The 46,638-nt window shown below is 43.2% G+C and carries 50 protein-coding genes, 1 pseudogene and 1 riboswitch; of the genes and pseudogenes, 10 read left to right on the forward strand and 41 right to left on the reverse strand.

The window, feature by feature from the left end; translation table 11 throughout:
• Positions 1-187: alpha-amylase family glycosyl hydrolase (locus RWS24_RS06770; protein ID WP_314366267.1), on the reverse strand; the 187-nt coding region annotated here is incomplete at its 3' end.
• A gap of 72 nt (positions 188-259) precedes the next feature.
• A complete protein-coding gene (gene treP / locus RWS24_RS06775; RefSeq protein ID WP_314366268.1) occupies positions 260-2,305 on the reverse strand; it encodes a PTS system trehalose-specific EIIBC component in 2,046 nt (681 codons plus the stop codon).
• A gap of 187 nt (positions 2,306-2,492) precedes the next feature.
• On the opposite strand from treP, the gene treR reads away from it, so the two are divergent.
• A complete protein-coding gene (gene treR, locus RWS24_RS06780) occupies positions 2,493-3,206 on the forward strand; it encodes a trehalose operon repressor (protein WP_314366270.1) in 714 nt (237 codons plus the stop codon).
• Between the two features lie 366 nt (positions 3,207-3,572).
• On the opposite strand, the gene RWS24_RS06785 is transcribed toward treR, so the two are convergent.
• Both RWS24_RS06785 and RWS24_RS06790 read right to left on the reverse strand, forming a co-directional pair.
• Complete coding sequence (locus RWS24_RS06785) at positions 3,573-4,913, reverse strand: hemolysin family protein (RefSeq protein ID WP_314366272.1); 1,341 nt, start codon at positions 4,911-4,913, stop codon at positions 3,573-3,575.
• 150 nt (positions 4,914-5,063) lie between these two features.
• Positions 5,064-6,188, reverse strand: coding sequence for an AI-2E family transporter (locus RWS24_RS06790; protein ID WP_002894636.1), 1,125 nt, complete (start codon positions 6,186-6,188; stop codon positions 5,064-5,066).
• A gap of 74 nt (positions 6,189-6,262) precedes the next feature.
• Between RWS24_RS06790 and RWS24_RS06795 the strand changes: the two genes are divergently transcribed.
• The 5 genes from RWS24_RS06795 to RWS24_RS06815 all read left to right on the forward strand — a co-directional run bounded on the left by RWS24_RS06795 (position 6,263) and on the right by RWS24_RS06815 (position 11,566).
• The gene (locus tag RWS24_RS06795) at positions 6,263-7,057 is read left to right on the forward strand and encodes an ABC transporter ATP-binding protein (protein ID WP_011837342.1); all 795 of its coding nucleotides are present in this window, start codon (positions 6,263-6,265) and stop codon (positions 7,055-7,057) included.
• Positions 7,054-8,616: a beta-carotene 15,15'-monooxygenase gene (locus RWS24_RS06800; protein ID WP_314366277.1), complete on the forward strand. Its 1,563-nt coding sequence runs from the start codon at positions 7,054-7,056 to the stop codon at positions 8,614-8,616. Before RWS24_RS06795 ends, RWS24_RS06800 begins: the two co-directional genes overlap by 4 nt.
• Positions 8,617-8,727: 111 nt before the next feature.
• Entirely contained in the window at positions 8,728-9,102 is a 375-nt protein-coding gene (locus tag RWS24_RS06805; RefSeq protein ID WP_314366279.1) for a hypothetical protein, read from the forward strand.
• Between the two features lie 191 nt (positions 9,103-9,293).
• Positions 9,294-10,058, forward strand: a complete 765-nt coding sequence (locus RWS24_RS06810) for a class I SAM-dependent methyltransferase (RefSeq protein WP_314366281.1) — start codon at positions 9,294-9,296, stop codon at positions 10,056-10,058.
• A 449-nt stretch (positions 10,059-10,507) separates the two neighbouring features.
• Positions 10,508-11,566, forward strand: coding sequence for a DMT family transporter (locus tag RWS24_RS06815; protein WP_314366282.1), 1,059 nt, complete (start codon positions 10,508-10,510; stop codon positions 11,564-11,566).
• Between the two features lie 220 nt (positions 11,567-11,786).
• On the opposite strand, the pseudogene RWS24_RS06820 reads toward RWS24_RS06815, so the two are convergent.
• The 10 genes and pseudogenes from RWS24_RS06820 to RWS24_RS06865 all read right to left on the reverse strand — a co-directional run.
• Positions 11,787-11,944 (reverse strand): annotated as a pseudogene (locus RWS24_RS06820) (IS200/IS605 family transposase); the annotation flags it as partial.
• Between the two features lie 103 nt (positions 11,945-12,047).
• Complete coding sequence (locus RWS24_RS06825) at positions 12,048-12,824, reverse strand: ABC transporter permease (RefSeq protein WP_314366284.1); 777 nt, start codon at positions 12,822-12,824, stop codon at positions 12,048-12,050.
• Positions 12,811-13,764 carry an ABC transporter ATP-binding protein gene (locus tag RWS24_RS06830; protein ID WP_314366286.1) on the reverse strand — a complete coding sequence of 318 codons (954 nt, stop codon included), beginning with the start codon at positions 13,762-13,764 and terminating at the stop codon, positions 12,811-12,813. The genes RWS24_RS06825 and RWS24_RS06830 overlap by 14 nt, the downstream gene beginning before the upstream one ends.
• Positions 13,764-14,360 (reverse strand): TetR/AcrR family transcriptional regulator, encoded by a 597-nt coding sequence (locus RWS24_RS06835; protein ID WP_399553769.1) that lies wholly within the window; start codon positions 14,358-14,360, stop codon positions 13,764-13,766. The genes RWS24_RS06830 and RWS24_RS06835 overlap by 1 nt, the downstream gene beginning before the upstream one ends.
• Before the next feature lie 238 nt (positions 14,361-14,598).
• The gene (locus RWS24_RS06840; protein ID WP_314366288.1) at positions 14,599-15,150 is read right to left on the reverse strand and encodes a class I SAM-dependent methyltransferase; all 552 of its coding nucleotides are present in this window, start codon (positions 15,148-15,150) and stop codon (positions 14,599-14,601) included.
• Entirely contained in the window at positions 15,144-16,091 is a 948-nt protein-coding gene (locus tag RWS24_RS06845; protein WP_314366290.1) for a TIGR01212 family radical SAM protein, read from the reverse strand. The genes RWS24_RS06840 and RWS24_RS06845 overlap by 7 nt, the downstream gene beginning before the upstream one ends.
• 60 nt (positions 16,092-16,151) lie before the next feature.
• A complete protein-coding gene (locus RWS24_RS06850) occupies positions 16,152-16,460 on the reverse strand; it encodes an MGMT family protein (protein WP_314366292.1) in 309 nt (102 codons plus the stop codon).
• 95 nt (positions 16,461-16,555) lie between these two features.
• Positions 16,556-17,206 (reverse strand): phosphatase PAP2 family protein, encoded by a 651-nt coding sequence (locus RWS24_RS06855; protein WP_314366293.1) that lies wholly within the window; start codon positions 17,204-17,206, stop codon positions 16,556-16,558.
• Positions 17,196-17,753, reverse strand: a complete 558-nt coding sequence (locus RWS24_RS06860) for an ECF transporter S component (protein ID WP_314366337.1) — start codon at positions 17,751-17,753, stop codon at positions 17,196-17,198. The genes RWS24_RS06855 and RWS24_RS06860 overlap by 11 nt, the downstream gene beginning before the upstream one ends.
• A gap of 132 nt (positions 17,754-17,885) precedes the next feature.
• Positions 17,886-18,033, reverse strand: a riboswitch (FMN riboswitch).
• A gap of 116 nt (positions 18,034-18,149) precedes the next feature.
• The gene (locus RWS24_RS06865) at positions 18,150-18,653 is read right to left on the reverse strand and encodes a tRNA (cytidine(34)-2'-O)-methyltransferase (RefSeq protein ID WP_314366295.1); all 504 of its coding nucleotides are present in this window, start codon (positions 18,651-18,653) and stop codon (positions 18,150-18,152) included.
• Between the two features lie 353 nt (positions 18,654-19,006).
• Between RWS24_RS06865 and trkA the strand changes: the two genes are divergently transcribed.
• Together trkA and RWS24_RS06875 are read left to right on the forward strand one after the other, a co-directional pair.
• Positions 19,007-20,356, forward strand: a complete 1,350-nt coding sequence (trkA, locus tag RWS24_RS06870) for a Trk system potassium transporter TrkA (protein ID WP_176798518.1) — start codon at positions 19,007-19,009, stop codon at positions 20,354-20,356.
• A 4-nt stretch (positions 20,357-20,360) separates the two neighbouring features.
• Positions 20,361-21,800, forward strand: coding sequence for a TrkH family potassium uptake protein (locus tag RWS24_RS06875; RefSeq protein WP_314366299.1), 1,440 nt, complete (start codon positions 20,361-20,363; stop codon positions 21,798-21,800).
• 50 nt (positions 21,801-21,850) lie between these two features.
• On the opposite strand, the gene yidD is transcribed toward RWS24_RS06875, so the two are convergent.
• The 14 genes from yidD to RWS24_RS06945 all read right to left on the reverse strand — a co-directional run bounded on the left by yidD (position 21,851) and on the right by RWS24_RS06945 (position 31,318).
• Positions 21,851-22,105 carry a membrane protein insertion efficiency factor YidD gene (gene yidD / locus RWS24_RS06880; RefSeq protein ID WP_125341035.1) on the reverse strand — a complete coding sequence of 85 codons (255 nt, stop codon included), beginning with the start codon at positions 22,103-22,105 and terminating at the stop codon, positions 21,851-21,853.
• Complete coding sequence (locus RWS24_RS06885) at positions 22,102-22,830, reverse strand: pseudouridine synthase (protein ID WP_002909097.1); 729 nt, start codon at positions 22,828-22,830, stop codon at positions 22,102-22,104. The genes yidD and RWS24_RS06885 overlap by 4 nt, the downstream gene beginning before the upstream one ends.
• Positions 22,817-23,386, reverse strand: coding sequence for an SMC-Scp complex subunit ScpB (scpB, locus tag RWS24_RS06890; RefSeq protein ID WP_002894610.1), 570 nt, complete (start codon positions 23,384-23,386; stop codon positions 22,817-22,819). Before scpB ends, RWS24_RS06885 begins: the two co-directional genes overlap by 14 nt.
• Positions 23,379-24,089 carry a segregation/condensation protein A gene (locus RWS24_RS06895; protein ID WP_002905143.1) on the reverse strand — a complete coding sequence of 237 codons (711 nt, stop codon included), beginning with the start codon at positions 24,087-24,089 and terminating at the stop codon, positions 23,379-23,381. Before RWS24_RS06895 ends, scpB begins: the two co-directional genes overlap by 8 nt.
• Positions 24,090-24,091: 2 nt before the next feature.
• Entirely contained in the window at positions 24,092-24,823 is a 732-nt protein-coding gene (xerD, locus tag RWS24_RS06900) for a site-specific tyrosine recombinase XerD (RefSeq protein WP_048772963.1), read from the reverse strand.
• The gene (cbpB, locus tag RWS24_RS06905) at positions 24,820-25,281 is read right to left on the reverse strand and encodes a cyclic-di-AMP-binding protein CbpB (protein WP_314366308.1); all 462 of its coding nucleotides are present in this window, start codon (positions 25,279-25,281) and stop codon (positions 24,820-24,822) included. Before cbpB ends, xerD begins: the two co-directional genes overlap by 4 nt.
• A complete protein-coding gene (locus RWS24_RS06910) occupies positions 25,278-25,799 on the reverse strand; it encodes a metallophosphoesterase (protein WP_002905880.1) in 522 nt (173 codons plus the stop codon). Before RWS24_RS06910 ends, cbpB begins: the two co-directional genes overlap by 4 nt.
• Positions 25,778-26,782 carry a nucleoside-triphosphate diphosphatase gene (locus RWS24_RS06915; RefSeq protein WP_314366311.1) on the reverse strand — a complete coding sequence of 335 codons (1,005 nt, stop codon included), beginning with the start codon at positions 26,780-26,782 and terminating at the stop codon, positions 25,778-25,780. Before RWS24_RS06915 ends, RWS24_RS06910 begins: the two co-directional genes overlap by 22 nt.
• Complete coding sequence (gene racE, locus RWS24_RS06920) at positions 26,779-27,573, reverse strand: glutamate racemase (protein WP_314366312.1); 795 nt, start codon at positions 27,571-27,573, stop codon at positions 26,779-26,781. The genes RWS24_RS06915 and racE overlap by 4 nt, the downstream gene beginning before the upstream one ends.
• Positions 27,574-27,673: 100 nt before the next feature.
• Positions 27,674-27,922 carry a YneF family protein gene (locus RWS24_RS06925; RefSeq protein ID WP_311154930.1) on the reverse strand — a complete coding sequence of 83 codons (249 nt, stop codon included), beginning with the start codon at positions 27,920-27,922 and terminating at the stop codon, positions 27,674-27,676.
• A gap of 56 nt (positions 27,923-27,978) precedes the next feature.
• Entirely contained in the window at positions 27,979-29,229 is a 1,251-nt protein-coding gene (locus RWS24_RS06930; protein WP_314366314.1) for a diaminopimelate decarboxylase, read from the reverse strand.
• A gap of 103 nt (positions 29,230-29,332) precedes the next feature.
• Positions 29,333-30,016: a Bax inhibitor-1/YccA family protein gene (locus tag RWS24_RS06935; protein WP_002913238.1), complete on the reverse strand. Its 684-nt coding sequence runs from the start codon at positions 30,014-30,016 to the stop codon at positions 29,333-29,335.
• A 25-nt stretch (positions 30,017-30,041) separates the two neighbouring features.
• The gene (locus RWS24_RS06940) at positions 30,042-30,533 is read right to left on the reverse strand and encodes an HD domain-containing protein (RefSeq protein WP_126435229.1); all 492 of its coding nucleotides are present in this window, start codon (positions 30,531-30,533) and stop codon (positions 30,042-30,044) included.
• Positions 30,534-30,577: 44 nt separating this feature from the next.
• A complete protein-coding gene (locus RWS24_RS06945; RefSeq protein ID WP_126435228.1) occupies positions 30,578-31,318 on the reverse strand; it encodes an RNA methyltransferase in 741 nt (246 codons plus the stop codon).
• 84 nt (positions 31,319-31,402) lie between these two features.
• Between RWS24_RS06945 and RWS24_RS06950 the strand changes: the two genes are divergently transcribed.
• Positions 31,403-31,681 (forward strand): acylphosphatase, encoded by a 279-nt coding sequence (locus RWS24_RS06950; protein ID WP_049553182.1) that lies wholly within the window; start codon positions 31,403-31,405, stop codon positions 31,679-31,681.
• Between the two features lie 81 nt (positions 31,682-31,762).
• On the forward strand, positions 31,763-32,686 hold the full coding sequence (gene yidC, locus RWS24_RS06955; protein WP_314366319.1) for a membrane protein insertase YidC: 924 nt from the start codon (positions 31,763-31,765) through the stop codon (positions 32,684-32,686).
• A 116-nt stretch (positions 32,687-32,802) separates the two neighbouring features.
• Here yidC and RWS24_RS06960 read toward each other — a convergent pair whose 3' ends face one another.
• The 13 genes from RWS24_RS06960 to RWS24_RS07020 all read right to left on the reverse strand — a co-directional run.
• Positions 32,803-34,038, reverse strand: a complete 1,236-nt coding sequence (locus RWS24_RS06960) for a HAMP domain-containing sensor histidine kinase (protein ID WP_314366320.1) — start codon at positions 34,036-34,038, stop codon at positions 32,803-32,805.
• The gene (locus RWS24_RS06965) at positions 34,022-34,723 is read right to left on the reverse strand and encodes a response regulator transcription factor (protein WP_314366339.1); all 702 of its coding nucleotides are present in this window, start codon (positions 34,721-34,723) and stop codon (positions 34,022-34,024) included. The genes RWS24_RS06960 and RWS24_RS06965 overlap by 17 nt, the downstream gene beginning before the upstream one ends.
• A gap of 4 nt (positions 34,724-34,727) precedes the next feature.
• The gene (locus RWS24_RS06970; protein ID WP_002894585.1) at positions 34,728-35,348 is read right to left on the reverse strand and encodes a GTP pyrophosphokinase family protein; all 621 of its coding nucleotides are present in this window, start codon (positions 35,346-35,348) and stop codon (positions 34,728-34,730) included.
• A gap of 153 nt (positions 35,349-35,501) precedes the next feature.
• On the reverse strand, positions 35,502-35,984 hold the full coding sequence (greA, locus tag RWS24_RS06975) for a transcription elongation factor GreA (protein ID WP_002894584.1): 483 nt from the start codon (positions 35,982-35,984) through the stop codon (positions 35,502-35,504).
• A gap of 145 nt (positions 35,985-36,129) precedes the next feature.
• On the reverse strand, positions 36,130-37,629 hold the full coding sequence (mltG, locus tag RWS24_RS06980; protein WP_314366323.1) for an endolytic transglycosylase MltG: 1,500 nt from the start codon (positions 37,627-37,629) through the stop codon (positions 36,130-36,132).
• Positions 37,630-37,679: 50 nt separating this feature from the next.
• Complete coding sequence (locus RWS24_RS06985; RefSeq protein ID WP_314366324.1) at positions 37,680-38,195, reverse strand: GNAT family N-acetyltransferase; 516 nt, start codon at positions 38,193-38,195, stop codon at positions 37,680-37,682.
• Positions 38,195-38,707, reverse strand: a complete 513-nt coding sequence (locus tag RWS24_RS06990; protein ID WP_314366326.1) for a GNAT family N-acetyltransferase — start codon at positions 38,705-38,707, stop codon at positions 38,195-38,197. The genes RWS24_RS06985 and RWS24_RS06990 overlap by 1 nt, the downstream gene beginning before the upstream one ends.
• An 11-nt stretch (positions 38,708-38,718) precedes the next feature.
• Entirely contained in the window at positions 38,719-40,053 is a 1,335-nt protein-coding gene (gene murC, locus RWS24_RS06995; protein WP_009659087.1) for a UDP-N-acetylmuramate--L-alanine ligase, read from the reverse strand.
• A gap of 280 nt (positions 40,054-40,333) precedes the next feature.
• Positions 40,334-40,993 (reverse strand): cystathionine gamma-synthase, encoded by a 660-nt coding sequence (locus RWS24_RS07000; RefSeq protein ID WP_314366329.1) that lies wholly within the window; start codon positions 40,991-40,993, stop codon positions 40,334-40,336.
• A 54-nt stretch (positions 40,994-41,047) separates the two neighbouring features.
• On the reverse strand, positions 41,048-44,149 hold the full coding sequence (locus RWS24_RS07005; RefSeq protein WP_314366331.1) for a DEAD/DEAH box helicase: 3,102 nt from the start codon (positions 44,147-44,149) through the stop codon (positions 41,048-41,050).
• Between the two features lie 126 nt (positions 44,150-44,275).
• Positions 44,276-45,586 (reverse strand): ribosome biogenesis GTPase Der, encoded by a 1,311-nt coding sequence (gene der, locus RWS24_RS07010; RefSeq protein ID WP_125402408.1) that lies wholly within the window; start codon positions 45,584-45,586, stop codon positions 44,276-44,278.
• A 42-nt stretch (positions 45,587-45,628) separates the two neighbouring features.
• Positions 45,629-46,345, reverse strand: a complete 717-nt coding sequence (locus RWS24_RS07015) for an NADPH-dependent oxidoreductase (RefSeq protein ID WP_314366333.1) — start codon at positions 46,343-46,345, stop codon at positions 45,629-45,631.
• A partial coding sequence (locus tag RWS24_RS07020; RefSeq protein WP_314366335.1) for an ATP-binding protein occupies positions 46,342-46,638 on the reverse strand: 297 nt, incomplete at its 5' end. The genes RWS24_RS07015 and RWS24_RS07020, both read right to left, overlap by 4 nt.

Below are 46,638 nucleotides of genomic sequence, written 5' to 3' on the forward strand. Positions count from 1 at the left end.
TATCATAACCATTGTCCCGTTGCGGACTCGGATAGAAAGGATTGAGCCAGATCATATCCACTCCCAGCTCTTTCAGGTAAGGAAGTTTTTCAATAATCCCGCGAAAATCTCCCAAACCGTTGCCAGTTGTGTCTTTAAAAGATTTTGGATAAATTTGGTAGACAACCTTTGTTTTATCAAGTGTCATATTTTCTCCTTTTTTGAGAAAAGGGACAGATTTTAAAGCACCGTCCCTTTCTATAAGTCATTTCATTTTTCTTTAAAGTGGATTAGCTGCCATCAACTGACTTCCTCGCTCAACTACCCGAGGAAGTTGTTCAAGCACCTCCACCTGATACTTGTCTGAGTTCGTAATGATGACTGGTGTTTCTGTTACATAGCCTGCTTTCTTGATCATGTCTATATCAAAGGAAATGAGTTTGTCGCCAACCTTGACCTTATCTCCCTGAGACACATAACCTTCAAAGCCTTTGCCCTCCAGATTAACAGTGTCCATTCCGATATGCATCAGGATTTCAACCCCTTCATCTGACAAGATACCGATGGCATGCTTGGTTGGGAAGAAGACTGTTACTCTACCATTAACTGGTGAAACCAACTCACCTTGGCTAGGTACAATGACAACTCCACGCCCCATCAAACCTTGTGCAAAGACTGGATCCGTTGCCTGACTCAATTCTTTGACTTCTCCTGCCAGCGGACTGGTGATTGTTACAGGGGTCAATGAATCAGCTGCTTGCACCTCTGGAGATGACTCGGCTTTGGATGGCCCGGCAAATTCTGCCTCCTCCTGAGCTGCAAACTCTGCCTGCAATTCTGGATCTTCCTCTGTCTTCGTCAAGAAGCCTATCTTGTGGAAGAAGAAAGTCAGGAACATTGGTACAAGGATTGCTACAAGCATAACTAGAAGGAAAGGAAGCCAATAGTTTGCTTGAATAGAAAGGATAGCTGGTAAGCCTCCGACACCAATACCAGTTGCTGTAACATTAAAGCTAAGGGACAAGACTCCGGCAATAGACGAACCAATCATCCCCGCAACAAATGGGTAAACGTACTTGACGTTGACCCCGAAGAGAGCTGGCTCAGTAACTCCTAGGTAAGCAGAAATGGTTGCTGGAAGCGAAATTTGTGCCTCTCTTTCATCACGACGATGCATGAGATAATAGGCAAATACAGCTGAACCTTGAGCAATATTAGACAGAGCAATCATTGGCCAGAGAGCTGTTCCACCATAATCATTGGCCAACTGTGTATCAATGGCATTGGTCATATGGTGAAGACCTGTAATCACAAACGGAGCATAGAGGGCACCAAATACTGCACCAAACAACCATTTGAATGTTCCTGTCAAACCAAGAAATACAAACTTAGACAAACCTTGTCCAACCCACCATCCAAAAGGACCTAAAACCGTGTGGGCCAAAATCAGAGCTGGAAGCAGAGAAAGCAAAGGAACAAAAATCATAGAAATCACTTCTGGAATCCGTTTACGCCAGAAAATTTCTAAGTAAGAGAGAGACAGACCAGACAAGAGAGCCGGAATGACCTGACCTTGGTAACCGTATTTGTGAAACTCAAGTATCCCAAAATACCAAGTGTATTCTTTAGCAATCACAGCTTTAGAGGTATTAGCTACCTGATAAGCATTCAACAAATGTGGAGAAACCAAACAAATCCCTAAGACAATCCCGAGAATCTGACTGGTTCCCATCTTACGGGATATAGACCAAGTAATCCCCACCGGCAAGAAGTGGAAGACTGCTTGTGCCGGCAGCCAAAGAAAGTCGTTAACATTGCTCCAGAATTTAGATACATCAACAATTGTATTATAAACGGGCTGCCCATTTTTTACTTGTGCAACTCCGTCAACAATTTTTCTCCCCAAAGCTTCAATTTGGACTCCTTCAAGGACATTACGAAAACCAAGAATCAACCCTCCGACAATCAAGGCTGGAATCAAGGGTGTAAAAATTTCTGCCAGAGTGGCCATAATCCGCTGAAGGGGATTTTGCTTGCTCTTAGCAGCAGACTTAGCTGCTTCTTTTGATACTCCCTCAATACCTGATACAGCAGAGAAGTCATTGTAAAAGATTGGCACATCATTTCCAATGATGACTTGGAATTGCCCAGCATTTGTAAAAGTTCCCTTGACCACTGGGATTGCCTCAATGGCCTTGACATTGGCCTTTTTATCATATCCAAGTACAAAGCGCATCCGTGTTGCGCAATGGCTAACTGCTGTGACATTCTCTTTGCCGCCGATTGCATCTAGCAGATCTTTGGCTTCCTTCTCAAATTTTCCCATTTGACTACTGGCTGAATGAGAATCCAGCACTCTCCTTATATTTTTTACGAGTTAGTTTTTCAACACATCTCTACAAATTATTGTAATCGATTTCAAAGATGTAGGCAAGTTGTTTGTTGAAAAAAGCCCTTATTTTTGATAAAATTTTCTGAGTTGTATGCAAAAAAGAAAACAAGTGGAGTTTGTGATGAAGAAATACAAACAATTGTTCAAACAAATTGAGAAAGATATTTTGGAGGAACGTTATGCAGTCGGAGACTTCTTGCCCAGCGAACACCAGCTGACAGAAGCCTACCAGGTTAGCCGCGATACAGTCCGCAAGGCTCTGGCCCTGCTGCAGGAAGAAGGATTGATTGAAAAAGTCCGCGGACAGGGTTCCAAAGTCATCAAGCATGAACAGTTTGACTTTCCTGTGTCTAAGCTGACCAGCTATCAAGAAGTAGTCAAGCAGAATAATATGCAGTCCAAAACCAATGTTGTCAGCTTGGAAAAGATTACCGTGGACCAGAAATTGTCCGACATCACTGGCTTCCCTCCCTACCGACTGGTTTGGCGAATCGTCCGTCAACGCGTTGTAGACCAAATCGCCTCGGTCTTAGATATTGACTATTTGGACAAGGGTATCGTCCCTCACTTGACAAGGGAAATCGCTGAGCAGTCCATTTATGCCTATTTGGAAAATGACTTAAAGCTCAATATCGCTTATGCCAAGAAGGAATTTACCATTGACCACGCCAATGACCGAGACAAGATTCTCATGGACCTAGGCAAGGACCAGCAGGTTGTCTCTGTCAAATCTCAGGTCTATCTGGCAGACGGCCGCCAGTTTCAATATACCGAGAGCCGCCACAAGCTCGACAAATTTCGCTTTGTGGATTTTGCTAAGCGCCAGAAAGAATGATCTTGAGTTCCACCCAGATCACAAAACCACCCCTGCCTTCCAGATGGCAGAGGTGCTCTCTTTTATGAGTAGTCTAAGGCTGCCTTGTTTGGGAGCGACAAAGAGCCTCAAAATTTCTTTATACTTGTTTTAGGAGATTTATATGAAAAAATTAGTTAAAGGTTTCTGCTGCTTTTTAAAATTTACTGATTCTTATTACTTCCTTTCCTACTTTTGCGCCTGTGAGAATGTCAATACTTGCTTATCATATAGGGTAACTTTAGATGTCATTGGACTGTCCTCATTTCTATTTTGATGGTATTAGTATAATCCCAGAAACTTAAGACAGACTTATAAAAAACTTGAAGGAAACTTAAAAGGCTGAGTTTATTTCTCAGCCTTTTCTGCTTCTTCAATAATGTCAGAAATTTCAACCTTAACCTTCGTGACACGGCCATTTTTAACCTTGTCATTGGTCAAAATGAGTTGCTTATTCTGACTTTCGACTTCGTAGCTAATACGCTCTTTCGGATCTGGAATAGTCCCCACACAAGTCAAGTAATAACCAGCTATCGTATCCACATCGTCGCTTTCGATTTCGACTTCAAAGTATTCATTAAAGTCATTGAGGGTCATGGTTCCTAAGACGATGTAGGTGTTCTCACCGATTTCATGGACTTCGATTTCAGCCTTGTCAGTCTCATCGTCAATCTCACCGACAATCTCCTCCAAGAGGTCTTCAAGTGTGACCAGACCAGCCATACCACCATACTCATCCAAGAGAATCGCCATTTGATTTTGCGTATTGCGCAGCTCCTTGAGCAAATCATCGACAAACATGGTTTCCGGGACAAAGAGCGGCTCCTGCAGGATCTTGCGCAGAACGATATTATCAAAACCATTGATGAACCCTTCATTGAGCAGCCGCTTGGTATGAATCAGTCCAATGACATTGTCCTTGTCTCCATCATAGACAGGAATCCGCGAGAAGCTCTGTTTGAGAATGCTCTCGATGATTTCCTTGGTGTCATCCTGAATGTCCACCATAAAGGCATCCGTCCGCGGCACCATCAGTTCACGCGCCATCAGCTCATCCAGAGAGAAAATCCCCTGCAGCATCTCAATTTCATCTGCATCCAAGGTCTCCTCACTATTGGTCAGCATATATTCAATCTCATCCCGAGTCATCTTTTCGTCTGCATCATCAAACTTCATCGGGGTTATCCGACTCAGCAGATTAGTCGACGCTGACAGCAACCAAACGAAGGGACTGACAATCTTGCCAAGAAAAATAATAACCGGTGCAGCCCGCACAGCTAGATTGTCTTTCAGGTTCATGGCAATGCGCTTCGGATAAAGCTCACCCAAAACAATAGAAATATATGTCAATAGAACCAAAGCCAAGAAAGTTCCGATAGCACGTGCAGTCTCGGAATTTCCCATCCAAGAAGAGAAAAGTTTCCCCAGATTATCCGCAAAGCTTGCCCCAGACAGGATATTGATAACTGTAATCCCAACCTGAATGGTTGATAAGAAATTATTAGGGCTTTCTAAGACAGCTAAGAGCCGGATATATTTGAGGTCGCCCTCTTCAGCCTTTTGCTCCACACGCGCCCGATTGAGCGATACCATTGCCATCTCAGCTGCTGAGAAAAAGGCATTTAACAAAGTCAATATAAACAGTAGTAAGGCTTGCCATAACATATTCTGACTGCCAGGGTCTTCCATTGATTCTTTCTCCTCGAAATGTATAAGTAAATCTGATTATATCATATTTTTAAATTTAGTGCACAGGAAATGAAAATAAGACGGAAGGCCTTCCTTCCGTCTTATTTCTGGTCTTGAGATTCTGGAATCAATCAATTACCAAACTCATCCTTATTTATTAATAATCCCAAACTCTTCGTTCTTCTTTTGCTGCTGGGCTTCCTTGTGATTGTCATAGAGGTTAGCCAAGAACTTGGCGATTTCTTTGAGGATAGAATAGGTCGGGATTGCCACAATCATCCCCAGCACGCCATAGATATTGCTGGATAAGAGCAAGAGCACCATGATGGTAATAGGATGGACCTTCATCACACCACCAACGATACGGGGATAGAGGATATTGCCATCAACCTGCTGGATAATCAGCATGTAAATCAAGGCCGCAACCATCTTCTGAGGATCGGTAAAGGCATACGTAATGACCATGGGAATCAAGCCGATACTTGGTCCTACATAAGGAATCAGATTAGCCAGACTGGAGAAAATAGCAAAGACCAAAGCGTACTTGAGCCCAATCACGCTATAGCCAATGTAGGCCAGAGCACCGATAATCAGGGCATCGATTGAGATTCCGCTGATATAGCGGGCAACAGTAGCATTAAGATTGGTCAGCAAGCTGGAGATATTGAGCTTATCGCGCTTGAGGACTGTCCGCTCCAGCATGGGCAAAAGCTTATGGCCATCCATGAGGAAGTAAACCAAGAAAATCGGCGTCATAATCAAAATCATTAGCGTATTGACGACTGCTGATAAAACGCTGCCCAGACTGTTGGTTACACTGTTAAGGATATTTTGCAGAATGTCCACATAAGACAGGTTGAGCTGCTGGATGGTGGACTGGATATTCAGATTTCGAAAGAGCGGATTTTTTGATAATTGATTGACAAAACTTTGAATTTCCCAATAAAGGCCTTGTGTGGAATTAATCAAGCTGCTCAGCTGATTAATCAAAATCGGCAAGAGGTAAATAACACCCAAAGCAATCAAGCCAAACAAAAGGCTGAGCGTAATCAGAATCCCAATCATTCGGTTGATTTTGAGCTTATCCTGGAGAAATTTCACCAGCGGATTCGTAATATAGTAAAGAAATCCTCCCACAAGAAAGGGAATCAAGATGGTATTCACAACGCTAACAATCGGGGTTATCATATCCCCCATCTGGCGCCAGATAAAGAAAATAATCGTTAGCAAAAGGACCTCACTGGTCCAAAACATCAGCTTACTTTTATGAAACATTTGACTCCTCCTATCAGTTATTTTACCATAAATTTTGTTATAATAAAGGAGATTTAACGAAAGAAAGAGTAAAAATGGAAAAGATTATCAAACTGGACAATGTAAGCTTGGCTAAACAAGGCCGAACTATCTTAAAAGATCTCAACTGGCAGGTGAAAAAGGGGGAGCATTGGGCTATTCTCGGCCTAAACGGCTCAGGAAAGTCGACTCTCCTTCGCTTGCTCATGGCTGAGCATTGGAAGACCCAGGGCAAGGTGACGGTTCTGGGTACGGAATTTGGTGCCGGCGATATTCCTCAGCTGAGAACTAGGATTGGAGTAGTCGGATCCTTCATTGCTGAACGCCTGCCAAGCCGCCTCACATCTGAAGAAATCGTCCTGACAGGCAGGTATAAAAGCAGTATTCTCTACGCTCCTTACGGGCAAACTGAGCTGGATCAAGCTAGGGAAATGCTGGCTTCCATTGGCGGGCAAGAATTGATTGGCAGAAGCTACGCCAGTCTGTCTCAAGGAGAAAAACAGCTCTTGCTAATTGCACGCAGTCTCATGGAAAAGCCAGAACTGCTTATCTTAGACGAAGCGACCAGCGGTCTGGATCTCTTTGCCCGCGAGCGCCTGCTGGATCAGATTGGTAAGATTACACAGATGGATCAGGCTCCAACCATCCTCTATGTCACCCACCATGTAGAAGAAATTACTGAAGCTATGGATCATGTCCTGCTCCTGAAAGAAGGTGAAATCATAGCCCAAGGTCCCAAAGAAGACATTTTTCAAAAAGAGGTCATGGATCGATTTTATCCCCAGCCAGTCGAGCTGATTGAGCTGGGAGAAGACCGTTATTTCATCAAGGTGGAGGACAGGTCCTCATGAAGCAATTTTCTAATACCATCTTCAATCTGGGCTACTTCCTGATTCTGACCATGACTGCGATTGCCTTACTTTTCCTGTCTGGGCAGATTCTGCTGTCCCATACTTACATCCCTTTGAGGATTGCAGAAGGAGTCCAATTCGTCAGTAATCCTTGGTATTTTTACCCTATCCTCCTGCTCTTTCTCCTCAGCCTATTTTTAATCCGGCCCCTGTTGGAAAAGGTTCAGACCAAGCATCTGTTTTGGATTCTGTCCCTCATCTTTATAGCAGCAGCGATTTTTCTGATAACGGCCTACGATGGCCGTATCCGAGCTGACGCCAAGCACGTTTTCAATGCAGCGCTAGCCTTTAATCGAGGAGATTACAGCTCTCTGACAACCGTCGGAAGCTACATGTATCGCAATCCCCATCAGTTAGGATTGATGACTCTGGAGCGACTTTATGCTTTTATTTCTCCGACGACTCAGTTTGCCTTTAGCATGAATGTCGGCTGGACTTTACTCAGTCATTTCTTGATTTACAAGATTACTGCCCTGCTCAATGCCAGAGAAATGATTCAGAAATACACGATTCTGCTGACCTTTCTCTTTCTACCACAACTCTTTTTCATCCTCTTTGTCTACGGTACCATTCCCGGGCTCTTCTTCTGTCTGCTCAGTCTCTATGCTTTTATCAAGCTGGATCAGAAAGGAAACCTGCTCTATGCCTTGCTGGGAGCCGCTAGCATCAGTCTGGCCTGCCTCCTGCGCAACAACTACATCATCTTTGCCATTATGCTGATTGGAGTCTGCTTCCTGTCCATCTTTTACAAATGGTCTTGGAAGAAACCCTTAGCCATCATCCTGATTTTAGCTGGCATCCTTCTTTCAAATAAGGGTCTGACGGCCTACTATGAGCAGCTGATTGGGGGCAAGATTGGTGTCGGTACCCCAAAAATCGCCTACATCACTATGGGCCTGCGGGATGATCCCAATCGGCAGACCTTAGGAGGCTGGTACGATGCCTACAATACCAAGATTCTCAAGCGAAACAAATATGATGAAAATTTGGCTACAGAAATGGCCACTCGGGATTTGAAGGATATTTTGATTCACTTCAGTAAGCATCCTGCTTATGCGCTCAAATTCTTCTACGAAAAGGTCAAGTCGACCTGGACTGAGCCGACTTTTCAGTCTATTTGGACTGGGCCTCAGATTGAGCGCCAGCAATATATGAAGCCAGCTGTCCTGCGCAGCATTTATGAGGAAAGAAAAGGTTATCAGATTGTTAATTTCCTGCTCTTAACCCTGCTAGCTAGTATCTATCTGCTCTCCTGTTTCTTTATCCTGCATAAATTTTTCGTCGCCGAGGAAAAGCTAACGCCTTTTGACCTCTATCCCTTCATCTTTCTCTTGGGGGGCGGCCTCTTCCACTTCTTCTGGGAAACCAAGAGCCAGTATGTCTATATCTATGTCCTACTTCTCATCCCTTCCGCCGCTCAATCCTTAGTCGACCTGAGCGATTGGTGGAAGAACAAAGGAAAAGGTAAAGCAACAGACCAGCTTGAGAAAGACCTATAAAACTTGAACACTTGACAAGAATCCCTTATAATTTTATAGGAATATTAAGTGACACAAAGTTGAATTTGTAACTGAAATATTTTGTATTTTACGAAAGGAGAATAGTGATTTATGTTTTCAATATTAGGTGCAGTATTATTTGGAATTATAGCAATTATGACCGTTCTTGTTGCTTGCGGTCTGCCTTTGGGCGAATATACAATGGGTGGACAACATAAAATCTTACCTAAGAAATTTAGACTTGCGGCAGCCATTTCGGTAGCTATTCAAATTTTTGCCATGATCATCATTTTGCAAGCCGGAGGTTTTATTCCCCTGTGGCTGTCTTTCAAGGTTACTAAATATATTTGTTTCTTCTTTGCCGCTTACCTATCCTTGAATACGATTATGAACATGATTTCAAAAAGTAAGAAAGAAAAATATGTTATGACTCCGATTTCACTTATAGCCGGAATATGTTTTTGGATAACAGCATTTCAGATGTAGTATGTGAAATGAGGATCATCTATAGTGCGTCAAATTAGAGTTTGGCAATAACATCTCTATACATGATTACTAATGATATAATATTACAAATATCGAATAAAACAAATTAGAATTTGTAGAGGTGAGAAAAATGTAATGGCAACACATTCAACTTAAATCGAAATAGTATAAAATTACGAGGAGATTATAAGATGAACAATTATATAAAATTAAATGAAGATAGATGGAATAATGTAAAAAATGACTATACTGAGCCATTGACACATGAAGAATTAGAAGAAGCTAGAAATAATCCAATTTCTGTTGCATTAACTGTTGGGAAAAAAGTTCCAAAAGAATGGTTTGAAAAAGCAAACGGAAAAAAGATATTAGGTTTAGCTTGTGGTGGTGGACAGCAGGGACCAGTTTTTGCTATAAAAGGTTATGATGTAACCATAATGGATTTTTCTAAATCACAATTACAAAGAGATGAGTTGGTTGCTAAAAGAGAAGGCTTAAAAATCAATACGGTTCAAGGCGATATGACAAAACCATTTCCATTTGAAAATGAAACTTTTGATATTATTTTTAATCCGGTTTCAAATGTATATATAGAAGATTTAGAAAACATGTATAAAGAAGCCTCTCGAGTATTGAAAAAGGGTGGATTGTTAATGGTCGGATTTATGAATCCTTGGATATACATGTATGATGCTGACATTGTATGGGACAAACCCGATGAGGAATTACTTTTAAAGTTTTCAATACCTTTTAATTCAAAAGAGCTTGAAGAGGAAGGCAAGATAACCATAAATCCAGAATATGGATATGAATTTAGCCATACCTTAGAAACTCAGATTAGAGGACAACTTAAAAATGGTCTCGCTATGATAGATTTTTATGAATCATGTGATAAAAGACATAGATTATCACGTTATGGAAATGACTATATAGCTACACTCTGCATTAAACTATAATATTATAGAAAACACTTAAGGAGAATAGCCCATTTTATTTTCCTTAAGGCTTAAAATCTAAAAATCCCAGTTTGTCTAATTGAATCAAAGAATGTTTAAAACAGTAAATCAAAAAGTTTTACTGTTTTTTGCTCATTTTTCCAAAATAAAAGAGGCAGTAATTTTTGAATCAAGAAAATCGCAATAACTGGAATAAAGCAACCCTAACAGGCATTTTGAAGAGGCAAGAGTATTGATGCGATGTAGTCAAAGTCAAAACCGAAATTCTATATTAAATGGAAAGAGCTAAAAGTGTTAGAAATTGTTTAGAGACACTAGTAAAAGAAAATAGAGGACTAACACAGGTTAAGAAGCAAGAGCTAGGGCTCTAACATTAAGTAAATATATGATATAATAGTAAAAATGTTTAGGGAAGCGAATTAGAATATACAGAGCAAAGGGGATGACAAATGTTGAAGCAGAAAACAAAGACGAGTGCAGTTATCTTAGCACTGTTAGCAGCTGGATTTTATGCAATTAACACGCCATTTTCAAAAGTTCTTTTGAATAATGTGACACCAACTTTTATTGCCGCTTTTCTTTATCTTGGTGCTGGTCTTGGCGTTGGAATAATGTATTTATTTCACATAAAAAAAGAGAAAAAATCAGAGAGACTTACAAAGCAGGATTTACCCTATACAATCGGAATGATTGGATTAGATATAGCCGCCCCTATATTTTTAATGATAGGTATAAAAATGGGAACAGCATCTAATGCGTCACTCCTTGGTAATTTTGAAATTGTGGCGACTGCGTTAATGGCGTTACTTTTTTTCAAGGAGAAGGTATCCAGAAATCTGTGGATTGCCATTGGATTTATTACGCTATCTAGTATTGTTTTGTCATTTGAGGGAAGTGATAGTTTCCAGTTTTCTATAGGTTCTTTTTTTGTGATACTGGCAACCTGTTGCTGGGGACTTGAGAATAACTGTACAAGAAAGATGTCAGATAAAAGCACATATGAGATTGTTTTGCTAAAAGGCATTTTTTCTGGCGGAGGTTCATTTACTATTGCATTGGTACTTGGCGAAAAGATTCCAGAAATGAAATACATTGCCGAAGTTATGCTATTAGGATTTGTAGCATACGGATTAAGTATTTTTCTTTATATAAGAGCGCAAAGAGACTTAGGTGCAGCTAAGACAAGTTCTTTTTATGCTGTAGCACCGTTTGTGGGATCATTTTTAGCCTTTGCAGTAAATGGAGAAAAATTGGCTCTAGAATATTTTATAGGGCTGGCTCTGATGTTTCTAGGAACGGTATTTGTAGTATATGACACTATGGTAAAGCATCATCTTCATGAGCATACGCATACGATTGTTCATACACATAACGGCGTGACTCATGCTCATGTAATCACTCATGAACATGAGCATAAGCACTTCGGAAATGAGGAGAGACATAATCACAAGCACAAAGATTATATAAATAGTCAGGAGCATAAATTGGCTCATGCGAATGGATTATAAATCCTAGTTTGTCTAATTAAATCGAAGAATGTTTAAAACAGTAAATCACAAAGGTTTACTGTTTTTTTGCTCATTTTGAGAAGTCATAACCACTAGTGAAAATGGGTGACTTGTACACCGGCTATAAGCCGTTTCCCTCTAGCGATGTCTAAAGATGTTCGCTGAACTTCGTTCACGTTAATGCTATGATTACTTGACTAATGCCTGTAACAATGGGCTTTTATCTTGTTCTAAAACTGCCATCTGAGAACGCTTTGGCACTTAACTTATCAAAGACAAGGTCATTTTCCCCAAATCGCGTATATATTTAGAAACTACCTTTTCATTTAGACCCACGGTACTCACATAGTCTCCTCTCGCCCAAAACTTTCGATTGCCACAATATACCCCCTCTTGTTTTTCAATCTGAACAGGAGGGGGTATTTTGAATGGAAATGAATAAGACTTAGTTTTGTGTTATTAGCATTCTTATCACTTCATTTTAATCGTAATCAGCATACCTCCACCAAACTATTGTTGCGATAAGACCTAGAATACTTACCCCAAATAAACTGACAATACTCCCAAAATTCAATAGTGCTTTTCCTGCAATACCACTTGCGAGTGCAGGAATCGCCCATGGAATATACTTCCCAAAGTTAAGAGCAGAACCAAGCTGAGAAAAAATAATAGTAAAAATGATAAATGCCAATGGAGACAAATAGCCCCGACCTAAACAAGCAAAAAAAGCTACTGGAGTAGAGACTATGATCGTAAGAGTAGTACAAAAACCAAAAGTAAGTATACCTTTGAAAATCACCGTTAAGTTCCCACCATCAAGTCCAATCAGATTGCCAGCTAATAATCCCAATAAAAGTGCAAAAATTGATAGAATATAGCTCCATAGAGCGATAACGATAAATTTGGATAATACGATTGTATCTCTTTTTATCGGGAGTGCTAATAGGTCTATCATAGTTTTATCAGAATATTCTCTACCAAAAATCCAAGATGCTGTAAATCCAAAAATGAGCAATCCCCCAACAGAAATGACTTGTGATACGGTCATTAAGTACGACGACCAGTCTGTTATCCTCATCATTTCCATTTTTGCAGAAATCAATCCAAGATTTTTGAAATTCTCTGGATATTTCATCATAGTTGCAAACACCCCAACAATAAAAGGAACTAAACAGATAGAACAAGCAGTTACGATGGAAAGTTTTGATTTTATTAACTTTCTCCATTCAATTAAAATACAGGAACTAAGCTTTTTCATTCGAAACACCTCTATTATAGTCATTCAGTATTCTTAAGAAATAATGTTCTAAATCTTCTTTCTCAACAGCCAACGATTTGGGGGGATAACCTGCATTAACCAGCAATGTAGCAATTTCTTCCGGATATTCCACAGATTTTGTATCAATTAGTTCTAAGAAATTGATATTATTTTCTGTGTCTGATTGGATGTTCACCTGATAGCCATGGTTAGATAATACTTCTTTCATGGCCTTATTATTAGAGCCACTTACTAGTAACTTCTTTTCTAAGTACTGTTCTAATTCATTGCTTTCAACTTCTCTTATAAGTCTGCCCTCATGTATAATGACTATTCTAGTAGCAATTTTAGATATTTCTTCCAGATTATGACTTGAAATAAGAACAGTTGTACCTAGATTATTTGCCAATTCCTTTAACAGCTCTCTCACTTCAATAACTCCAAAAGGGTCTAATCCATTTGTTGGCTCATCAAGAATTAGGATTTTAGGTTTATGAATAATCGCTTTTGCAATTCCTAAACGCGCAACATTTCCTAAAGAAAGATGCTTTTCCTGTTTATGTTCATATTGCTTTAGTTTTAATTTTTCAATTACCCAGTCAATATTATCTTTATTAACCCCTCTTAATTTACCAACGATTTCTAAATTTTCTCTCACCGTTAAATCCGGATAAGAATAAGGCGTCTCAATAATATAACCTATTTCGTTTCGAAGTTCTAAATTATTCAGATCTAACTTTTTTCCTTGAATATAACATTCTCCTGATGTAGATTTCATCAATCCTAACATCATTCTCATCGTCGTTGTTTTCCCAGCACCATTTAGTCCTAAAAAACCTACTATTTCACCAGGTTTTATTGATAGATTCAAGTTGTTGACAACATTTTTTGTTCCATATTTTTTAGAAAGGTTTGCGGTTCTAATTGCTTCTTTCACCATTACCTATCCTCCTTAGTAATTTGCTCAATAATTCCTTGTATGACTAACTTCAATGTAGTATCAAATTGTTCTTCACCGATTTCCTCAATGTGTAATATAGTCATAGCAATCGTTCTAAATAAAGCAGAGACGATTTCTACCGATACATTTTCTCTAATATTGATTCGGGATACAATTTTTTTAACCATCCTATCATCTATCAGATGATGATTTGTTATCACCTCTTTTGGTAATTTTCTTACGAGTAATTCCATTTCATGATTTTTAAATATGGTATACACAAATGAATAGCGAAAATCTTGATAAAAATCATAAAGTAACTGTACCAGACGATTTGTATCTATCTTGTCTTCCATACCTAATTGTTCTGTCAGGCGATCCATAACATCTATTTGATATTCTTCTAAGACCGCAAAAAATAACATTTCCTTTGAAGAATAAAAATTATAAAAAGAACCTTTGGAAATATCTACCATTGCTGCCATTTGGTCAACTGTGGTTTTCTTAACCCCATATCTTTGAAGGCATTCCTTTGCAACTTTATGTAATTTCTTTCTAATTACTTCTTTCTCTTCAGCAGTAAAAGCAGTAGCCATAACTTCCTCCTAAAAACTCTGTGACGTTTTTTGGTTTTACAGTCATAGCTTATCATATAAACTGAAAAATGTCAAAAGTCTTATATCTTCTTTGTAAGAAAATATAAGACTTTACATTTACACAAACCTTAATTCTGTTCTTTTAGACCTAATTATTTGATTTTCACGATTTAAAAATAAGGATACAGTACTAAAAGCTCCTATTATCTGGCTTTTCTCTCTGTATCCTTATTGTATATCAAGTTTCTTCTCTCAATTTCTCAATCATGACCAAGAAAGGTGGATGGTTAATCTGATTGATGGTCTTGTAGAGGGCAACGGTGAAGTCCTGCTGGGGCAGCTGGCTAACGAAGTCTAGCACCGCATCTTTCTCAACTTCGCCACCTTCATGCCCGTAGTAAATCATGATAGCTGCTCGGCCGCCTTTTTCTAAGCCCCAGCAGACCTTTTCTAAAGCTTCCAGCGTCGTATCAGGTCGGGTAATAACAGACTTGTCCGCCGAAGGCAGGTAGCCAAGATTGAAAATGGCAGCCTTGAAATGGTCTGTGTATTGGTCCAGAGTCTCATGGCCAGCCAAGATTAGCTGGGCATTATCCAAATTCGCTTCTGCCAAGCGCTGGCGGGTCTTCTCCACAGCCTGCTCCTGAATGTCAAAAGCATAGACTTGCTTAGCCAACTTAGCCAGAAAGAGGGTGTCATGTCCGTTGCCCATAGTCGCATCCACCACGGTATCTTCCTTGGTCACCACTTCTGCCAAAAAGGCATGGGCCATCTGTAAGGGTCTTAACATACGAATCTCTGCTCCTTTGCTTTACAGCCTTGCTTGCTGCCACGACGACGCATTTCTGCCTCGATGGCATTGAGAACTTCCCATTTATTGAGGCTCCACATAGGGCCAATCAACATGTCTCGCGGAGCATCGCCCGTGATACGGTGGATGACGATATGCTCGGGGATAATCTCCAACTGGTCGCAGATGATGGAGACATACTCCTCCTGACTGAGCAGCTGCAGTCGCCCTTCGTGATAATCCCGCTGCATACGGGTATTAGTCATCAAGTGAAGCAAGTGAAGTTTAATTCCCTGAATGTCATTATCCGTCACGCAACGGCGGACATTCTCCAGCATCATCTCATGGGTTTCGCCCGGCAGGCCATTGATCAAGTGAGAGACAATCTCCGCTTTGGGGGCTTGCTTTCGGACTCGCTGGACCGTCTCCACATAGAGCTCATAAGAATGGGCACGATTGATGAGGTCCGAGGTCTCCTCATAGGTAGTCTGAAGGCCCAGTTCCACAGTCACATGCATACGCTCAGACAGGTCAGCCAAGTAGGCGATGGTCTCATCAGGCAAACAGTCCGGTCGAGTCCCGATATTGAGTCCAACGACACCTGGCTCGTTAATAGCTTGCTCATAGCGATCACGGATTACTTCAAGCTTCTCATGCGTATTGGTAAAGTTCTGGAAATAGACCAGATACTTGCGAACATCAGGCCACTTGCGGTGCATAAAGTCAATTTCCTTATAGAACTGCTCGCGAATGGGCGCATCCGGCGCCACAATGGCATCACCTGAGCCTGAAACGGTACAGAAAGTACAGCCTCCATGCGCTACCGTACCATCCCGATTGGGACAGTCAAAGCCCGCATCAATAGGCACCTTAAAAGTCTTCTCTCCAAAAAGTTTCCGATAATAATCATTCAAAGAATTGTAAGATTTCATACCTTTCATTCTACCACAAAAAAAGACCTGAGAAACAAAAATTCCCTCTTTCACAGGGAAAGAAGGAAATCACCGTTCCCACAAATAGACTTTCAAATCCACACAGCCATTAGCCTTCAAGTCCACTCCCTCTGCCCAAAGCAAGTGTTTCTGGTCTTCCCAGCCAAGTGCGAGGCGACCTGCTGCATTGACCACCCGATGGCAAGGATGTACACCGCCATAAAGTTCCGACTGACTGAGAATCTTTCCCACCAAGCGGGCATTTTTTGGCCGACCAATCAAACGGGCAATCTGGCCATAAGTAGCTACGCGCCCAGAGGGAATGCTATCTACTACTACCAAAACAGCATTGATGAGTTCTTGATTTAAATTAGACATTCTGATCTCCTAATCTTGTTTGCTCCTATCTTAAAGAAAGGGATTTTCTTTGTCAAGACAAAAAGGCCAGCAAAGCCAACCTTTCGCATCTATATTTATTTCTGCTTTCCCTTGAAACGCCACTGAAAACGCAACTTGTCATAAAAGGGAAATTCGATATTGAGGATGGCAAAGCCCATCAAAGCTCCTCCGATAACATCTGTTGGATAGTGCACGCCCAGATAGACTCTGGAAGCCATAACAGTGAAGATATAGACCAGAAGCAGGCCTTGTACCAAGCGCTTGATTTTTTGGTTTTGAATCCGTTGCTGAGCGATAATAATCAAGGTCCCAAGAACAATGGCTGTCGCCATGGAATGTCCGCTCGGGAAAGAGTAACCGCCCTCTTCGACCAAATGCGAAATACTGGGCCGACTTCTGTGGTAAACGAGTTTAATCAGCTTAATCAAAATCCCATGTAAGACCAGATTTCCCGCTAGCAAGGCAGCTTCCAGCTTCCATTTTTTATACAGGAAAAACAGGACAAGAGCTGAAACCCAGATGATAATCCCCATCGGATCAATCACACTGGTTACAAGTTTGAAAAAAGTCGTCAAAGCTGCAGGTAAGTCTCCCCGAAGCCAGGTCTGAATCGGGGTGTCAAAGCTGGCCAGCTGCTCAGGATAAAACTTGACCATGTAGCCTAGCATGACGAAAAGTAAAAGGGCAAAAGAGCCCTTTGTTAGATAAGATTGTTTATTTTTCATAGCGTTTTAGGACGGGCTGCAAGAGCGTGTAAATTAGCCAAAAGACAGCAGCCCAGATCACTCCTTCTAATAGGTTAAAAGGGACAATCATAGTCAGCAGATACTTGGAAAGACCAAATGCTTTATTAATATCAAAACCAGCAAACCTCGCATAGAGAGGAACTGCATAAATAACATTTAAAACGATCATAGTTACAGTTAGACCAAGCGTTGCTGCCAAAGAAGCCTTTACATAGTCAAACAAGCTCTTCCTTTTTTTCCATAAAAGTGAAAAAACAGAAACAAAGACAGCTACCGCTAGTATATTCATGGGTAGACCGATTAGAGTACCTACACCATTATTATTCAAAGCTAGCTTTAAGACAGAGCGAATCAAGAGCACTGCCAGAGAGCTTTTTAAATCCAAGACCACCAAAGCCAGTAAAATCGGAATAATTGAAAAATCCAACTTTAAAAACTCGGTTATCAAGGGAATCTCATAAAGCATGAGTAGAAATGATAGAGCAGATAAAACTGCTACAATCGCCAATTTACGAGTATTTGTCATCACAGGTTCCTCCAATTTATAAAAATTAGAGAAGCCGGAAAGGCCACTGAAAAAAGGCTTGTCAGCTAATGATTATTTAGTATAAGGCTCAGCCCTTAAATAAAGATTAAATGGCAAAATAAATTCAATGCCCTTCGTCTTCTCCCATCCAGACTATACTGTCGGTTGTGGAATCTCACCACATCAGCTTGCGCTCGCGGACTTGATTTGGCATTGAGAAAAAATTTCCAATCCAAAAATTACCGCCGGTCGGGAATCTCACCCTGCCCTGAAGACATCATTATCATAACAAAAAAAGCCTGCCAGAGCAAGCAATTTGATTGATGTAATTAAAAATGTTTCAACAATAGTATTCTATCTATTAGGAAAATTTACTGCTTAGATACATTCATTCCGCTACTTCAGCTTGTCCACTTCATACTCATGTACCAAATCTAAGCCAGCAAAATTCTGCTGGCGCAGGGCTTCATAGACAATCATGCAGACCGCATTGGAGACATTGAGACTGCGGACATGCTGGTCGTTCATGGGAATACGCAGAGCCTTTTCAGGATGTCGACGCATAAATTCCTCTGGTAGTCCCTTGTCCTCACGACCAAACATAAAATAATGAGAGCCTTCTACAGCAAAATTCTCCTCAGAATAGACCTTCTCTGCAAACTTAGAAATCAGATAAAGACGGCCATCCATCTGCTCCATAAAATCGGCCAGACTATCATAGTAAGTAATATCCAGCTTATCCCAATAGTCCAATCCCGCACGCTTCATCTTGCGGTCATCAATGGGAAAACCCATGGGTTTGATGATGTGAAGCGGCGAATTAGTCGCAGCGCAAGTACGGGCAATATTGCCGGTATTCTGCGGAATCTGAGGCTCAAAAAGAACGATATGATTTTTCATAATAAGAATATTTTTCCTAGTATTTTTCCTAGTATTTTTCTTTAGATAAAAAAATAGCCACACTGCCCGGAGTCAAGCTCAGCAAACAGCGTGGTTAAGGCTTCATTAACTTACATCACAACAGGTTTGAGGTAAACCAATGAAGGTACTCATTTAGTATAACACTTTCAGCCTACAAGTCAATAAAAACGGCTCAAAAAATTCTAGTTTTTTTTAAATTTTCATAGGAAGACACCATTTTTGTAAAAAAATATTCGGAATTCTATAAATAACTAGACTATTCTGTATTATATAGATGAAATTTAAATGAAAAAAGAGTATGATAGATACATACTTTGGAGGAATCTAAACTTATGAAAATTATCGTTGTTGGCGGCGGGAAGGTCGGAACGGCCCTCTGTCGCTCCTTAGTGGCTGAAAAACATGATGTTATCCTGATTGAGCAGGATGAGGCTGTTCTCAACCAGATTACCAAACGCTATGATATTATCGGTATTTCTGGCAATGGTGCCAACTTTAAAATCCTAGAACAGGCGGATGTTAGTCACTGTGACATTTTCATCTCTATGACCGAGCATGATGAGGTCAACATGGTTTCAGCAGTCCTAGCCAAGCGGATGGGGGCTAAGGAAACTATCGTCCGAGTGCGCAATCCTGAGTATTCCAACCCTTACTTTAAGGAGAAGAACATCCTGGGCTTCTCGCTGGTGGTCAATCCTGAGCTCCTAACTGCTCGCTACATCGCTAATATCATTGACTTCCCTAATGCCCTGTCAGTAGAGCATTTTGCCAATGGGCGGGTGGCACTGATGGAGTTCAAACTTAAGGAAGACAGTAATCTCTGCCAGATGAATATTTCCCAGTTCCGTAAGAAATTTGGAAATATCATTGTTTGTGCTATTGAGAGAAAAGGGCACTTGGAAATTCCTGACGGCGACTTCACTTTGGAGGCCGGAGACAAGATCTATGTAACAGGTAACCGCCTAGACATCGTTCAATTCCACAATATGGTACGCCCTAGAGTGGTTAAGAGCCTGATGATTATCGGGGCTGGCAAGATCGCTTATTACCTACTCAATATTCTCAAGAATAGTAAAATCGAGCTTAAAATCATTGAATCCAATCGCGAGCGGGCAAACTTTTTCAGTCAGGAATTTCCTGATCTCTATGTCGTCCATGGAGATGGTACTGCCAAGGACATCCTGCTGGAGGAACGCGCCAATAACTTTGATGCCATCGCTACCCTGACTGGTGTGGATGAGGAAAATATCATCACTTCCATGTTCCTTAATAATCTAGGTGTACAGAAAAACATCACCAAGATTAACCGGACTAGTTTGTTGGAAATTATTGATAACCAAGATTTTGCTAGCATCGTGACACCTAAAGGTATCGCTGTTGATACCATTATGCACTTTATCCGCGGTCGCTACAATGCTCAATTCTCTAACCTAGAAGCTCTGCACCATGTAGCCAATGGCCAAATCGAAACCTTGCAGTTCCAAATCAAAGAAGAAAACAAAATGACTGGTATTCCTCTGTCTCAGCTTCATCTGAAGAAAGATGTCCTGATTGCGGCCATTATCCGTCAAGGCAAAGCCATCTTCCCTACCGGCGATGACGACCTGCAAGTCGGAGATAAGATTATCGTTACTACTCTGCTGCAAAATATCACGCAGATTTACGATCTGTTAGCGAGGTAGGCCCATGAATAGATCTATGATTCGCTACCTGCTGGCAAAATTACTGCTGATTGAGGCGGCACTGCTGATTGTGCCCATTATCGTAGCTCTAATCTACGGTGAGCCCTTAAAAATCTTTCTCTCTATCGGGGCGACCATGGCCATCCTACTAGTTTTAGGTGGCATAGGCTCTTATTTTAAGCCCAAGGACCTACATATCTACGCCAAGGAAGGTGTGCTGATTGTAGCCCTTTGCTGGATTCTTTGGTCCTTCTTCGGAGCCCTGCCCTTTGTCTTCTCTGGTCAGATACCGGACATCATTGATGCCTTCTTTGAGGTCAGCTCCGGCTTTACAACTACGGGAGCAACTATTCTCAACGATGTCGGCGTTCTCTCTCATTCGCTGCTCTTCTGGCGCAGTTTTACTCACTTAATCGGAGGGATGGGAGTGCTGGTCTTTGCCCTAGCTATTATGGACAATGCTAAAAATGGCCACTTGGAGGTCATGAAAGCAGAAGTTCCGGGCCCAGTCTTTGGCAAGGTTGTGTCCAAGCTCAAGAGTACGGCCCAAATCCTCTATATCATCTATCTGGCTCTCTTTGCTATCTTTGCGCTGCTTTATTTCCTAGCGGGCATGCCCCTCTTTGACAGTCTGGTCATTGCCATGGGAACAGCTGGTACGGGCGGATTCACCGTATACAATGACGGTATCGCCCACTATAACAGCTCGCTGATTACTTATCTGGTCAGCTTTGGAGTTTTAGCTTTCGGGGTCAACTTCAACCTCTATTATTATCTGCTGATTCGTAAGTTTAAGGCCTGCTTTGGTGATGAAGAGCTTAGGGGCTATCTCTGGATTGTCTTTCTTTCCACAGCCTTGATTGCCTTTAATGTCTTCCACCTCTATCAAGGCTTTGCCAAGAGCGTGGAGATTTCCTTCTTCCAGGTAGCCAATGTCATCACAACAACTGGATTTGGCTATGGCGATACGGTCAAGTGGCCTCTCTTTTCTCAGGTTATCCTGCTCCTGCTCATGTGTATCGGGGGTTCGGCTGGATCAACCGCTGGGGGATTCAAGGTTATTCGGGGGATTATCATTTCCCGCATTGCCAAAAATCAAATCCTATCTACCCTATCACCTAATCGGGTCCTAACCATGCATGTCAATGGTGCAGTCTTAGACAAGGATACCCAGCACAAGGTTCTCAAATATTTAGCAACCTATGTTTTGATCGTGCTGGCACTCATTTTCATCGTCAGCCTGGATAACAACAATCTCATGACAGTTGTCAGTGGTGTCCTATCCTGCTTTAACAATATCGGTCCTATGATTGGGACGACAGATAATTTTTCTATCTTTAGTCCTTTTTCTAAACTTCTGCTGGCCTTTGCTATGATTGGCGGTCGCTTGGAAATCTACCCGATTCTCCTGCTCTTCCTGCCTAAGACTTGGTCTAGAAGATAGGAAATATTCGGAGAATATAGATATATATAAAAGTCACACTAGCTAAATAGCTAGTGTGACTTTTTTCTTGAATTATTTCTTCTCAAACTGAAATGGTCCGGTACAGGATCCTCTCCCGACTGAGACCAGGGATGACATCGGAGAATGCGCGCCAAGCCCATCAAAACTCCTTTAGCACCATGCTTCTGGATAGCCTCTATCATATAGTTAGAGCAGGTGGGCCGAAAGCGGCAAGATGGAGGGAAAGCAGGGGAGATGAAGCGTTGATAAAAGCGGACAGGAGCAATAAGCAGTTTCTTTATCATTTCTTGGTCTTGGTTACAGCCAGTGTATGCAGCTGGCTGACTTCTTTTTTACTGAGCTTACGATACTCACCAGGCTTGAGGCCAGTTAAGTCCAAATGACCAAAGCGAGTCCGTGAAAGCTTATCTACTTGCAATCCGACTGCCTGGAACATCTTCTTGACCTGATGGTTACGGCCTTCGTGGATGGTCAGCTGAACGACCGAGCGATTTTTCGCCGGATCAACCTTGATAATCTCATAAACCGCTGGCTTGGTTTTGCGCCCCTCTATCTCAATACCGCGAGTCAGAGGACGAAGAACTTCTTTATTGGCCAATCCTTTGACACGGGCTACATAGACCTTATCAATCTCATTGCGGGGATGAATCATCTCGTCGGTAAAATCCCCGTCATTGGTCAGAATGAGGATGCCAGAAGTATCCCAGTCCAAACGACCAACCGGATAAATCCTCTCCTTGACCTGAGGCAAGAGCTCCACGACCGTCTTACGTCCCTTGTCATCACTGACAGAGGAAATGACCCCGCGCGGCTTATTGAGGAGGTAATAAACCTTCTCTTCATTGTAGATAGGTTGGCCTTCTACTTCCACACGATCGCCAGACTTGACGTTTGTCGCCAGTTCTCGTACCACTTGGCCATTTATACTGACCTTCCCCTGCCTGATTAGCTCTTCTGCCTTACGGCGGCTGGCTATCCCAGCATGAGCGATGTATTTATTGATTCTCATCGATATCTGTCCTTTCAATAAAGAGCTGGCTTTCTTCAGCAACTAGCTCTGTTTCTTCAACAATCGGCAGTTCATCTAGGTGATTGATCCCCATATAGTCTAAGAAATAATCCGTTGTCACATAGAGATTTGGCCGGCCAATGACTTCTTTTTTGCCATCCTCTCGAACCAGTTCAAAAGCCAAGAGCTTAGCCAAAGCACCGCTGGAATTAACCCCGCGGATGTCATCTATTTCAACCCTTGTAATCGGCTGCTTATAGGCAATGATAGACAAGGTCTCCAGTGCTGCCCGCGACAGACTTTGATTGATTGGCGCCCGTGAATAGGCCCGCAGAATCTCAGCAAACTCTGGCTTTGTGACCAGCTTGTATGTCTTTGAAGTTTCCAGCAGGGTCAGGCTAGAGTCTGGATTGGCTTCATATTGCTCAGCCAACTTCTCCAAACTCTGAATAACCCCGGTCGGCGGCAAAGAAAGGATTTCTGCCAATTGATGAACTTTGAGTCCATCTTCTCCCGCCACAAAAAGCAGGGCTTCAATCTCTGCTAACTTACTCATTTCCTCTTCCTACTAAATAAATATTTCCAAAATTTTCTTCCTGAATGACTTGTACTTCCTGCACCTTGACCAATTCCAATGTCGCTAGAAAGAGAGTAATAACTTCATTCATGTCCTTGGTCTCTGCAAAAATCTCCTGCAGAGCCAGACGGCTCTTACCAGCACAGCGCTGACGCACCACATCCATCATGTCCTCAATCTTGTACTCATCTCGCACAATGGTTGTATGGCTCTTAGAAAACTCCTCTTGCTTCTTGGCGATAACCTTGGAAAAAGCCAAGAAAAGATCAATTGTTGACTTGTCATGCAGGAGCTCAGCGTCTTCATAAACCAGCTCCAGCTTGGGCTTAGAATAATAAAGCGCCCGGTCATCATGCTGGAGCGACATTTTCTCACCTAAGAGCTTGAACCTACGGTATTCCTCAATCTGGCTCAAGAGGTCTTGCTCCAAATCATCTTCCAGTTCAGCATTATCCGCCACCTTAGGCAGAAGCTTGCGGCTCTTAATCAGCATGAGCTGGCTTGCCATGACCATGTACTCGCCCGTCACTTCCAGCTTCATGGCCTGCAAAGTAGCCACATAAGCCAGATACTGCTCGATGACCTCTGTAATGGGCACATCATAAATATCCACCTGGTACTTAGATACAAGGTGGAGCAGCAGGTCCAACGGGCCTTCAAAATCTTTTAATTTGATATCCATTTTTATCTGTATTTTTCTAGTGTAATCATGGTTTTCAAGCCCAAATCTTGGGCAATATCATAGAGGCCAATCCCTTTCTCCCGCTGACGCAAAATAAACTGCTCACGCAGGCTTTGGGCAGATAGACTGGCTTGTCCCTGCTCAATCAAGAAAGCCTCTAGCTGACGGAAGCCCCATTGACGAGAATAGGATTTGCCGTTTTTCTCAAATAAATATGTCCCTGTCAGATAGTCTTCTAACTCAACCGTCAGACTCTCAGGAATCTTGATAACCCGCTTCTGACCGGCCTTTTCAATCTTCAAAACCTGAAAATCAAGATTGACATCTGCCACTCTGACCTGCAAAATCTCGCTGGGCAGCAAGCCCATTTCCAAGATAAGAAGAGCCATCAGCCGCCCCCTGGGAACGCTTGATTCCTGCCAAAAAGCAGACAAATCTAGCAGTTCATTTTCCTGCTCCTTCGATACGGAGACCTTGGGCAGGACCAAGCGGTGAAACTCCTCAATAAGCTGCTGCTGATAAAGGAAGTAGAGAAACTGATTGACTGCTGAGAGCTTCCGCTTCTGAACAGCTGCCTTAAAATCCTTGATAGAGGCCTGATAAATCCGCAGATTTGTCTCGGTAATCCGGCCATGTACTTCCTCGATAAACTGCTCCAAATCATAAGAATAGGCAATTTTAGAATTTTCTGAGATGTTTTTTTGATTTAAAAACGGTCTAATGTATTCTTTCATTTTTTGCGAATTTCGTACTTTTTGCTAAAGCCGTGCAACAAGGAATTGACAGCTTTCAAAATGGACTTTCTAGTAATAATTCCGTAAAAATGCTGATCCTCGCCCACAACCGGCAGGAATGACTCGTCGACCAGCTTATGAAGTACATCTGATACAGTATAATCTGGCTCAACTGTCAAGTCGTCCATTTTAGTCATATGGACGATGTCTGTCATCATGAATTCCTCTTCTGGCAAATCATGGCGCATGCGATAGGACATGATGTCTGTCAGGGAAATCGTGCCAACAAACTTTTTATCTGCCGTCACGACTGGTACACGTGAGTATGTCATCTGGCTCAATAGTAAGATAGCATGATCCACATTGTGGGTGTCAATCATAACCGCCAGATTTTCCCCAGGCGTCAAAAAAGTTTCTTCATGTTGCAGCAGATAGTCTTCAAATTCCTTAGAAATCATCGGCTAAACTCCTTGGACAAGCTTGGATAAAGTTCATGATTTCGCGTATAGTAATCAACTTTAAAGCGGTCATCATCAATCTCTACCTTAGCGTAGAGGCGTTCGTTGATCAGGCCACGTGGCTGGCTGATGGAGCCCGGATTTAGAAAAAGCGTTTTGCCTTCCATTCGAGCATCTGGGATATGCAGGTGCCCATAGAGGCAGATGTCTGCATTAACCTCTTGCGCCCACAAATCCAGCTTTTGAAAAGAAAAGTTGATATGGAAAAGATGCCCGTGAGTCTGTGCAATAATGGTTCCCGCCAAATCCGTCACCAAGCGTTCTGGATAGCCGTCGTAAAAGTCCATATTCCCTGCAACAACCTGAATCCCTTGCCATACCTCATCATCAGAAGGAAGCTCAGAATCTCCGTTATGGAAAATCGCATCTACCTTCCCAATATAATGATTCCTAATTTCTTCTACAATAGCACGGTCGCCATGAGAATCACTCATGACTATAATGGTTTGCTTTGCCATGCTGGAAATACCTCCACTAATTTCTTAACTGCCTGAGCCCGATGGGATTGCGCATTTTTTTCTTCCATCGTCAGCTCAGCAGACGTTTTTCCTGTTTCTCCCACTAAGAACAAAGGATCATAGCCAAAGCCATTTTCCCCTTTTGGCTCATGAGCAATGTAGCCCGGCCAATCCGCTTCAACTACCAGAGACTCCCTGTCAGGACTAGCCACCACAAGGGTCGTATGAAAATGGGCCGAGCGGTCCTTGACATCAAAAACCATAGCCAACTCATGCAGGAGCTTGATGTTGTTTTCATCGTCTGTCGCGCCTACTCCAGCGAAGCGAGCCGACCAGACTCCAGGCAAGCCGCCTAAAACATCGACCTGCAGACCTGAATCGTCAGCTAGCACCATTTTACCGGTCAGCTTACTGATTGTCTCTGCCTTGAGCCGTGCATTTTCCTCAAAGGTGGTTCCAGTCTCTTGCACTTCTGGCAAGTCAGGATAATCATTGAGATTTTCAACCTTGTAGCCCAGCTTATCAAAGAGTTTGCGAAACTCTGCTGTCTTTCCTTCGTTACGAGTCGCAATCAAGATGGTATCTCCGACAGCCATCTCTGACTCCTGCCCTTGGCCAAAAAAGTCGGTCATCTTAACTCCATCTTTAGACAGGAAGAAGACTTTGCGCAGCAAGTCCTTTTCTGTAATCAGAATAGCTCCCTTATGACTGGTTGCCTTAAAATCCCGCTCCTGGCGGTCGTTAATCATATTGAGGACAAACTGAATATAGGACATGGGCGAGCCGTATTTGACCACAACTGTGGTAAAGGCGTTGTATTCTTCATCCAAATCCCGCTCAATCAGCTCACTCAACTCTGCATCTATATGCTCCAAGAGCCTGTATGGGATGTCGTTGAAATGATAGCCAGCCTTGCGAAAGCGGGTCCATTCTCCGATATACCAATTGTTCTCGTCAATGTATTCATAAATTTTATTTGTCATAAGCTTACATGCTCCACATTCACTTTCAGGCCCAGCCAGCTTTCCGCAATCTCCGAAAAGCTCTTGGCATTGGCAGTTGTGTAAAATTGGTGATTGAGCTCCTGTTTTTCCCGACTGCGGTTGATTTCAAAGTAATTGAGCAGGACAGAAATATCCCGCACGCACTCTGCCCCACTATCAATCAGCTTCACGTTTGGTCCCATCCTATTTTGAATAATAGACCGGAGCAAGGGATAGTGGGTACAGCCCAAGACAAGGGTATCTACTCGGCCAGCCAGAGGCTGCAGGGTTTCATAGACCACTTTTTTGGTAAGACTGGAATGAAGTTCATTGGACTCTACCAGAGGTACAAACTTAGGGCAGGCCAAACTTTCTACCTGCATCTCTGGCGAGAGCGCTTCAATCTTCTGACGATAGATATCAGAGGAAACGGTCATTGGTGTTCCAATAACACCGATGCGGCCGCTGGCAGTTGACTTAATAGCTGCACTAGCCCCTGGCAGAATCACGCCCAGTACTGGAATATCCAGCTTTTCCTTCACTTCTTCCCAGACAACAGCAGTCGCTGTATTGCAGGCAATGACAATCATCTTAACATCCTTGGTCAGGAGGAAGTTGACCAATTGCCAGGTATAAGCGCGAATCTGCTCAGCAGGCCTTGGACCGTAAGGAGCCCGCGCTGAATCTCCGATATAAATGACCTCTTCGTGGGGGAGCTGCCGCATGAGCTCACGGACTACAGTCAAACCGCCCACTCCTGAGTCTAAAAAACCGATTGGTCGATTATCCATAAGGTCTTCTTTCTAAAACAAGGGACTGGAAGCCGATTCCAAATCCCCATTTTTTTTTATAGATTTTCTCTACTGGTATTAAAAACCAGCCTCTAGAAAATTATTTTTTCTTTTTGCTCTTAGCAAGCGCAGCTTTCTGCTGGCTGATAATTTGACGATAAACTTGCTGTACTTTCGCTTCATTTGGCCGTTGACCGCTAGCGCTAAGCAAGGTCCGAACTGCTTCTACATTCAGACGCGGATTTTCTGCAAATTCCTTCTCCACTTGACGACGAAGCAGATACATACCCAAAAGTACGCCTCCAGCAAATGCTGCCAAAATCAAGATAATCTCTAAAAATACATTCATGTCAAAAACTCCTCTATTTCCATTTTTACATTGCTCTTCATTATATCAAATTTTCTCTATTTTTCAAAATCAAAGCCATATAGTGTCGCAAAATAATCTTCTGGTTTTTCTGCCCGACGAATCATGCGAACATTGCCATCTTGCTCCAAGAGAATTTCGCTGGAGCGGAGCTTGGCATTGTACTGATAACCCATAGAGAAACCATGAGCACCAGTATCGTGAATCACCAAAGTATCACCGATTTGGCTGACGGGTAGCGGTCGATTAATAGCAAATTTGTCGTTATTCTCGCAGAGGCTGCCGACAACATCCACAATCTCTGTCTCACCCTCAGGTCGATCCATATTAGTAATGTGGTGATAAGAGCCATACATGGCAGGACGCAGCAGATTGACTGCAGAGGCGTCCACTCCCAGATAGGTGCGGTAGGTCTGCTTCTTATGGGTAACCTTGGTGACCAGCAGGCCATAAGGTGCCAACATAAAGCGGCCCAACTCCGTATAAATCTTGACCTGTCCTAGACCAGCCGGTGTCAGAATAGCTTCATATGCCAGACGAACTCCCTGACCGATGACCGCAATGTCATTTTCCTCGCCATCAGGCTGGTAATTGATACCAACACCACCAGAGAGATTGATAAAGTCCAACTCAACTCCTGTCTCAGCCACTACTTCTACAGCCAGCTCAAAAAGCTGACGAGCCAGTTCAGGATAGTAGTCATTGCTGACAGTATTTGAGGCCAAGAGAGCATGAATCCCAAACTTCTCAGCTCCCAACTCATTGAGCTCTTTGAAAGCTTGAATCAGCTGGTCCTTAGTCATACCAAACTTGGCTTCTTCCGGATTATCCATGATGCTGGTTCCCAGCTCAAAGACACCACCAGGGTTGTAACGGCAGGAAATAATCTTTGGAATACCCGCGGCTTCCTTTAGAAAAGCCACATCTTCATAGGCATCCAGATTGATAGTCGCTCCCAAGTCACGCGCAAACTGAAATTCCTCAGCTGGTGTGTTATTGGACGAAAACATGATATCCTGTCCAGCAAAGCCCAGCTTTTGGCTCATGAGCAGCTCAACATAGCTGGCACAATCCACCCCACAGCCTTCTTCTTTGAGGATTTTTAAAATAGCAGGATTGGGAGTGGCCTTGACGGCAAAATATTCTTTAAAACCTGGATTCCAAGAAAAGGCCTCATGCAGGGCACGCGCTCTTTCCCGAATTCCCTTCTCATCATAAAGATGGAAAGGTGTTGGAAACTGCGCCGTAATCTCCGCTAGCTTTTCACGACTGACAAAAGGAGTTTTCATACTATTCTCGCTTTCTATTTGCTGGCTTTATTATACCATAAATCCATAGGAGAAACAAAAAGCACTGGGCAAGCGCCCAATGCTTTAGTCTTATTTAGCTGAGTTATTTGTTTCTTCCAAAAATACGCAACAAGCTGAGGAAGAGATTAATGAAGTCCAGATATAGATGCAGAGCCAGAGAAATTGCCCAGCCATTTCCTGGATTGCCATTGGTCTGCTCATAGACATAGCGGATTTTCTGATTGTCCCAAGCGATGAGTCCTGAGAAAATAAGGACACCAACGATACTGATGATAAAGTCCAAGCCACTGCTTCTCAAGAAGATATTAAGGAAGCTAGCAGCAATAATACCAATCAAACCGGCCATACATGCTCTGCCCATTCCGGAAAGATCCTTCTTGGTCACCTTGCCGATGAAGCCCATAGCAAAGAACATAACGGTCGTTGTCAGAAAGGCTAAGAGAACAGTTGACTGAAGATACAGCGCCATGATAATACTTAAGGTGAAACCATTGATGGCTGAATAAGCTAAAAACATAGGCAACGCCGCTGGGCTATTGCTCCGAGCAGTTCCAGATGCTACCAACACAAGGATAAACTCAACTGCAATAGCTGCATAGAAAATCCAAGTGGAGCCTGTCAGAACAGAGATAATAATGTCCTGAAAGAAGTTTAGCATCAAGAGGGACACGATTGCTGAGATTCCGATACCGACACCAACGATAGAATAAATCTTAGCATAGAAAGAATTAATATCTGATTGATCTTGAATAATAGAATGATTCATAGTTACTCCTTTTATAATAAAACATTTACGGTTTCAGCATCTTTCGATGAAAGAGCTTGCGATTACCGCCCTTGCGTCTCCATGGTGCCGTTGCTTCTTTGACGGCCCAATACTTGTCCACCATCGTCACAATATAAGACTCCTTATAGCGCGGCGGAGCAATGGTCGCCCCCCACATATGCTTGACGATAATATCCTCTTCGACTTTATTAAGCTTGGTAATCTTACGAGCATTGCGAACTGCCAGACGGGGATGCACCCAGGCATGACTCTTCTTAAACTTGGTTACACGCCAGTCATAGTAGAATAAGTCATGAAGCAGGGCACCGCGTGCTGTGCTGCGGGCATTCCAGCCAAATTTTTTGGCAATTCTGTAACTAGTATAACTTACATTGATGGAATGTTCAAGTCTATTGGAATGAATATGATGGGGAATTTCTTTCAGTCGCTGAACACTAGGCTTTTCAATCAAGTGCCCAACATAGGCCATAAATTCCTCGTCCTTTTTGTAAGGCATAGAATCACCTCCCTTGCCAACTATTATATCTCTTTTTCTGATTTTTAGCTTAAATGAAAGATTAAAATACCAGCAGCAACAGCAACATTGAGACTTTCTGCCTGCCCCTTCATGGAAATATGGACCAGAATATCAGCTGCTGCCGTCATTTCTGGACTAATCCCCTGCCCTTCATTGCCCATGACTAGGACAAAGCTCTCTTTGCTGTCTACCTCTCTGTAATCGATAGATGTTAACGATAAGGTCGACGCTAGAATTGGCAGACTGGAAGACTGAGCCAGCCTAATAAAATCAGCCGTATCCATCCGATAAACTGGCAGATGGAAATGGCTCCCCTGCATAGAGCGCAGCGTTTTTAGGTTATAGATGTCTGCCGACGAGCTAGAGATAAAAACCCCGTCAAAACCAGCTGCATCCGCAGTCCGAATGATGGTGCCGACATTACCTGGATCCTGAACGTCCTCCAAGAAAAGATAGCGTCCACTTAACTCCGATGGTATTTCTTCCCTTTCAAAAGCCACTTCTGCGACAATCCCCTGTGGCGTCTTACTATCAGCCAAATCTGCTAAAATCTCTGGACTGACAAAGATTACCTGAGAAAACTCAGCCAGCTGCTCTGCGTATTCCGCTAAAGCAAAAATTTGAATCAGCTCTGCCCCGCTGCTGACAGCTTCCTCAAATAAATGCCAGCCCTCGATCAAATAAGAATCCTTGCGGTATTTTTTGTGATGAAGTTTTTTAGCTTTTTTTACCACATTATTGGCTTTTGAGGTTATAATATTCATAAGAACATTATACCACAATTTAGCAGACTTGCACTCATACTGAGGGCTTAAATCCCCTCGGTCCGCTCACTAAAGGAGGATGCCATGCAAAAAGTGAAAATGACAGCCCAAGGACGGGTACAAGGGGTTGGATTCCGCTGGGGAGTCTATTCTCTAGCGCTGGAAATCGGAGGTATTACCGGCCGGGTCTGGAACAACGACGACGGTACTGTTGGCATTCTGGCTCAGGCTGATGACCCAGCTCTGATGGCCAAATTTATCCAGGAAATCCGCAAGGGACCGACACCTTTTTCTAAGGTCAGTTATTTGGACGTAACCATGGCTAATTTCGACTCCTATCCTGACTTTAAAATTTCAAATTAGGTCTGCAGAACTATTGTATATTTTGCAAAAAAACAGTAGAATAGATAGGTATTACTTTTTAGAAACAAAGGATATAAACTCGTGAAACATTTCAAACGCTTTTTATTCTCCGGTATGGGACTGGCTGCCCTTCTTTTCCTGTCCGGCTGTGTAGGCCGCGACAAGGCCGGAAATCCTTCTGGTCTGATCTGGGACGTGATTGGTCAGCCTATGGCAGATGGTATCCAATTTTTCGCCAAGAATTCAGGCCTAGGCTATGGTCTGGCAATTATCATCGTTACGCTTATCGTGCGGATTATCATTCTTCCGCTGGGAATCTATCAGTCTTGGAAGGCGACGCTTCAGTCTGAAAAGATGAACTACTTTAAGCCGATTTTCGCCCCAATCCAAGAGCGAATCAAAAATGCTGAGACTCAGGAAGAGAAAATGCAGGCTCAGCAAGAACTGATGGCTGCTCAAAAAGAAAATGGACTCAGCATGTTTGGCGGTATAGGCTGTCTGCCTCTGCTCATCCAAATGCCTTTCTTCTCAGCCCTCTTCTTTGCAGCCCAGTATACTCAAGGAGTTGCAGGCAGTTCCTTCCTCTGGATTAAAGACCTGGCCAAAAGCGATTGGGCTTTGACTGCCATTGTCGGTATCCTCTACTATATCCAGTCAGTGCTCTCTCTGCATGGCATTGAAGATGAAACTCAAAGAAACAGCATGAAACAAGCTTCTTATATGAGCCCTATCATGATTGTTGGTTTCTCATTCTTCTCTCCTGCTGCAGTTACTCTCTACTGGGTAGTCGGTGGATTTATCCAAATCATCCAGCAATTTATCATCAACTATATCATTCGACCTCGCCTGAGAAAACAGGTAGCAGAGGAATTTGAAAAAAATCCTCCTAAAGGTTTGAAAAAAGCTAGCCGGGCTAAAGATGTTACTCCAAAAGCTCAGCCGGCTATTGAGCCAAAGAACAAAAAGAAAAAGAACCGCAATGCTGGTAAGCAACGGTCAAGATAAAGAAAAATTCTTCTAGCTAATACTAGAAGAATTTTTTTAATCTCGAGTAAGGATCAGCGTAATCGATACAAAAAACTCAGCAAACAAAGCAATAACTGATGAACGAGGTGACTCTATCACAGTAAAACGGTAAAGCCAATCAAGCCCTTCTTATATGAAACCCAAATCCTGCCCTTGAAAATCCGCACCAGACTTTCTGCCATGGATAGACCAATTCCGTAGCCAGGCTGCTTCTGATTGTGCGATTCATCCTCGCGATAAAAACGGTCAAAGAAACGACTGTAATCAACATTTTTGCCGTCAGCATAGCTATTGGCCACCGTCAAACGGGCTCGTTTCCCCCGCTTAGCCTTGGTCAGAGTGACAAAAATTTGCCCATCTTCGTCACAATACTTGCAGGCATTGTCAATCAGGATACTAACCAATTCATAAAGTTCATCTTCAGTTGCCTTGACATGGATATCTTCCTGCAGCTTGATCTCGTACTTCTTGCCTGCCTTATCGATGACAGACTTGAAGTTCCCAGCCACTTTTTTGACAACTTCTGAGAAATTCACATCTACCAAGGTAACATCTGGCTGCTCTTCCAGACGGGCCAGAACGACCATTTGATTGATTAGATTACTGAGACGCTTGACCTGGTCCTTGGTGCTTTCTGTCCATTCATTTTCGCCAGTCATCAGCTCTTGCAGCTCCGTATTGGCTGAGATGATTGCCAATGGCGTCTTCAGTTCATGTCCCGCATTAGTGATAAAACGTTTTTGGTTTTCATAGTTTTTGATATAGGGACGGATGGCAAAGTTGGAAAATCCAGACACGACTAAGACAAAGAAAATAAAGCTATAGAAACACAACTGGATAGACAGCCAGAAAAAGTCATTGCGGCTTTCGAGATAATTAGTCGAATCTAAGACCACCAGTAAATAGCGCTTGGTCTTGGAATCCTGCGTTATCTGGTAAGAATAAAATTGACTGCCTACCTTAAAAACTCCACTGCTACGACTGTCCTTAATCACTTTGTTAGCGTAGCTAAGCGCCTGCTCCTTAGATAGATTGGAAAGATGGTCTAAGTTGGTGGAGTAAAGTGTTTTGTCTTCCTTATAGACCACGCTGAAATAGCGGTATTGGTAGATGGTATCAATGGTGATACGGTCATTTTGCAAGCTCTCTGCTGTTTCTTCTACGCTGGGAAAATCTCCATTATTGGCAGATAGAATATTGAGAACGGCTTGGATTTCTCCGTTGGTCTGCAGAAAGCGAACGGAGTTTAAGACAGCAATCATGGTCAGCAAAATACAGACAATAGCCACCGAAGCCAGCAGGATGAACCGAATTTTAAGCTTCCGAAACATGGCTATCTCCTTCCAGCGGCACCAGAGTGAAACTGCCGCCTTCCTCACCCAAGATAGCAAGGTCAGCATGAATAGCCTTCAGCTTCTGACGCAAATAGGATATATAAATCCAGACGAAGCCCTCATCTAAATCCTCATCCTCGTCATTAGCCCAAACATGACGAAAGATTTCCTGAGTAGAAAGACTCTTCTGGGCATTAAGCATAAGAAATTCCATCATTTTAGATTCCTTACCGGCTAGGCGGATAGAGTTGGAACTGATGAGCTCATGCTCTCCGACATTGAGGCTCGTTTGGCCAATCTGCAGCAAATTGGGGGTGAACGTCGCTACCCGTCTGGACATGGACCGCAGGCGAGCCAGAAGCTCTTTCAGAGAGAAGGGCTTGGTCAGATAATCATCTGCACCGGCATCCAGCCCTGTGACCTTGTCATCTACCTCCGACATAGCTGTCAGCATGATGACATGGGTAGTATTGCCGGTTTGGCGGATTTCTTTCAGCGCTTCAATTCCTGTCTTGACCGGCATCATGATATCCAGAATCATCAAATCATAGGCATTTCCCTTGACCAAGTCCACAGCTTCTTGCCCATCAAAGGCTGTATCGACTTGATAGCCTTCATGGGTCATCGCCGTTTCCAAGACACGGGACAGCTGTTGCTCATCTTCAGCTAATAAAATCTTCATCATCTCACTCACTTTCTCGAATCAAATTGCGGATGGTCTGCATGGTCACATCACAGGAAGCCAGCTCATCTGCACAGCGTTTCAGCTCGCGGACAATCCGCTTGCTGTCTTTAATCTCATGCTTGTACTTCATCTGATGCTCTAAGCTGGCCCAAGAATCCATAGCAATGGTTCGAAGCTGGATTTCTACAAAATAGCGGCCAGGATTTTGACCATGACAATCCTCATAAGGAGTCTCCACCTCTAATATCAAGTGGTAGGAGCGATAGCCATTAGGCTTGGCAGCTCGGATATAGTCCTTTTCCAGAACTATCTCACAGCCCTCCAGCTGACGAAGCACCTCAATGGTCTGATAGATGTCCTCGATAAAACCGCAAACAATCCGAATCCCAATTGCATCACGAATTTCTTTCAGGGCAGACTCTGGCGCCCTAGGCAGATTCTTGCGTTGACATTTCTCTTCCATACTGGCTGCCTGCTTGACCCGTGCATTAAAATGCTCAAAAAGCTTCTGCCCCGTTTCCTGCTTGACTCGATCATTAGCCTCTTGAATACGCTGACTAAGATCATCTAAAATCTTGGGCAGATAGACGCCGTATTTCCCATAAATATCTTGCTCTTGCATACAGTTCTCCTACTTTTCTAGCTTATTCTCATTATAGCATAACCATCTGTCTTTTCTCTATTTTTCCCCTGCTCTTCTTATCTAGCCTACACTCTCTGTCTTAAAAGAAACGAAAAAAGAACCAGTCTTCTAGCCAGTTCCTTTTAATACTTATTAAACGGTTTTTTCAACCTTGAGAATTTTAACGTCGTAGCTGCCAACCGGTGTTTCGACTGTTGCAGTATCACCTGTTTTCTTACCAATCAAAGCTTGTCCAATCGGGCTTTCATTAGATACCTTGCCTGCAAATGCATCTGCACCAGCAGAACCAACGATAATGTAGACTTCCTCTTCGCTTTCGCCTACTTCTTGGATAGTAACTGTTTTTCCGATAGCTACTTCATCCTTGGCTACAGCATCACTGTTTACAATCTCAGCGTAGCGGATCTTGGTTTCCAGACTAGAAATCTGTCCTTCCACAAAAGCCTGTTCGTCCTTTGCAGCTTCGTATTCACTGTTTTCTGACAAGTCGCCGTATGAGCGGGCAATCTTAATACGTTCTACCACTTCTGGACGACGCACCAATTTCAATTCTTCTAATTCTTTTTCTAGTTTTTCCTTTTCCTCTAGGGTCATAGGATAAGTTTTTTCAGCCATTTTTTCTCTTTTCTTTTATTTTCTTTTATTTTAAAACTAAAACAAGAGGCTGAGACAAGTCTGTATCAGTCCCTTTTTTATATAGCAGGACTGAGAAAGCTAGAACTAAATGCACTAGCTTTCTCTCGTCTGCAATGATAGCAATCTAATTAGAACTGCTGCTGGATTGAGTGAGCTTGCTATTGACATGCTCCTCAACATTTTTGGCGTGTTCCTCATAAGTATTGGCGAAGTAAACAGCGCCTGTTTCAACATTTGCCACAAAGTAGAGGTAGTCCGTCTTACTTGGATTAATGGTAGCCTCCAGAGCAGATAGGCTCGGACTATCAACTGGCCCAGGCATAAGCCCTTCTTTTTTATAGACATTGAAAGGCGAGTCGATATTAGTATCAATCTCAGCGTCCTCTTTCAGAGTCGTTTTCTTTCCTAGCTTGCCTTGAGCATAAAGGATAGCAATATTACTCTGAAGCGGCATCGCTTGATTGAGACGATTGTAAAAGACGCTGGCAATATCTTTGCGGTCCTGATCTGTCGAACCTTCTTTTTCTACCAGAGAAGCAAGTGTCAGAACTTCATTAACCGTCAAGTTCTTTGATTCAATAGTAGAGTAGTAAGAAGACAGATTGGTATTCATTGCGCCCAACATCTGGTCAATCAAGCTTTCCAAATCCGCATCCTCACCATAGTTATAAGTGGCAGGGAAGAGATAGCCTTCTAAGCGGTACTTGACTCCGCTGTCCTTGCTTGGCAATGTGCCCAGCAGCTGTGGATACTTAGCCGCCATCTTGGAAATGAAAGCTTCATCCTGTACTTTAGCTAGGAAATCGTCCTTACTAAAAGGTGTCTTGCTAGTCTTCTTAGAAGTTGCAGCTGCATTAACCGTCACAGCCTCTGCAATCTGCTCCAGTGTATAGCCTTCAGGAATAGTAACCTTGCCAACAACTGGTGGTTGCGGCGTATCTGTTCCGCCTTCCTGAAGCTGCCGAGCAATGGTATCTAGATCCATACTCTTCTGGAGATTGTAATAGCCGGACTGGTAATTGTTAAAGCTTTTAATCTTAGAATACAGACTAAAAACTTGGGCATTTTTAATCAGCCCCTTTTTCTCGAGGATTTCCCCAATCTGTTTAGAGCTAGAGCCTTCTGGTACTTCAACTGTCACATACTCTGTTGCGTTTGCATCAACAGGTTTAAGAGCTGAAGATACATAAGTATAGCCGACAACTCCTGTGACCACAAGTCCCAGCAGGACAATCAGCAGAACCGTTGTCATAATCCTGCGGGCTAAGGTGTTTTGACGTTTTTTCTTGACCGTGTTGTTGGCCCGATTAGCCCGAGATAGGACCTCATTGGGCTTCTTATCTTCCTCATCCAATCGGCCATAGACCTGAGGATGAGCCTTTTCATTCTCTGCAACCTTGTAAGAAACATCTACCGAAGCCGGTCTAGCTTCAAAGTCCTCCGCAGCTGCTGTTTCTTTTGCAGAAGCAGCGTCCACTTCTGATTGGCTAGTTGAAGAGGGAGTTTGTTCTTCCTTTTCTCCAGCTAAATCTTTCAAAATCTGCTCTTTAAAGCTCAGATTCTTCTCTTTGTCTTGTGATTTTTCAGTCAAAAATTTGACCTCCTTCATCATAATCCCTAACATTATATCTTAAAAGTCAGATAAATGCAATAAGAGTAGGATTTTCTAGCTTATTATTGGTTTTTTTGCAGCTTGAGACTAGGATTTTCCCAGACCATATCAAACCAAGTAGCGCCTGCATAAGTTGATTGTGACAAACCTTCATTTACAAAGGCATGCTTCTCGTAGTAAGCGGTGAGGTAGTCGTGGCAGGTCAGATTGATGCCGTGGCGTTCATCTGCTATAGCAATCTCTTTCATAGCTTCCAATAGCTTGCGGCCGACCCCCATCCCCTGAGCATCTTTCGAGATAGAAAGGCTGGTCAATGAGATAAAGCCACCGTCCAGATGACTATAATCTTCAATCTCCTCTGTAAAGGAAATATCCTTTAAATAACGTTCTGGACGGACAGGTCCCTCCAGATAGCCTAGAATCTTACCATCCTTTTCCGCCACCAAAAAAGTCAAAGATAAAGTTTGAATATGAGCTGCTAAGCTTTCTCGACTAACAGCCTCTTCTGGACTGAAATTTTCCAATTCGATAGCATAAATAGCTTCTAAGTCAGCCATTTGAGCTTGACGGATAATCATCACTTCTCCTTAAAATTGGGATTTTCCCACACCATATCAGACCAGATAGCTCCACCATGAGTTGAGTCAGAAATCCCTTCGTGGACGAAACCATTCATCTCATAATAAGGTATCAGCTCATCATGACAGGTTAGGCTAATGCCCTTTCGATTTTGCTGAACAGCTATCTCCTTGAGAGCTGCAAGCAATAAGGTTCCGACCCCCTGCCTCTGAAAATCAGGATGGACGGACAGACTTTGGACGGCAATGAAGCCACCTTCTGGAGAATTCGCACCCACCTTGTTAAAGAGATTATCTGTCAGATATCGCGCCTGAATAGCTGGTCCAACAATATAGCCCACCAGCTGACCATACAGCTCTGCTAGTAAAAAAGTATCAGCAATCTGCTCAATCCGTTCTTTGAGAACTTCTGAACCGGCTGCTTCTGCTGCTGGAAAATTCAGCTGCTCGATTGCAAGAATTTCCTCCCAGTCGCTCAAGTCAGCCTGTCTGATTCGAATCGGTGCTTCCATCAAGTCTCCTTCTACTGAACATTGCTGGTCAGATTGGACAAGAGGCGCTCAAAGGAATATTCATAGGTCTGGATGTCTCCAGCTCCCATAAAGACATAAACTGCATTATCGTGGTCAAGAAGAGGAGAAACATTATCCACGTCAATGACCTTGGCCCGCTTCACAATCTTTTCAGCCAGATCTTCAACCTTGACATCGCCATTGTCCACCTCACGCGCAGATCCGTAAATCTGAGCTAGATAGACTGAGTCAGCCTGATTGAGGGCTTCCGCAAATTCGTCCAAGAGAGCAATGGTCCGAGTGAAGGTATGCGGCTGGAAGATTGCCACGATTTCCTTGCTTGGATATTTCTGACGGGCTGCATCCAGAGTCGCGATAATTTCCGTTGGATGGTGAGCAAAGTCATCAATGATAACTGTTTCATTGACAATCTTTTCAGTAAAACGACGTTTAACTCCGCCAAAGGTCTTGAGGTGTTCCCGAACTAGATTCAAATCAAGACCAGCAGTATACAAGAGGCCGATTACTGCTGTCGCATTCATAATGTTGTGACGGCCAAAGCTTGGAATTTGGAACTCACCCAGTTCCTGACCGCGGAAAGAAACTTTAAAGCCTGATCCGCTGGTAGAACGCAAGAGGTCGTGAGCAACAAAGTCATTGCCCTCTTCCTTGAAGCCATAGTAGTAAATCGGGGCATTGGACGTAATCCGGCGCAATTGCTCATCTTCTCCATAAATGAAGAGTCCTTTAGTAATCTGCTTGGCATAGTCATTGAAAGCGTTAAAGACATCTTCCAGGCTCGTGAAATAATCCGGATGGTCAAAGTCAATATTGGTAATGATCGAATATTCCGGATGATAAGGCATGAAATGACGCTCGTACTCGTCTGACTCAAATACAAAGTACTTGGCATTGGCAGAACCGCGGCCTGTACCATCCCCAATCAGATAGCTAGTATCCGTGATATTGGAGAGAACATGGGAGAGAATACCCGTTGTAGAGGTCTTCCCGTGGGCACCAGCCACTCCCAAGCTGACAAAGTCACGCATAAAGCCACCTAAAAATTCATGGTAGCGTTTATAGCCAATACCGTTTGCGTCTGCATAGGCAATTTCTACATTGTTATCCGGACGAAAGGCATTGCCGGCAATGATTTCATAGTCTGGCTGGATATTCTTTTCATCAAAAGGCAGGATGGAAATGCCAGCCTGCTCCAGACCGCGCTGAGTGAAATAATATTTATCAACATCACTGCCCTGAACCTTATGGCCCATCTGGTGCAACATCAAAGCCAAAGCGCTCATACCAGAGCCCTTAATCCCGATAAAATGATAGGTTTTCGTCATGATTACTCCTTAAGATACAAGGCCATAAAAGCAAGTCAAAAGAGGAAAATCTCCGCAGACCGTAATCAGCCCGCAGGGATTTTCTTTATGTACAAGCTTTTAGGCACCACCAAAACACCAAAGAAGCCGGACCAATCAGTAAGTCCCAGCTTCTAGCACCGATTTTCTTCAACCGATGACGGATGTTATATGAAGATAGATTTTACATTTACATAATCAACTAGCAATTTCCTTTATACATCAGAAAACTGCAGGCAGAAAAGACTAGAGCAAGCCAGCTTTATTCGCTGTCCAAGCCTGTCAAGTTCAGTTCCTGAGCCTTGGAATGCTTCAACTGCTCCTCCTTAGCTCTATCCTGATTATAGATCTGACTGGTTTTTAAAAAATCATAATTGTTCTTCTTAGGCTTTTCTTCCGGCTCCTGCGGCTGAGGGCTATACTCAGGCTGAATATCCGCCAAAATATAGTTATCCTGCTGAAGCCTATCGCCAAACTTCGTAAATTCCCCCGATGTATTCTTCTGAAAAGGGGCTGTTGGCTTCGGTCTTTCCGCATTAGAAGCTGTCGCAAGCTTTCTGCTGCGGACCTTAGTCGGAAGGTCGCTGGTCAGATAAGACGCTGAACGCTTTTTTTTCAAATCAGCCCGAGCCTCCTCGCGTGCCTGTTCAGCATAACGGATAGCTGGATCTTTCTTATCAATCGGCTTTTTAAAATCCTTGAAAGCAGACTGCTTTTGCAGCGGTCTTCTGATAGCCTGACTGGCAGCGATGGGAGCATGCCTGCTGGAGTCCACAATCGGCATCCATTCCAAATAATTACGGTCAGTATAGTCTCCGGTAATGTTGCTAATGAGATCTAGTTCATCATAAAGATTCATATGTGGCATTTCCGTCAGCATGATTTCATCATCTGACACCAGAGGAAATTGTTTATCAGTCATATCTTTTTCCTTTCAACCCTTCATTATTATAAACTATTCAGGCTATTTTTCAAGCTATTCTGCCGAAATTCCCAGAATTTCTCGAATTTCCTCCACAGAGAGACTGGATTTAGCTTCTGCTCCGTCAAGAATAGTCGAAACCAGATTGCGCTTGCTCTCCTGCAGCTCCTGAATCTTCTCCTCAATCGTACCCCGTGTAATCATCCGATAGACTTCAACATTGCGCTCCTGACCGATACGGTGGGCACGGCCGATAGCCTGGGCCTCAACCGCTGGATTCCACCAGAGGTCGACCAAGATGACTGTATCAGCCCCAGTCAGATTGAGACCGACACCTCCAGCCTTGAGGGAGATTAGAAAGGCTGAACGCTGGCCCTCATTGAAGGCTGTTGTCATATCCTGACGCTCATTGGCCGGAGTAGAGCCAGTAATCTTAAAGGACTCCATGCCCATCTTGTCCAGCTCACTCTCGATAATATCCAGCATACCACGAAATTGTGAAAATATGAGGACACGGCGATTACCATCTTGTATCTGTTCAAGTAATTCCCGCAAACTTTCCAGCTTGCCGCTCTCGCCCTCGTAATCTTCCATAAACAGCTTTGGAGTGTCACAGATCTGGCGGAGGCGCATAAGACCTGACAGAATCTCTATCTTGCTGCGATTGATTTCATCTTCTGTCGCATGGATGATTCTGTCCTGCATCTGCTTGAGCAGAGCCAGATAAATGGTCTTCTGGCTATCTGCCAATTCATTGCGATAGGCAACTTCAATCAAATCAGGCAATTCCTGCAGCACATCTTCTTTCTTGCGCCGCATGACAAATGGTTTGATATAACGGGCGACTTTCTCAGCCGGTAGTTTTAAAAATTCCTTTTTACTTGGCAAAAGTCCTGGCATGACAATCTGGAAAATAGACCAAAGTTCTCCCAGATTATTTTCAATCGGCGTCCCAGAAAGGGCATAGGTATGCTCCACTTCAAAATCCCGCAAATACTGGGCAATCTTGGTCTGGTCATTCTTCATCACCTGAGCCTCATCCAAAATCAGATACTGGAAGTGGTTATCCTTGTATTCTTCCACATCCTGCCTGAAAGAAGCATAGCTGGTAATGGTAATCTGATGCTTCTCCGCAATCAGCTCATCACGAACATTTTTTAGACCATACACCACCGCCACATCCAAATGCGGAGCAAATTTAGCGAACTCATCGCTCCAATTGTAAATCAGGCTAGATGGCGCCAAGATTAAGACTTTCTCAGAATCATCTATACGCGAACTCAGAAAAGAAATCGTCTGCAGAGTCTTCCCTAGTCCCATATCGTCAGCCAAAATGCCACCGAATCCATACTTATCCAGCATGGATAGCCACTTGACACCCGTCTCTTGGTAATCCCGAAGGTCAGCCTTGACTTGCAGCTCAGGAAGAGGAAATTCCTCAGGGTGAGTCAGATCAAAGGCCAGCTGTTGCACATCTTTTGAAAACTGTACTCTATCCTTACCTTTGAAAAACTCTGCCAGTTGATAAGCAGCTAAACTGCTGGTCTGAATGAAGCCATTTTTAGTCCGCTTACTCCGCAGCTGCTGCAAAGTTCGACTCATCTCCTTGGTCTCTTCATCGAAAATCAAGACTTGCCCGGACTTACTGATAAAGAAGTCCTGCTCCTTAAAGAGCGAATCAAGAACTGCGTCAATCTCTGACTGCGCAATGCCAGCAAAATCGAAACCAACATCTAAGAGGCCGCCCTTCATCTTGACAGAGATCCTTGGACTTTCTGTCTGTGCCAGCGCCTCTAGCTCTTCTGTCATGCTGACACGGCCCAAAGCCTCAAAGTTGGGAATGACTTCTGAGAAGAAATGATAAATTTCTTCCGGCTTCAGAGGCGGTCGCTGGCTGTAAAAGTCTGCCACAAAACCTGCCTGCAGCATTTGCTTAAATACCTGCTGCTCATGCTCAAAATTACCTGCAAAAGGCAGACGTTCCAAATCTTTGCGAGTCGTCACTTTCCTGTCTCCATAGTCAAAGACAGTGTCCAAAATCAGACGCTTGTCAGGACCGATGTCAAAGTCAAACTTGGCTGTAAAGTCATGAATCATCATACTTTCAGGTGCTTCTACCCGACCAACCTTTTTAAACTCAGACAAACTGGAAGCCAGCTTCGTTCTCTCTGACAAGTCGAATTGCAGGCGCTTCAACCGATCATGCTCTATAGGCAACTCCCGTAAAGCCTTAATTAGTCTTATCTGCTGAGGATTTAGCTGGTAGAAGGTATCTCCATAAAAAATAAACTGGCCATCATAAAGCATCTTATAATTCTTCTCAGCAATGACTAGCTCAAAATGCTCTTCATACTCTTCCACTTGGAAAGTATAAACTTCTGCCTCTTCATGTAAATCTTGGAAAAAGACTTCACTGTAGTCATAAAGGCTGTACTCTAAGCGGAAAGAAGATAGATTCATCAGGAAGATAACTCCCTCTTCAAAGATACTAGCCGGGAAGAAAAGATTGCGCCCAGCATTTGGGAAAATCAAAGAAGAATCTTGCCCCTGATAGTCAGACACTAGTCCTTGCAGAAAAACGAGCAAATCTTGACTGGCTTCATCAAAATCCTCCAAATGAATAGCCTCATAGTAACTCTTACCAATCTGATAATGTCCGCCCTTTTCCAAGGTCCGAAGGAAGGAAAGAACGTCTCGGACAACATAAGAGCGCTCGTCCGGCAAGCGACTGATCCGGAGACTCCAGAGAAACTGCCCTGTATAAGAATCCTCCTGACCAGTAGCCGAAAGCTCATAACGAACCTGTTGATTGGATTTATCCGGCAAGAGCTTATCCAAGAACAAGCTTCCGAAAGAAACCAGCTCTTGGGTCTCCTGACTGGTCATCTCCTCTTCTTCCATACTCTTTAGCACATCTTTTCCAGATGGGGCATTTTTCAGATAATACTCCAAGGCTGCCAGATGAGCACAGTATTTTTTCTTCTGGAAAAAGTCGCAATAACAAAAGATGACATCATCATCCAAGCTATAGCGCAGATTACACTCGTCCACACGAGCATATAAAAGAGAATCACTGACCTCAAGGATTACTACCTTATTGTTTTCAACCAGGGCAATTCCTTCTGTCCGAATCTTACCAGGAATTAATTTTGCCATAATTACCACCTTACATTTATCTCACCATTATACCATACTTTCGACATAAAAAAGAAAAGCAAGCTCTTATGCTTACTTTCATTTTTACATATAAACGTATGTTTGTCAAATTGCTGTTTTCCAACTCTACTTCCGCTTCCTTGCAATCAAGTGAATCGGGGTTCCTTCAAAGACAAAAGCTTTGCGGATTTGATTTTCCAGGAAACGCAGGTAAGAGAAGTGCATGAGTTCTTCTTCGTTGACAAAGATGACAAAGGTTGGCGGTTTGGTCGCTACCTGAGTCGCATAGAAAATCTTGAGGCGTTTGCCCTTGTCAGTCGGTGTCGGATTAATCGCGATAGCATCCATGATAACATCATTGAGCACTGCTGAGGGAATACGCGTGTTTTGACTCTGACTGATTTGCTTAATCATGTCCGGCAGCTTATGGAGACGCTGCTTGGTCAGGGCAGAGACAAAGATAATCGGTGCATAAGACAGATACTGGAACTGGTCTCGGATATCCTCTTCCCAGTCTTTCATGGTATGGTTGTCTTTTTCCAGCGTATCCCACTTATTAACAACGATAACAATACCTTTTCCTGCTTCATGGGCAAAGCCAGCGATTCGCTTGTCGTACTCACGAATTCCTTCTTCGGCATTAAGCACCATCAGAACGACATCTGAGCGGTCAATGGCCCGCATGGCCCGCATGACAGAGTATTTCTCTGTATTTTCATAGACCTTGCCTGACTTGCGCATACCAGCCGTGTCGATCATGGTAAATTCCTGACCTTCACTGTCCGTAAAGACCGTATCAATGGCGTCACGCGTTGTACCAGCAACAGGACTAGCAATAACCCGCTCCTCACCCAGGATGGCATTAATCAAGCTAGACTTGCCAACATTAGGACGGCCAATCAGACTAAACTTAATCATATCAGGATTTTCTGCCACTTCTTCATTTGGCAGATTTTCAACGATGGCATCAAGAACATCTCCAGTACCAATCCCGTGGACTGAAGAAACCGGGAATGGATCGCCCAAGCCCAGCGCATAGAAATCAAAAATCTCATTGCGCATTTCGGGGTTGTCCACCTTATTGACCGCTAAAATAATCGGCTTATGGGTCTTGTAGAGCATGCGAGCCACATACTCGTCCGCATCTGTAATCCCTTCCTTGCCAGACACGACAAAAACGATGACATCTGCTTCGTCCATGGCAATCTCAGCCTGGTGTTTGATTTGCTCCATAAAAGGCACGTCAACATCGTCAATTCCGCCCGTATCAATAATACTAAACTTACGGTTGAGCCAGCTTGCTATCGCATAGATTCGGTCGCGGGTCACCCCTTCAACATCTTCCACAATGGAAATCCGCTCACCGGCAATCCGATTAAAGAGCGTTGACTTGCCGACATTGGGCCGGCCGACAATGGCAATAGTTGGTAAGGCCATGTTTTTCCTCTTTCATTCTTTAGGACAGAGCCAAACTCCGCCCTATTTTTCTAATTTCTTTTCTTTGAACAGTTGGTCAATAGCTTGATTAGGCTCCTGACCAAATTGGGCAGCTAGGCGCTGACTCCAGGTTTCCTTAGCTCGCTCGCCGGCATATTCAGTCTGTACGCGGTCATAGGCTTGGATAATTGAACGATCCTGTTCACGATATTCTTCCTCAAAGACCGCTGCTTCATAAGGCAGGCGTGGCTTGACTGCATGGTTCTGATTGGGAGTCCCCAGAGCAATCCCAAAGACTGGATAAGTGTAGTCCGGTAGCTTAAAAAGCTCTGCTATTTGACTGGCAGCATATCGAACCAGTCCAATGATTACTCCACCATAACCCAAACTTTCAGCTGCTAATAGGGTATTTTGTCCAGCTAAAGCAGCATCTACTGAGCTAATCAGGAGATTCTCCGTTCCCTCAGGATAAAAGTCTTCCGTATACATGTGAACGCCCTTTTGGGCACGATTGAGGTCGCCAACAAAAAGCAGGAAGGCTGAAGACTGCCGAATGGCTTCTTGGGGCACCAAGTCAAAGAGGGCTTCTTTTTTCTCTTTGCTTCGCACCACAATGATAGAGTAAGACTGGAAATTCTTCCAGCTGGACGCAGCCCGCCCAGCATCAATGATAGCACGTAATTCCTTATCCGAAATCTGCTCCTCTGTAAAGCGGCGAACAGACGTATGAGATTTCATCAAGTTAATCGTTTCATTCATCGGCGGTTCTCTCCTTCTAGGCGTACCTCCTGAGCCAGAAACTTAATTCGCTCCATAACCCGCTTGGCTTGCCAAGTCTCATCGCCATTCTTAGAGCTGGCAAAGTGACGCTCCAAATCCGCAAAACTAAAATTAGAAGTAAAAAAAGTTGGCAGATTTTCCTGCATACGGTGCTGGAGAATGACCTGCAAAATCTCATCGCGCATCCAAGGACTGGACTGCTCTGCACCGATATCGTCCAAAATCAGCACTTGAGCTGTCTTGACCTGGTCAATCTTCTCCTTGACCAAGCC

This window comes from uncultured Streptococcus sp. (genome assembly GCF_963528215.1).
Taxonomy (GTDB): Bacteria; Bacillota; Bacilli; order Lactobacillales; family Streptococcaceae; genus Streptococcus.

Bases quoted from the DNA above. Each gene is read 5' to 3' on its own strand.
- treP (WP_314366268.1), bottom strand. From the start codon at position 2,305: ATGGGAAAATTTGAGAAGGAAGCCAAAGATCTGCTAGATGCAATCGGC.
- treR (WP_314366270.1), top strand. From the start codon at position 2,493: ATGAAGAAATACAAACAATTGTTCAAACAAATTGAGAAAGATATTTTG.
- RWS24_RS06785 (WP_314366272.1), bottom strand. From the start codon at position 4,913: ATGGAAGACCCTGGCAGTCAGAATATGTTATGGCAAGCCTTACTACTG.
- RWS24_RS06790 (WP_002894636.1), bottom strand. From the start codon at position 6,188: ATGTTTCATAAAAGTAAGCTGATGTTTTGGACCAGTGAGGTCCTTTTG.
- RWS24_RS06795 (WP_011837342.1), top strand. From the start codon at position 6,263: ATGGAAAAGATTATCAAACTGGACAATGTAAGCTTGGCTAAACAAGGC.
- RWS24_RS06800 (WP_314366277.1), top strand. From the start codon at position 7,054: ATGAAGCAATTTTCTAATACCATCTTCAATCTGGGCTACTTCCTGATT.
- RWS24_RS06805 (WP_314366279.1), top strand. From the start codon at position 8,728: ATGTTTTCAATATTAGGTGCAGTATTATTTGGAATTATAGCAATTATG.
- RWS24_RS06810 (WP_314366281.1), top strand. From the start codon at position 9,294: ATGAACAATTATATAAAATTAAATGAAGATAGATGGAATAATGTAAAA.
- RWS24_RS06815 (WP_314366282.1), top strand. From the start codon at position 10,508: ATGTTGAAGCAGAAAACAAAGACGAGTGCAGTTATCTTAGCACTGTTA.
- RWS24_RS06825 (WP_314366284.1), bottom strand. From the start codon at position 12,824: ATGAAAAAGCTTAGTTCCTGTATTTTAATTGAATGGAGAAAGTTAATA.
- RWS24_RS06830 (WP_314366286.1), bottom strand. From the start codon at position 13,764: ATGGTGAAAGAAGCAATTAGAACCGCAAACCTTTCTAAAAAATATGGA.
- RWS24_RS06835 (WP_399553769.1), bottom strand. From the start codon at position 14,360: ATGGCTACTGCTTTTACTGCTGAAGAGAAAGAAGTAATTAGAAAGAAA.
- RWS24_RS06840 (WP_314366288.1), bottom strand. From the start codon at position 15,150: ATGTTAAGACCCTTACAGATGGCCCATGCCTTTTTGGCAGAAGTGGTG.
- RWS24_RS06845 (WP_314366290.1), bottom strand. From the start codon at position 16,091: ATGAAAGGTATGAAATCTTACAATTCTTTGAATGATTATTATCGGAAA.
- RWS24_RS06850 (WP_314366292.1), bottom strand. From the start codon at position 16,460: ATGTCTAATTTAAATCAAGAACTCATCAATGCTGTTTTGGTAGTAGTA.
- RWS24_RS06855 (WP_314366293.1), bottom strand. From the start codon at position 17,206: ATGAAAAATAAACAATCTTATCTAACAAAGGGCTCTTTTGCCCTTTTA.
- RWS24_RS06860 (WP_314366337.1), bottom strand. From the start codon at position 17,753: ATGACAAATACTCGTAAATTGGCGATTGTAGCAGTTTTATCTGCTCTA.
- RWS24_RS06865 (WP_314366295.1), bottom strand. From the start codon at position 18,653: ATGAAAAATCATATCGTTCTTTTTGAGCCTCAGATTCCGCAGAATACC.
- trkA (WP_176798518.1), top strand. From the start codon at position 19,007: ATGAAAATTATCGTTGTTGGCGGCGGGAAGGTCGGAACGGCCCTCTGT.
- RWS24_RS06875 (WP_314366299.1), top strand. From the start codon at position 20,361: ATGAATAGATCTATGATTCGCTACCTGCTGGCAAAATTACTGCTGATT.
- yidD (WP_125341035.1), bottom strand. From the start codon at position 22,105: ATGATAAAGAAACTGCTTATTGCTCCTGTCCGCTTTTATCAACGCTTC.
- RWS24_RS06885 (WP_002909097.1), bottom strand. From the start codon at position 22,830: ATGAGAATCAATAAATACATCGCTCATGCTGGGATAGCCAGCCGCCGT.
- scpB (WP_002894610.1), bottom strand. From the start codon at position 23,386: ATGAGTAAGTTAGCAGAGATTGAAGCCCTGCTTTTTGTGGCGGGAGAA.
- RWS24_RS06895 (WP_002905143.1), bottom strand. From the start codon at position 24,089: ATGGATATCAAATTAAAAGATTTTGAAGGCCCGTTGGACCTGCTGCTC.
- xerD (WP_048772963.1), bottom strand. From the start codon at position 24,823: ATGAAAGAATACATTAGACCGTTTTTAAATCAAAAAAACATCTCAGAA.
- cbpB (WP_314366308.1), bottom strand. From the start codon at position 25,281: ATGATTTCTAAGGAATTTGAAGACTATCTGCTGCAACATGAAGAAACT.
- RWS24_RS06910 (WP_002905880.1), bottom strand. From the start codon at position 25,799: ATGGCAAAGCAAACCATTATAGTCATGAGTGATTCTCATGGCGACCGT.
- RWS24_RS06915 (WP_314366311.1), bottom strand. From the start codon at position 26,782: ATGACAAATAAAATTTATGAATACATTGACGAGAACAATTGGTATATC.
- racE (WP_314366312.1), bottom strand. From the start codon at position 27,573: ATGGATAATCGACCAATCGGTTTTTTAGACTCAGGAGTGGGCGGTTTG.
- RWS24_RS06925 (WP_311154930.1), bottom strand. From the start codon at position 27,922: ATGAATGTATTTTTAGAGATTATCTTGATTTTGGCAGCATTTGCTGGA.
- RWS24_RS06930 (WP_314366314.1), bottom strand. From the start codon at position 29,229: ATGAAAACTCCTTTTGTCAGTCGTGAAAAGCTAGCGGAGATTACGGCG.
- RWS24_RS06935 (WP_002913238.1), bottom strand. From the start codon at position 30,016: ATGAATCATTCTATTATTCAAGATCAATCAGATATTAATTCTTTCTAT.
- RWS24_RS06940 (WP_126435229.1), bottom strand. From the start codon at position 30,533: ATGCCTTACAAAAAGGACGAGGAATTTATGGCCTATGTTGGGCACTTG.
- RWS24_RS06945 (WP_126435228.1), bottom strand. From the start codon at position 31,318: ATGAATATTATAACCTCAAAAGCCAATAATGTGGTAAAAAAAGCTAAA.
- RWS24_RS06950 (WP_049553182.1), top strand. From the start codon at position 31,403: ATGCAAAAAGTGAAAATGACAGCCCAAGGACGGGTACAAGGGGTTGGA.
- RWS24_RS06960 (WP_314366320.1), bottom strand. From the start codon at position 34,038: ATGTTTCGGAAGCTTAAAATTCGGTTCATCCTGCTGGCTTCGGTGGCT.
- RWS24_RS06965 (WP_314366339.1), bottom strand. From the start codon at position 34,723: ATGAAGATTTTATTAGCTGAAGATGAGCAACAGCTGTCCCGTGTCTTG.
- RWS24_RS06970 (WP_002894585.1), bottom strand. From the start codon at position 35,348: ATGCAAGAGCAAGATATTTATGGGAAATACGGCGTCTATCTGCCCAAG.
- greA (WP_002894584.1), bottom strand. From the start codon at position 35,984: ATGGCTGAAAAAACTTATCCTATGACCCTAGAGGAAAAGGAAAAACTA.
- mltG (WP_314366323.1), bottom strand. From the start codon at position 37,629: ATGTTAGGGATTATGATGAAGGAGGTCAAATTTTTGACTGAAAAATCA.
- RWS24_RS06985 (WP_314366324.1), bottom strand. From the start codon at position 38,195: ATGATTATCCGTCAAGCTCAAATGGCTGACTTAGAAGCTATTTATGCT.
- RWS24_RS06990 (WP_314366326.1), bottom strand. From the start codon at position 38,707: ATGGAAGCACCGATTCGAATCAGACAGGCTGACTTGAGCGACTGGGAG.
- murC (WP_009659087.1), bottom strand. From the start codon at position 40,053: ATGACGAAAACCTATCATTTTATCGGGATTAAGGGCTCTGGTATGAGC.
- RWS24_RS07000 (WP_314366329.1), bottom strand. From the start codon at position 40,993: ATGACTGATAAACAATTTCCTCTGGTGTCAGATGATGAAATCATGCTG.
- RWS24_RS07005 (WP_314366331.1), bottom strand. From the start codon at position 44,149: ATGGCAAAATTAATTCCTGGTAAGATTCGGACAGAAGGAATTGCCCTG.
- der (WP_125402408.1), bottom strand. From the start codon at position 45,586: ATGGCCTTACCAACTATTGCCATTGTCGGCCGGCCCAATGTCGGCAAG.
- RWS24_RS07015 (WP_314366333.1), bottom strand. From the start codon at position 46,345: ATGAATGAAACGATTAACTTGATGAAATCTCATACGTCTGTTCGCCGC.